We start from the raw sequence: 56,012 nt of genomic DNA on the forward strand, positions 1-56,012 counted from the left end.
CATGCGGCGGCCTATGTTATGATGGCCCTGCGGGTGGCCTACTTCAAGGTGCATCATCCGGTTTATTACTACTGTGCTTATTTCTCCATCCGGGCTAAAGCATTTGATATCAAGACCATGAGTGGCGGACTTGATGCCGTCAAGCGCCGGATGAACGAAATCGCTGAAAAGCGCAAGAACAACGAAGCCTCCAATGTAGAAATTGACCTTTATACGACTCTGGAAATCGTCAATGAAATGCTGGAGCGGGGCTTCAAATTCGGAAAGCTGGATCTCTACAAGAGCCATGCGACCGAGTTTCTCATCGAAGAGGATACCCTTATCCCACCATTCTCTGCCATGGACGGTCTGGGTGACAATGTTGCCCGCCAAGTGGTCAGAGCTCGGGAAGAAGGCGAATTCCTCTCTAAGACAGAGCTCCGCAAGCGCGGCGGTCTCTCTAACACCCTAGTCGAAAAAATGGACGACATGGGCATTCTGGGCAATATGCCTGAAGATAACCAGTTGAGTTTGTTTGATGAGTTTTTCTAAAATAATTCAAAATAGTTAAAAGATGGACAAAATTTGTCCATCTTTTTTGCTATCTTTATTTTAGTGAATGGTAGATGGGGGAAGAGATGTTTTTTTATCAAATAGAATTTAGCAAAATGAATAAAAATATTAAAGAAGCAGATGAGGATTTTATCAAGGAGAATCAATGGTTTTATTATTTCAAAAACCAAACATGTCTTTACGTTGTTGGAGTAACAGAACATACCAAAGAGGATTTGTTTGATAAGCTAAAAAATTTGGGGTTTAATGATGAAGAACGCACTGATTTTAAAGTTAAATCTATCAGTAAAAGAGAATATTTAAAGGAGGTGGGGAACAAGTATTCAGTTCAAATAGGTCAGCTTTTTCTTCATTCAGATGAAAGAGAGTTTTCAAATTCTGATGGCTTTGCTATTACTGATTTAGAACGCAGAGACTTAAATANTATAGGTTTAAATGAATTTCAAGAGTATGTTTTAAAATTAAAAATGTTTTTAAATAATCAAAAGGAAAGAAGGCGGAAGAAAGAAAAGGTCCTTGTTGAAAATCAGTTTTTAATTTTCAAAGGTTCTTTAGGAACTGGTAAAAAATTTGCTATCAAATATTTGATGAGGTTGTTAAATGTCAAGTGTAAGACTATTTTGAAAGATGGGTTTTCAGTTAATTTTGAGTCAGAACAGCGTTTAGTGATAATAAAGGACTATTTAACTATGCATCCTAGAAAAAAAGAGGAATTAAAAAATAATATTGTAGAAGCAACGGAAGGAAGAATATATATTTTTTTGGCGGAGTCAGATAGTATAGCTTATGAAATATCTAGAGAATTTCTTCCACTATTTCATGTCGTTTATGAATTAAATTTTCCTCCCTACTCATATAACGAACTTGTTAATATTATAAAATTTCGCTTAGGGGATTATGGTTTTCATTTAGAAGAGGATTTAATAAAGCTGCTTTCAAATCACAATTGTCTTACAAATAGTTACGATAGTTGTTATTTTGCTCAAAAGATTATTGAATATAATTTAATAGAAAGTAATTTGAGTAATGGAAAACAAACTTTTTCCTTGCCGTCGGAGCTGTTTTGTATGAAAGGTTGCAACAATCCATTAGCTACAAATTCTGATACTTTGAAGGAGCTAGACCGTTTGGTTGGTTTATCTACTGTTAAAAGTCTGATTCATAGAATTCTAGATTACTTCTCTATATCGCAAAGAAGATTTGAAATAAATTCTTCGCCTGTTCGGCCTTCTATGCACTTTATGTTTTCTGGAGCATCTGGTACTGGAAAAACAATCGTTGCTAGATTGTTGGCAAAAATTTTTTATGAACATGGAATTATTAAATCAAACGTTTTGATTGAAGTAGGACGCTCAGATTTAATTGGTGAATATGTTGGCCAAACAGCTCCAAAGGTTAAAAGATTATTTGATAATGCAAAAGGCGGTATTTTGTTTATTGATGAGGCCTATAGTCTAATTCCACAAGGTGAGCGTGATTTTGCTAATGAAGCTATTCCTACAATTATTCAGGAAATGGAAAATAATAGAAATGATGTCATTGTGATTTTCGCCGGTTATACAGAAATGATGGAGGAATTTTTAAACACCAATCCAGGTTTAGCTTCTAGAATTAGTAGAAAAATTCATTTTGAAAATTATAACAAGTATGAACTGTATGACATACTGACTCTAATGGCTGATCAACAAGGTTATATAGTGGATAAGAAATGCAAAACTATCCTCCTGACTCATTTTGAAAAATGTCTTTGCTCAGAAAGTTTTGGTAATGCTCGTTATGTCAGAAAACTATTTGAGTTAGTTTTATATATTCAGGCGGAGCGACTGATGAAAGAAGAGATAGTATCAAATCTAACTGATGCAGAGTTGAGCTATTTGTCTTACATAGATTTTGAAAAAGCAATACACGATTTAGAGAAAAAAGAAAATAACTCAAAAATAATAGGGTTCAGGGCAGATATATAGAATGTTCATGTTATAATATAGGGAAAGGGGAGGTTTTATGAACGATCAAGAACGTATTTTATCCATTTTGTTACGTCTGCAAGCAGGAGCTCGTCTATCAAAAAATCAATTAAGTGATGAGTTTGAGGTTAGTGCAAAAACGATTCAGAGAGATTTCTCTTTATTAGGTGATTTTTTAATGACTCAGCCCGTGATAGCAGCTGAGTTGGCATATGATTCAAAACATCATACAAGATATTTAAAAGGAAAATCACTTTTTAATAAAAAAGATATTTTAATAATTTCTAAGATTTTATTAGAAAATAGAGCCTTAAATAAAGTAGAAAATGAGGACTTGTTAAAAAGTTTGTTGAGGCTTGTTTCAAAAGAGGAACAAAAAGAAATAGAAATGATTATCAACAGCGAAAGACTGAACTATGCCCCAATTACAGACGAGCAAAATCGTATTCAAAAGCTTTGGGAATGGTCAGAGATGATTCGCAAGGAGAAGGTGCTAGAAATTGTCTACAAGAGTCCCTATCAAGATAAAAAAGAACATTTAATTTTTCCAGCTTCGCTGTATTATGATATTCATTATTTCTACATTGTAGCTTACAATCTTAAGAATGAGCATTACATGACCTTGCGTTTGGACAGAATCCTGACTTGGAAGTCCACAAAGGAATCTAAACCTCCTATTTCCTATGGGAGAAAATTTAGAGATGGAGATATTCGCAATCAGCGAGTAGACGCTTTTTTAGGAATAAAGATTACAGTTGAATTGGGATTCCGTTATGATCCGACCATCGTTTTAGACCAATTTCCTAATGCACAGCTCTTATCAGCTGACGAAGAATGGACGAGGTTTAAGTTTGAGAGTCAATATACACCTGGTCTTAAACGTTGGCTGCTCAGTCAAGGAGAAGCAGTTAGAATTTTGTCGCCACAGTCTTTGGTTGATGATATTCAGAAAACGATGAAAGAAATTTTAAGTTACTATCAATAAATATTTTCGATACTTGAACTTGAGTGGACATAAAATGTCCACCGAAAGGTGTAGAATTTATATATTAAGAAATAAAGGAAACAAAAATGATTGAATGGATTGTATTTGATAGGTTTGGCAATCAAATCGCAGGACCATTTTTTGATAAAATAGCAGCAGAAAACGTTGCAAAAGCAATTCCTAATGCTACTATTATTCCAAAGCATTAATGGACCCAAGATTCTATGCTGATAAGATTTTTAGGAGATAATGATGAATACCAATGAAAAAGAAATAGGGTTTGAAAGTAAAAAAGTATCAGAAATATTGAAATGGGATAGGCTAACAATACCAAGTTATCAAAGACCTTATAAATGGAATAGAAAGCATATTCGTAATCTTTTTTATGATTTACGAGATGCTATGGAGAAAAAGGAATATCAGATTGGTTCCGTTATCTTACATGAAAATGATGGATACTTAGATATTGTAGACTTAGATATTGTAGATGGCCAGCAACGATTGGTTTCCATTTCGCTATTTCTTTATGCTTTAGGTAGAGATAAAGAATTTAAAGGAGCAAAAAATTTACTTGAAGCTGACTTTGGAGAACTGTCTTGCTATAATGCTTACGAAAATTTTAATGAATGGAAGAATTTAATCCAACTTGTAGGCGTGAAAGAAGCTGAACAGGTGTGTGGTTTTCTACTTGAAAATTGTTCTGTCTCGGTGATTACTATGCCACAGGAACGATTATCAGAGGCCTTTCAGCTGTTTGATTCTCAAAATAATCGTGGGAAATCGCTAGAACCTCACGATTTACTCAAAGCTTATCATCTTCGTAAGCAAGATTCAGAAGATGAAAAGATTGTTGAAAAGTGGGAACAGTTTGTGGAGGATAAAGATTTAAGCCTCAAAGAGTTGTTTGATAAACATCTTTTTCGTATGAGACGCTGGTCTCGGGGAGAGACAGGACTCACAAACAAGCGTTATGGTTCTTATCTGCGTTTTACAGAGGATTTCATCGATGATTTTAAAGGTGTTGATTTAAATCAGAACTTTCCATACCTAGAATTGTATCGTCATGTTGAAAAGTTCCCTATGTCAATTACCATGCCTATCATTGATGGAAGTGAATTTTTTGAGTATATTGAATCTGCCCATAAAACGATTAAAACTCATAAAAAGTTTTTAAATGAAAAGTTAGGATTTTCTGATGAAGCTGAAAGGGAAGAAAAAAATTTAACTTACCCAGAAGGTATGTTGAAAATTTACAATAGCTCAAAGGGACGCTATCTCAAGTGCCACAATATGTTCCTAAATATTTGTTCGTTTTTCGCAGAAAGATTTGGAGAAGANGAGCTATCAAAGGAAATAGTAGAGACTTTGTTTATTTGGGCTTACTACCCCCGTGTTAAATCTCGAGCGATATATGATGCAACGGTAGGAAAATATGCTGCTGGAGGAAGTTTCAGACAAAAAGAGGTTCAAAAACTATTCCAACTTTTAGCCCATGCTGTAACTCCAAATGATTTCATGGTCAAGATAGATAGAGAATTATTTGAAAATTATACAGTGGAGCAGATTATAGAGGAGGAAAAAGAGAAATGGTAGAAACACATATAAGCTTATCAGTTAGTCGTTTGTTAAATGAAGATAGCTATGCTATTCCTCTTTACCAGAGAAATTTTGCTTGGACTTATGATGAAATTGAGCAATTATTGAACGATGTAGCAGATGCTTTTCAAGAACAAAGAGAAAATTACTATATTGGAACATTAGTCGTTAATGAAGAGAATGGTCTTTTCAAAATCATAGATGGGCAACAGCGGACAACAGCCCTTAATTTGATTGCCTTGGCTTTGAAACATGAGTTTGGTTTTGATAGATTGAAAGCTGTCAATCTTACTTTCCCAGCTAGGAAGAAGTCAAATGAGAACATTCAAAAGCTATTTACCAAGCAAAAAATTTCTGAAGACGATGAAAATGAACTCACTAGAGGTTACCGACATGCTCATGACGCATTGAAAAAAGTGCTAGAGGAGCGCCAATTTGAATCTAAATCTTTCTTTAATTATCTTTTTGATAAAGTCATTATTTTTCGTAGTATTCTTCCTAATGATTTAGATTTGAATCTCTATTTCGAACGATTTAACTCTCGAGGAGAACAACTAGAGGCCCATGAAATTCTTAAGGCGCAAATGATGGCTAAGTTTGGTGAAGATCAAGAAATGGCGCAAAAATTCGCAAGAATCTGGGATGCCTGCGCAGAGTTTGATAAGCCAGTATTAAAAGCTTTTCAAATTCGAAGTAGACCAAATAATCCTGATGAAGAGGGGGAGAAAATTTTTGGGAGAGAATATGCTAATTTCAAATTGCAAGAAGTATTTGATAAGATAGGAGTTGATAAGTTAGAGACAAAAAGTTTACTAGAGGCTATTTCTGGGGACAAATCTGAGAGGGGGAGAGCAGTAAGTAAAGAGTCAGATATTTCAAACTATACAACTGTAATTGATTTTCCAACGTTTTTGCTTCAAGTGTTTTTCATCATGGAAGGAAGTAATGAAACTACATTTGATGATAAAAAATTATTGAAAATTTTTGAAATTGAACGACGAGATAGAGAATGGGTCCAACAATTTGGGCAACTACTTCTGACTATGAAGCATGTATTTGATACGCTTATCGTAAAAAATGTTCAATTAGAAAATGAAACCGATTGGCAAATCAAACGAGGTCAGTATGAGACATATCAACGAAATGAAAATGGAGGATGGAAATATGTTCGAATTAATTTTCAAAAAAATACTTTTGACAATTTAAACAAAAACATTATCCTCCTCCAATCCATGTTTGCAGTCACCTTCACTGCCAATCGAGATAGTCGTTGGTTATATGAGATCTTACAATTTCTCTACAAACATATTGAAGAGCTAAATGATCAAGAATTTGGTGCTCGGTTTAAGGAGTTTCTTGAAGGTATGGCAGGGAGATATGCTGAAGAAAGATTGTTTGCTGAGGATGGAAGTATAAAGAAATACGGGGATATTCCTGTTTATGCATTTAACTTTGTGGATTATGTTTTATGGAAAAATCGTGCCGAATTAGAGAAAGAGTATAAGGATATTAAATTTGATAATTTCAAATTTGCATATCGTCGTTCCATAGAGCATTGGTTCCCTCAGAATCCAAATGGGCATGATGGAGAAAGCCAATTACCTGCTGAATTTTTACATTCCTTTGGCAATCTTTGTATCATTACAGATAGTCAGAATTCTAAGTTTGGTAATTCCTATCCGGAAGCTAAATTAAAACAATGGGAAAAAGAAGGTATATTCTATCGTCAGAGTTTAAAATTACAGATGATGGCAGAAATAACAAAACAAAAGGATTATGGCTGGGAAGCGGATCAGATAAAAGGACTGGAAAAAGAGATTTTACCTATGGTTAACGAATTTATAGGAAGTAAAAAGTAAGTTATCAGATTTAGCGTAAATAGAGAATTTAAGAAGCCTTTGTATATCTAATAGATTTACAATGGCTTTCTTTTTTGTTAAAATAGTCTATAGAAAGAAGGTGAGAGTATGTCAAAGACTAGTATGAGCATCCGCTTGGACAGTGAGGTCAAGGAGCAGGCTCAGCAGGTCTTCAACAGCTTGGGAATGGATATGACAACGGCTATCAATATTTTTCTTCGTCAGGCTATTCAATACCGAGGGCTGCCCTTTGATGTTAGACTGGATGAGAGTCGGAAGCTAGTGGAAGTATTGGCGGATTTAGATCAAAATCGCAATATGAGTCAGTCTTTTGGGAGTGTTTCAGACTTGATGGAGGATTTGCGTGCTTAAGATTCGTTATCATAAACAGTTTAAAAAAGATTTTAAGTTGGCTATGAAGCGTGGACTTAAGGCAAACTTGTTAGAAGAAGTATTGGAGTTTTTGATTCAGGAAAAGGAACTTCCTGCCAAGTATCGAGATCATCAATTGACAGCATCCAAGCACTTTAAAGGAGTGCGTGAATGCCATATCCAGCCGGATTGGCTCCTGGTCTATAAAGTAGACAAGGAAGAATTGATTTTAAACTTGCTTAGGACAGGCAGTCATAGTGATTTGTTTTAATCTATTAATTGAGGATTCTGAAGACGCCAGCACGATTAGAAATTTATACCTTAGAATTATGTTTTAGAAAGGACTCTCTCATGAAACTTACCATTTCCGCTCAGGATAAGCCAGCGCAAAAAGTGTTTGATTACCAGCTGGATCTTGATCCAGATACGATTTTGAAAATGACCGCTTTGATTTGCGGCACAGTAGCAGCGGTTTAGCCTGCTGTCCTTATTTAAAGAGAAATAACAAAAGAAAAGGAGAAGCAGAATGGTTCTGCCAAATTTTAAAGAAAACTTAGAAAAATACGCTAAACTATTGGTTGCCAATGGTATCAATGTGCAGCCGGGCCACACAGTGGCGCTCAATATTGATGTGGAGCAGCGTGAGCTGGCTCACTTGATTGTCAAGGAGGCCTATGCTCTGGGTGCGCACGAAGTCATCGTCCAGTGGGCGGATGATTTGAGTACGCGAGAGAAATTCCTCCATGCACCGATGGAGCGCTTGGACAATGTTCCAGAATACAGGATTGCTGAGATGAACTATCTCCTCGAAAAGAAAGCCAGTCGCTTGGGTGTTCGTTCATCTGACCCAGGAGCTTTAAATGGCGTGGATGCTGAGAAATTATCGGCTTCTGCTAAGGCTATGGGCATAGCCATGAAGCCAATGCGAATCGCAACCCAATCCAATAAAGTCAGCTGGACAGTCGCTGCAGCAGCTGGTACAGAGTGGGCTAAGAAGGTTTTTCCAAATGCAGCCAGCGATGAGGAAGCAGTAGACTTGCTTTGGGATCAGATTTTCAAAACCTGCCGTGTCTATGAAGATGATCCAGTAGCCGCTTGGCAGGCGCATGAAGAAAAACTCAGCTCAAAGGCTAAAGTTTTGAATGAAGAGCAATTTTCTGCTCTCCACTACACAGCTCCTGGAACAGACCTGACACTAGGTTTGCCTAAGAACCATCACTGGGAGTCAGCTGGCAGTCTCAATGCTCAGGGTGAATATTTTATTGCCAATATGCCGACAGAGGAGGTCTTTACAGCACCAGACTTCCGTCGGGCCGATGGTTATGTGACCAGCACTAAGCCCCTTAGCTACAATGGCAACATCATCGAAGGCATCAAGGTGACCTTCAAGGATGGCCAGATTGTGGACATTACTGCTGAAAAGGGAGACCAGGTTATGAAGGATCTTGTCTTTGAAAATGCTGGTGCGCGTGCTTTAGGTGAGTGTGCCTTGGTACCAGATCCAAGTCCGATTTCCCAATCAGGCATTACCTTCTTCAATACTCTCTTTGATGAAAATGCTTCTAACCACTTGGCTATCGGTGCAGCCTATGCGACCAGTGTGGTCGGCGGAGAGAATTTCTCCGAAGAAGAGCTGGAAGCAGCGGGTCTCAACAGATCGGATGTCCATGTGGACTTTATGATTGGCTCTAACCAGATGGATATTGACGGCATCCGAGAAGACGGCAGCCGTGTGCCAATCTTCCGCAATGGAGACTGGGCAATCTAAGATTTCGAGCTGCCCTAAATGGCGCATTCCATAATGACAGCTTCCACTTGCTTCTTGAGAAGCCTTGCTAGAAATATAGAAAGAAGGGGAATATATGATTGGTAGTATGTTTGTCGGTTTTATCATCGGTCTTATCGCCGGGGCTATTACCAGCCGTGGGGAGCGCATGGGCTGTATCGGAAAGATCCTCTTGGGCTGGTTTGGTTCCTTGATAGGTCAATTTCTCTTTGGCCATTGGGGACCAATGCTTGCTGATACAGCTGTTGTTCCATCAGTGCTAGGAGCAGTTATCCTCTTGGCTATTTTCTGGAGACGGGATAGTTAGAATAGAAAAAATACCTAGATAGTTTCTATCTAGGTATTTTTGATAATGATATGCAAGTTATTTACTCAATCACCAACATACCGTCTTTGACTGCAAATGGGTCTTTTTCATTGATGCGGTCGTAGAACATGATGCCGTTGATATGGTCGATTTCATGCTGAACAACAATGGCGTTATAGCCCTTGAGCTTGATACGATGCTTTTGACCGTCCTTGTCAAAGTAATCCACTGTCACTCGCGCATGACGAACCACGTAGCCCGGTACTTCTCGATCGACTGACAGGCAGCCTTCACCATCAGCCAAGGCGGCATCCTGAACGGAATGGGCCACAATCTTAGGATTGTACATCAAAGTTTGCAGGCTATAAGCTTCCTTAGGCGGATTGCCCTCTTCGTCCTCAGGGTTGGGAACTAAAACAGCGATGAGCCGTTTGGAAATATCCAGCTGGGGAGCAGCAAGGCCAACACCACCGCGCAAGCCCATTTTTTCTGCCATGACTGGATCCTGGGAATGCTTGAGAAATTGCATCATCTTCTCGCCCAGAATGATTTCCTGGTCTGATAGAGGGAAGCTGACTTCCTCAGCGGTAGCGCGCAGGGTCGGATTGCCCTCGCGGATAATGTCCTTCATATCAATTAAATGGGCTGGTTTGGTTAATCGTTCAATAACAGATGTTTTTTCACTCACAGACATGATTCTCTCCTTTTTCTATCCTTCATCATAACATAAAACCTGTAAGAAATAAAGGCGGGAGCGGTTTTGACTGGCTGGGGGTGTCTGCTTTTTGATGGAGCCACAGGGACCCATAATATTCCTGACAAAGAAATTGCTTCTTGACCCAAAAAACTGTATGATAGAGGTAGTGTGAATTTTAAAGGAAAATAGAATGAAAAAATTGATGGAAAAGGTGAGTATCCTCTCGCTTTCTTTGATTCTGACGACGGCTTTTTCGATTTCCAGTGCCCAGTCGGCCATGTTTGCTTTTTATAAAGGGATTCCAGAAAGTTGGGTAGAACTATTGGTTTCCTTGCCTTCGGCTGGGATTATGCTCATGTTGCTGTTTAATAGGGTCATTGAAAAATACCTGACAGAGCGTCAGATGATTGTGAGCGGACTTCTGATCTTTTCGCTCTGCGGGCTTCTTCCTCTTCTTAATCAGTCTTACTGGCTTATGTTTGCCTCTCGGCTTGTTTTTGGGATGGGAATCGGTCTGCTCAATGCCAAGGCTATCTCGATTGTTAGCGAGCGCTACAAGGGACAGGAACGCGTCCGGCTTTTAGGACTGAGGGGATCAGCAGAAGTAGTCGGGACAGCCCTCTTGACTTTTGGAGTCAGTCGGCTTCTTCCTCTCGGCTGGCAGGCTGCCTTTCTCGTCTATACCTTCGGACTAGTGGTTTTAGCGCTTTATCTGCTTTTTGTCCCTTATGACAAGGTCTCTGAAAAGCAGCAAGAACAGTCTGAATCGACTCCTAAGCTAAGCCGGCAGGATTGGCAGCTAAGTCTAGTTTTTGCCTTTGTGGCGGGGGTCATTGTGCTGACTTATATTGCCATCAATGTGCGCGTGCCGGGGATTGTAGAGAAGTCTGGTATGGGGACGGCCCAAACTGCAGGCGTGATTCTTTCCTTGATGCAGTTGATTGGGATTGCAGCGGGTATCAGCTTTGCTAGTTTGACCCGTCTTTTTAGAGATAAACTGCTGATGCTTTCTGGTCTGTTTTTTGGCTTGACTCAGATTATCATTGGCTTCTCACCTAATCTCTTGTCACTCAGTATGGCTACTATTAGTGCTGGCTTTGTCTATAGCGTCGGTCTGACGACCATTTTCTACACCCTGTCCGAGCGCATTTCTGCCCACCTGCTCAATCAAGCCACTTCTATCGTGATTTTAGGTTGCAGTATCGGAGCAACGGCCACTACATTTGTCCTCAGTTTCATCGGGAGATTCTCCAACGCCCCAGCCTTTATCTTCAGCGTTTTGGGGCTGGCTATGATTCTGACCTCGCTCTTTGTGCTAAGATTTAGCAAAGAAAAGAGCGGAATGGCTTCAGAAAGTTAGGAGGTTATACGATGCGTCTGGATAAATTTTTAGCAGAAAATGGTCTGGGCTCCCGCGCTCAGGTCAAGCAGCTCCTAAAGACAGGGCTGGTTTTGGTCAATGGCAGAGCAGAGAAATTACCTAAGACTCAGATTGATGAGACAGCAGATGAGATTATTGTTTCTGGCCAAAGGCTGACCTATGAGAAATTCGTCTACTATCTTCTCAACAAGCCGCAGGGAGTCATTTCGGCGACAGAAGATGGCCGTCATAAGACAGTTCTGGACTTGCTGGACGAGACTGCCCGTCAGAAGGAAGTCTTTCCTGTCGGCCGCTTGGATATTGATACCCACGGCCTGCTCCTTCTGACCAATAATGGCAAGCTGGCCCATGCCATGCTGTCACCCAAAAAGCACGTCGAAAAAATCTACCGAGCTCAAGTGGCGGGCCTGATGAACCAAACAGATGTAGAGCGCTTTGCTGCAGGAATAGAACTGAAAGACTTCACCTGTCAGCCAGCTCAGCTCAAGATTTTAGAGCTGGATGAAGCAAAAGAGACTTCTCTTGTAGAAATTACCTTAGCTGAGGGCAAGTTCCACCAAGTCAAGCGCATGGTTGCCGCTTGCGGAAAAGAAGTTACGGATCTTCAGCGCCTCACGATGGGCCCCCTACAGTTAGATCCCGCACTTGCACTTGGAGAATGGCGGAGGCTGACCGAGGCAGAAATACTTTCTTTAGAAATCTTTGGGGTTGAATTGTAAATGACGTAGTACTTCACAGTTAATTTTGTATATCTCATATAGTTGTAATCTGCCAAATGCTAGCCCAAGTCACAAATTTTTTCACTAGTAAATGTTTTTCTAGTTAATATATATGGTATAATAAATTTCAATATAGTAAACAGTTAGTTTACTAGCGATGAGAATTCATTGTTAGAATCATTATAAAGGAGGATTTTATGAATCAGAATGAGTGGGTTGCGCAGTTTGAAGCGACTTATCATCGAAAACCAACAGCTCAAGAGTTTCAAGCGGCAAAGACAAGTGGGAAGTTTGTAGCTCAAGAAATTCCTAAAGCAACAACGATGCTTCAAGCTAAGAACAAGCGCCAAAGGATTATTTTGGGAATTTTAGGACTAGCTACTTCAATTATAGGGATTACAGCAGTTATACTGTTTGGTATGCCACGAAAAGATGTGGTCCTTGATGGTGTATGGATTAATCCAGCTGACTCTATTTCTTTTGTTTATGAACTGAATGATAAGAAAAAGCTATTTAATGGTAAAAAAGATATTGAAAAATTAGCTGAAGGAGACAAAGCTAAGGCTGATTTTGAAAAATTTATTAAGGAAGAAAACGATCCAAAAATTAAGACCTTATCTGACTTTGATAAACATTTCAAACTCAATACTAAGGCTATCTTTTCTGCTTATATTGACGAAAACAAGATTTACCACCTTCTGCAAAATGATGGAAGTATGATTATTTATGATAGTCGTTCAGGTATCAATAGTTCAAATGACTCACAGTATATCAAGCGTCTTCAATTTTATAAAGTTCAGTATCCTAAGGTATTTATTGGTGAGTGGAAAATTCGTTACAAAAATAGTGAAGATTCAATGAACGTAAGTATCTCTGACGTTGGAATTGTAAATATAGAATCCGATCGTGATGAAGAATATAATTCTAGTGATTCGAGTAGATTGGGACTCTATCCCTTTATAGAATATACGAAATTGATTGCTGATAATCCTGAAGAGAAACTGAGTGAAAAAGAAGTTGGGGAAAAGATTGCCTTGATTAAAGAATCAGTCAGAGAAGAAGGTTATCAAGTCAAAAGTAATAAGGATATCTACATTGATATCAATTCTAACAATTATTTCGTAATAGTCCAAAATGGTAAGAAAATACTTATTCTTGATACTGGTGGTACAATCAGAGCAAGTTTAGAAAAGATAGATGAACTAAAGTTTTTTAACCAGTCCTAGGAGACTGGTTTTTTATGACTATCCTGAGTAGATTATCTCTTTATTTGCTTGCTAGGGGAGTAGCCACCTATGGTTGGCTATCAAGCAAAAATTACAATTTAGATGGGAAGAAGATGGAGTAGAATCATTTGACAAAGGTAGACCTTCTTGGTAGAATAAGTATGTCGTAAAGACAAATAACTTCTTCTTGGTTGCAGGCCATGCCAAACCTGCCACTCGGATGAAGCGTAAAGAAAAGGAGTATATCATGGCAATCTCAAAAGAGAAAAAAAATGAAATCATTGCACAATACGCACGTCACGAAGGTGACACTGGTTCAGTAGAGGTTCAAGTTGCTGTCCTTACTTGGGAAATCAACCACCTCAACGACCACATCAAACAACATAAAAAGGACCACGCTACTTACCGTGGTTTGATGAAGAAAATCGGTCGCCGTCGTAACCTTTTGGCTTACCTTCGTAAGAATGACGTTAACCGTTACCGTGAGTTGATCAACTCTCTTGGACTTCGTCGTTAATCTTGCGTCTAAAAGGTTCCTATGCTTCGTTGACTTTGCCTCGATGTACCATCAGTACAATCTTCGCCTCGTCGCCTAGTTTATAAACGTTTTATCCAGCAAGGATCATGATGCTAAGGGCGTCAAAAATCCGTATGAAATAGGGAAACGACACCGTGTTCAATGAACACAAGGAGTTTCATCTTTTTCACTAGGATTTTAGCCTGAGCTCAAATCGGCTCTCTAACTCCAGAGGGCTTTTTTGTTTTATTAACTCGCTTAGGCCATGTTCAATTGAATAGACAAGGTTGAAGCTGCTCTACAAAAGAGTAGCTTTTCTTTTTCACCAGGATTTTAGCCCGAGCTCAAATTGGCTCTCTGGTTTTAGAGACCTTTTTATTCATCATTCTTCTTAGTTCGTTTTGGCATATTCAAATATTGTTTCCTAGTCTAATTCTTCTAATTTTTCCAAATAAAAAGCCCTTCTATTATTTTAGAAGAACTTTTTCTATCAGCAAATTTACTCTTTCAAGAATTTTTGGATTGCAGGAGCGGCAGTGATAGCAAATCTTTCGTCAATGCGATGTTCCCCACCTTCTACAGTGACCAGCTTTGCATTTGGAATGGTCTGGCTCGCTTGAACAGCATACTGGTAGGGCACGACTGCATCATCAGTGCCGTGGATAATGAGGGTCGGAGCCGTGATGTTGGTCTGCTCTGCTTGGATGTCAATGTTTAAGGCATCGATCAGATAAATCTTGCCCAGAGTAGTATTGTGGTGTGTCAGGCTATCAGGAAGTTGGTCGAAATCAGGACTCCCTAGCTCACGATAGGTCTCTTTGGCATCGTCAAAAAGAACGAAAGCTGGAAAGATGAGCATGAGTTTGTGCACGCGGTCCGGATAAGCAGCAGCATAGAGACTGGCAACGACACCACCTTGGCTAGCACCGAATAAGCTCATTTTGCTCTTATCTACAAAGGCCTCAGAACGAAGCTTTTCCATGACTTGAGTCAAGTCTGTCAGTTCGGTCTTGACCGACATATTCAGCATATCCTGTCCACCACTTTTCGATTGGCGGCTGCCGCCGTAGAAATCAAAGCTGTAAACCAGATAACCTTGCTTTGCCAGCAGTTGGCTGTACATTTCATATTGTTCAAGGGTGTTATTCAATCCATGTGCGATAACAATAGTCGGCAATTTTTTACTCTTGTAGTCACGAGGTGCAGTAATCTTTCCGTAGAGCTGCTTGTCGTCGTATGAAACGCTGTATTCCTCGGACACGATGTCTTCTGTCGGAGTCGGTTGATTGTCGATTTTCTCGCTAGAAGCAGTCTGTGTGGTTTCTGGCTTAGGAGGGGTAGGATTCGGTTTGGTCTGGGAATGCCAGAAGAAAAGAACCAGTCCAGCCAAGCTCAAGGTTGCTAAGAAAGCCCATATATACTTCATAGTTCTCTCCTTTCAGTATTTGTAGTATTATAGCGGAAATGAATGTATTTTACAAGAAGAGAGCTTTCTTGTTTTTTGATTTTTCTGCCTTTCATACAAGAAAATCCAATTCACTTATCTAAGCGAGATTTCGATAATCTTGAATTTTTTAGAAAATCTTGCTAGACTGTAGCTACTAAGATAAAAACACAGTTCTGGTTGGTAGTCCAGACGCAAAAAACCATTTTTTGTCAGTAACCTTCCTCCTTGGTTGTCCATTCTTAGGGATTTTTTAAAGGAGGTGCTGTCATGGATAAGATTTCAATGACGCTGACAGTTTATTTTGAAGAGGGATTTTGGCACGGTCTTTTCGAGCAGGAACATGCTCAATCTTATAGAGTTTGCCGAGTCACCTTTGGTGCAGAGCCTAGCACGCAGGAATTGTTGGATTTTCTAAACCGTTATTATCATCGATTGCAGTTTAGTCCTAGCATCAGGGTGAGGGAGAAGACTAAGTCGGTCAGTCCTAAACGCATGCAGAGACAGGCTAAAAAAGAGCAGATGGCTTCACGTTCTTCAAAGTCTCAGGAAGCGCTGAAGCTGCAGTTTGAAGAGCAAAAGAAAATTGCTCGAGTCAAGCGCAAGCAGCAGAAAGAACTGGCTAAGCAAAGGAAATTTGAACTCAAACAGCAAAAACGGTTGAAAAAGCACAAGGGGCATTGAGCCTGGTTTTTCTTATTTATATGGGAAAGTCTTCCGATGGGAGGCTTTTTTGTTTATCAGGAAATCGGTGAGTGGCTTGAAAAACGAATTGATTTCTCCAAGTCGTTTTATTTGACAGATGTAACTAAAGATATTACAATATAATCATAAAATAAAAATTACAAGCGTAGTTTTAAAAAGGAGAGTTTATGATTGAAATTACATATTTGGATGCTGTCAAGCAGGAGCGGAAGATGACCTTTGAGTCTTATCAGGAGTTTGAGCAGTCCCAGCAAGCCTGCTTGATTGGAGTGGCGGATTATTACCCAGTTAAAAAGCTGACTTATAAAGGCCATGATTTGAACTACCAGGGTACTTACGGCGACGTCTTCTTTTTCCTGATGAAGCAGGATTTGACAAAGTTTGACTAAGAATAAAGGAGAAAAATAATGGTAAAAGCAATCACAGATGCAACATTTGAGCAAGAAACAAAAGATGGATTAGTGCTCATTGACTTTTGGGCCACTTGGTGCGGGCCATGTCGCATGCAGGGTCCAATCCTTGACAAGCTCTCAGAGGAACTTTCCGAAGATGAGCTCAAGATTGTCAAGATGGATGTCGATGAAAATCCAGCTACAGCACGCGCCTTTGGCATCATGTCTATCCCGACCTTGCTCTTTAAAAAAGACGGTCAGGTCGTTAAGCAGTTAGCGGGTGTCCATACAGCCCAGCAGATTAAAGCCATTGTGGCGGAGTTGGGATAAAGTAAAATTACGATTATATAGACCTGTTTTAAAATGAGACTGCTCTGTTTGGAGCAGTCTTTTTTATTTCGATTATAACAATAATGAGTCAATTTAAAATTTTTATTTGAAAATGCATATTTTAAGGTATAATAAGTAGAGGTAAATTTTTTTCAATGGGTTACGCTAGAGATCCGGGTTATTTAAAACATAATGGGAATGAGGTAATGATTATTATTGAGTTGCTAAAACATCTTTTATTTGTTTTTATGATTTTTACGCCATTTGTTGCTCCAGCGGTTTTGTGTTTTTTTGTAGGCTGGATGATTCCTAGAGAGCAGATCACGCAAAAAAGAATCATACTAGTATTAGCCTTGTTGATCCCTGTTTTGCTCTTAATTTCGTATTTTGCCCCTCAGATATTAGGCCTCGTGTTTTGGAGTTTGATCTGGTTTTTCATCGGGCTGTTGCGAATGAAGAATTATACTAAGTCACAGTACTGGACAAGATGGCTTATATTTATCGCTTGTTTTAGTGCCTACATTTTACTTTATTTCCACTTTTTTGGGCCTCTTTATTTTTATTAAACTATTTAAAAATCAGCTTGAAGCAAATCTTCAAGCTGATTTTGTTTATTCTTTATTCCCCCAACTCCTCGCTGTAAGCAATAATCTGATCAACTGTGTCTGACAAGAATTGGATAGTATCACGGAGTGGTTTGTCAGTTGAGATATCTGCTCCGATAATTATGGCTGACTCAAGCGGAGTCTTGCTGCCGCCAGATTTGAGCAGTTCAAGCCAGTCACGGGCACCATTTTCGTTATTTTTCAGGTGTAGATAACCGGCGGTAGAGATGACTAAGCCTGCTGAGTAAGTATAGCTGTAAAGCCCCATGTAGTAGTGGGCCTGACGCATCCAAGTCAGGGCAGCATCGTCGTCAATCTCAACGGCATCGCCCCAGAATTCTGTCAAAACTTCTTTCATGATAGCGTTGAGTTTGCTTGCGCCGAAGGTTCCGCCTTCTTCAATCAATGTATAGACCTTGCGTTGGAAGGCAGCTTCCAGCAAGTGAGTAATGAAGTTATGGAAGTAGGTATCCGTCAGACGGTGAGCCAGGGCAAAGCGTTTCTGGCGTGGGTTATCAAACTGGCGTTCCAGATAATCACTGAGCAGGAGTTCATTAAAGGTAGACGGTGCTTCCACGTAGTAGGTGGACATGTGGGCGTTGAAGTAGCTTTGGTGATTGTCAGAGAAGATAAACTGACCAGAATGGCCGATCTCGTGAATCAGAGTATAGACATCGCTCATGCGGCCAGTCCAGCTCATGAGGACATAAGGATGGACCCGATAAGGATCAGCAGCATAGCCTCCAGAGTCTTTCCCGGCATTGGCCGCAAAGTCGACCCAGCGTTCTTCCTTATAGCGGGCAACTTCTTGACAATACTCTTGTCCGAGTGGCTCGACTGACTTCATAACCAGGTCGTAGGCATCATCAATACTGACTTCGGGATTGAGCTCGCTGTCCAAGTCCAGCTTCCAGTCAGCAAAGGTCATTTTTTCAAGTCCGTTTACCTTAGCGACATGCTTGAGGTATTTCTGAGCTACTGGGGCAAATTCGCTCATAATCAAGTCAATCTGCCGATCAAACATAGAGCGATCAACTTCTTGCTCAGCTAGCAAGTAGTCAAAGACAGAGTCATAGCCCTTCATGTCAGCTAGTAATTTTTCAGACTTGACCTGAGCCAGATAGGCAGCAGCGGCAGTGTTTTGATGCTGACGAAGGCCTTCAGAGAAAGAACGGAAAGATTTTTCGCGGATTTCTGCATTTTCATGGTTTTGGTAGAAATTCTCATAGGTGACAAAGCTGTTTTTGTAAACTTTGCCGTCTACTTCAAAGTCAGCCATGGCAAAGTCGCCGGCCCGCATCTTAGTGTAAATATCCTGTGGACTGTAAAAGACTTCACCTAGATTGGTCAAGGCTTTTTCGACATCTGCTCCCAGATAGTGGGCTTTTTTGATTTTAGCCTGGCGAATGGCTGAGGTCAAATGGGGCTCTTGGCCTAGTCTCTCTAAGACAGACTCATCTGCACTGACCAGAGCGTCGTCAAAGAAGCTGAGTGCAACATTGGCCTCGGTCTCAAACTCCATGGCTGCTTGGGCAATCTGCGCAAAGCTCTCGTCGCCAAAGTCAGTGGTCTGTGGCATAAAGCCGTAGTTGCCGATGTGGCTGATTTGGATATAAATCTGCTCTAACTCAGCAAAAGCCCGCTCAAAATCTTCGAAAGTGCTAAGTTTGCCTTGGTAATCACGGACGAATTTCTGGATATCCTCTCTGGCCTTTTCGATGGCCCGCAGGAAGTCCTCTTGGTCTTGGTAAAGGGCCGTTAGGTCCCAGAGTTCATTTTCCGGAAATTCAGAACGATGTTTTTGTTCCATAGTTTACTCCTTTTGTCGTATATAGAAATAGTATAGCAAAAAATCCCCCAAAATGTCTTTGGGGGAGAAAGATAAGTCAGTAATTTTTAGCTGTTTATCAGATCGAGGATAAAAGTCAAAGTTTCTTTGTAGCAATTTTTTTAAAAAGCAGTAGATAAGATAAGAATACGAAAATAACCAAGCCCAATAAAAGGGTAAAGACGTTTTGAGTTCCTTTTGTCATATTGGGAGCTTGATTGGCGATGACAGCCGTTACTGCAGTACCTATAGCACCCGCAAAGGTCTGGGCTAGTTGAAACAGCGCAGTCGTATCTGCGGTTTTTTCTTTATCAACTTGAGTCGTCGCTAGGGCAAGTGTGTTATTGAAGGCCATGTTTCGTCCCAAGGTAAAGCAAATATAAATCGCAATAACAGCTGTTAAGGTGAGTTCTTTTGTGAAGATAAGGAGCAAGGATACAGCAAGGAAAAGAAGTGAATTTCCTGTAAATAGGGTTGGTTTCGGACCTTTTCTATCATAGAGTTTACCAAAGAGAGGAGATAGGAAGGCTCCAAGCATGGTTCCCGGAAGTAATGCAAAGCCTGCCTGAGCGGTTGAAATGTCTTTTTCTATGACCAGGAAGTTGGGAATCAGAAAATTAGCCGATAGGTTTATAAATTGAAAAATAAAGAAGGGTAAAATAGCCAATAAAACTGTTGGTTGCTTTAAAATCCGAATATCTAAGAATGGATGGTCAATCTTCAAGCTCCGATAGATGAAGCAAGCTAGTGGCAGTAGGCAGAGAACAAGATAGAGCCAATCGATATGTCCTTCTTCTAAGCTGGAGATGGCTACAATAGCAAAGACGAGTGAGCTTGCTAAGAGGAGAAATGAGAGAAGATCAAAGGCTCGTTTCCTAGACTTCTCTGAATTTCTTAAAAAGAAAAATCCAAGAATAAAGGAAATGATTGGGACAGGAAGAATAAAGGTATAAATCATATGCCAGTCAAAACGACTAATCATAAAACCACCGTAAGTCGGCCCAATTGCTGGTGCTAGGCTGACCACCATCCCAGACAAGCCCATGTAGGTTCCGATTTTTTGCTTAGGAACACGCTCAACAATCAAGTTAAAGAGCAAAGGAATGGCTAATCCAGTAGCTCCTCCTTGTAGGATTCTCCCTACCATCAAGATGGGAAAGCTTGGAGCCAACATGGCAATCAGTGTGCCCAAGCAAAAGTTGGCCAAAGCGGTAAAGAGGATGGTTCGCTCTTTCCAATTGTGAGCTAAGGTCGCTCCTAAAGTAATCGTGATGGCCACTGCTAGTAAATACCCTGTCGTAATCCATTGCAGCGTTCCCAATCCTAACCCAAAGACCTTACTTAGATGCGGGAAGGTTACATTCATACTGGTTTCAGATAAGATGCCTGCAAAGCTGACTAAGGCTGTCGCAAGGAGTGAGAAAAAATCTTTCTTTTCAACTGTTTGATGATCTGGCACGATTGTCTCCTTTACATGTTTGAAATGAGTCACTGTCTTTATTATAAAGCAAGAAATCCTCTTTGAAAAGTGAATAGTGGCTATACCGCCATCTTATTTGACGAATCGAAAGGTGAAAAACGAACTCTGACAGCCAACTATAATTAGCTATAGAAAAGAAAAATGGATTTTCAGTACTTTTATAGAAAAAAGCCATTTTCAGACTTTTTCTTTTGGCTGAAATTGTGGTAAAATAAGGTCTGTACGTGCTTGATACAAAGATGAGGATATAATAAGCTACTAAGGCCATGATATTAAAGCTAAAATTCTCAGAAGGTTAGTTGTCAGCTGTGATTATGCTATGAGCTTTTAACGGCTTAATATCTTGATCTTTGTAGCCAAGGCGTATGAAAAAATTTGAGCATATGCTCGGCAAGGAGTCTTTATGACAAAACAAGTTTTTAAAACCGTTTTTGCAGGTCGTGAGCTGGTGGTTGAAACAGGTCAGGTTGCAAAACAGGCAAATGGTAGCGCCGTTGTTCGATATGGAGAAAGTACCGTTTTAACTGCGGCAACTATGTCCAAAAAGATGGCTACTGGGGACTTTTTCCCATTGCAGGTCAACTATGAGGAAAAAATGTATGCAGCTGGGAAATATCCTGGTGGCTTTAACAAGCGCGAAGGCCGTCCATCAACAGATGCGACTTTGACTGCCCGCTTGATTGACCGTCCAATTCGTCCTATGTTTGCGGAAGGCTTCCGCAATGAAGTTCAGGTTATCAATACGGTTCTTTCTTATGACGAAGATGCTTCGCCTCAAATGGCTGCTATGTTCGGTAGCTCTCTGGCTCTTTCTATCTCAGATATTCCTTTTAACGGCCCTATCGCAGGAGTTCAAGTCGGCTATGTAGATGGTGAATTCATCATCAACCCTAGCAAGGAGCAAAAAGAAGTTTCACTTTTGGAACTGACAGTGGCTGGTACCAAAGAGGCTATCAACATGGTAGAGTCTGGAGCCAAGGAACTGTCTGAAGATATCATGCTGGAAGCTCTTCTCAAAGGGCATGAAGCAGTCAAGGAATTAATTGCCTTCCAAGAAGAAATTGTCACAGCAGTCGGCAAGGAAAAAGCAGAAGTAGAATTGCTGCATGTTGATGAAGAGCTGCAGGCAGAGATTGTTGCAGCCTACAACAGTGACTTGCAAAAGGCTGTTCAGGTAGAAGAAAAGCTAGCGCGTGAAGCCGCGACTCAGGCTGTTAAAGACCAAGTCACAGCAGTTTATGAAGAGAAATACGCGGACCATGAAGAATTCGACCGTATCATGCGCGATGTGGCTGAAATCTTGGAACAAATGGAGCACGCGGAAGTGCGCCGTTTGATTACTGAAGATAAGGTCCGTCCTGACGGCCGTAAGGTTGATGAAATCCGTCCGCTGGATGCGGAAGTGGATTACCTGCCGCGCGTGCATGGTTCTGGTCTCTTTACTCGCGGGCAAACCCAGGCCTTGTCTGTCCTGACTCTGGCACCAATGGGCGAAACGCAAATCGTGGACGGCTTGGATCCAGAATACAAGAAACGCTTCATGCACCACTATAATTTCCCGCAATACTCTGTCGGTGAGACAGGTCGTTATGGGGCTCCTGGCCGTCGTGAAATCGGACACGGTGCTCTTGGGGAACGTGCCTTGGAGCAAGTCTTGCCTAGCTTGGAAGAGTTTCCTTACGCTATCCGCTTGGTGGCAGAAGTCTTGGAGTCAAACGGTTCTTCCTCACAGGCCTCTATCTGTGCGGGGACTTTGGCTCTGATGGCAGGTGGTGTGCCGATTAAGGCGCCGGTTGCCGGAATTGCCATGGGCTTGATTTCAGATGGCAGCAACTACACGGTTCTGACGGACATTCAAGGTTTGGAAGACCATTTTGGTGATATGGACTTTAAGGTAGCTGGTACTCGCGAAGGGATTACCGCCCTGCAGATGGATATCAAGATTGAAGGAATTACAGCGGAGATCCTGACAGAAGCTCTGGCTCAGGCTAAGAAAGCCCGCTTTGAAATCCTGGACTTGATTGAAGCGACGATTCCGGCTCCACGTCCTGAGTTGGCTCCAACTGCTCCGAAAATCGACACCATCAAGATTGATGTAGATAAGATTAAGATTGTCATCGGTAAAGGTGGAGAAACCATCGACAAGATTATCGCTGAAACCGGTGTCAAGATTGATATTGATGAAGAGGGTAATGTATCCATCTACTCAAGCGACCAAGATGCGATTAATCGTGCCAAGGAAATCATTGCTGGCTTGGTCCGCGAAGCAAAAGTGGATGAAGTCTACCATGCCAAGGTTGTTCGGATTGAGAAATTCGGAGCCTTTGTTAATCTCTTTGACAAGACGGATGCACTGGTTCATATTTCAGAGCTGGCTTGGACTCGGACTAACAATGTTGAGGATGTTGTACAAATCGGTGATGAAGTGGATGTCAAGGTTATCAAGATTGATGCCAAAGGCCGAGTAGATGCTTCCATGAAAGTATTGCTGCCGCGTCCACCAAAGTCTGATAAGCCAAAACATCATCACGACAAGGGGCATCATCCGCGCAAGGAGCACAAAGGTCATAAGGACCATCAAGAAAGCCCTAAAACAGAAGAATAAGAGGTCGCTTATCCCTGTAGACCTCATCAAAAATCGGCAGAGGCGAGCCTAGTTCTCGTCTCTCCTTGTTTAGAGAAGGAAGGAGGCCAGCATGGGTTGGTGGAAGGAATCCATTGATATTGTAAAAGAAAATGACCCGGCGGCACGAACGTCGCTGGAAGTCTTGCTAACCTATCCAGGTATCAAAGCTTTGGCGGCCCACCGCCTCTCGCATTTTTTGTGGCGGCACGGCTTCAAGCTGTTAGCGCGCATGCACAGTCAATTCTGGCGTTTCTGGACTCAGATTGAGATTCATCCTGGCGCTCAGATTGAGTCAGGTGTCTTCATCGACCATGGCAGTGGCCTGGTGATTGGAGAAACGGCCATTGTGGAGAAGGGGGCCATGCTTTACCACGGCGTGACTCTAGGCGGGACGGGAAAGGATACAGGCAAACGCCATCCGACCGTCCGTCGAGGTGCCTTGGTCTCTGCCCATGCTCAAGTCATTGGACCAATTGAGATTGGTGAAAAAGCCAAGGTCGGAGCCGGTGCAGTTGTAGTGGCTGATGTTCCAAGTGATGTGACAGTTGTTGGTGTACCGGCCAAGATTGTCCGTGTTCACGGTGAGAAAGACGAGCCAACCATTCACGAGGTAGAGGAGAAACGGGAATACTATCTAGACAAGCTAGAGCATGCCCGTGAAGCCAGCCACCATTCGTCAAGTCTGTAGAAAAGGTTGGCAAAGTTATCTAAGTAAAATATGACAGGAGGAACCGACATGTCAGATTTATCAGATGCTATTTTGAACCAGATAGTCCTTGAACTGAAAGAAGGGTTGGACGGTCTTGCCAAGGAGCGTTTTACAAAATTGCCGCCTAGCCACCAGCGTGAATGGGCTCGCTATATCAGTGAAGCCAAAAAAGATGAGACCAAGTTGCGTCGCATAGAAAAGATGAAGGTGGATTTGCTGAAGCCTTAAAGAAAGAGAACTTATGCTATTAGAGGAATTTGAAGATGTAGCTGGGGTTATTGAACCAACAGATAGACAGATTATTGACAAAGGTGAGGTATGCGAAACCATCATCCTGTCCTTTAATGGCGAAATTCTGAAACGTTTGATTGAGTCAGAAGAAGTCTATCCAGGAGGCTATTTGAAAAGCATAAACGGATAGCATCCATGGTATATTTATGACCAAGGAACTAGCAAGCTAGCAGTTATGTTGGCTCCAATTGGGGCTCCCATGATAGTCGGCCAGCTGGAGGAGTTGGTGACTAGAGGCTTCAAGAATTTCATCATTCTAGGTTCCTGTGGCGTTTTGGACCGCTCAATTGAGGCGGATAAAATCATCCTGCCTGCAGCCGCTTTGCGAGATGAAGGGACTAGCTATCACTATGCCCCACCGGGTGATGAAGTCGCCTATGACGAGTCTTTGTTGGTCGAGCTGGAAGCCATCTTTGATAAGCACGATATCGAGCATATCCGCGCTAAGTCTTGGACGACTGATGCCTTTTATCGGGAAACGCCTGATAAGGTCAAGCGGCGCTTAGCTGCGGGTGCCCAAGTGGTGGACATGGAAGCTTCAGCTATCATGGCTTGGAGTCAATTTCGCAAGAGTAAAGTCTATCAATTCTTCTACACAGCTGACTATGTGGATCATCATAAAAATGAGTGGGATGCAAGACACGAAGAAAGAAAAGCAGATGCTATGATTTTTTTCAATATTGCTTTGATGATAGCAAAGGAGATAAATAGGGGTATATGATTATAAACTATCTATATATGTGTCTGTTTGTTATATTGATTATGTTCCTTGTATATTTAAATCGGAAAGAAAAATTAGAGGAAAAGAAACAAGATGCTCAAACGGACTATAGTAAAATTTATTTACAGGAATATTCATTGAGAATGGATAATGGTGAAACTTGGCTGTTTTTTGAGTATAAATTGACTCAATTAAATAAACGAGATTATATATTAAGTCATTATAGACAAGGGGATATATGGACTAACGAACATGGATATTCCTATATGATATCGGAACTGCTAGATAGAGAATATTATGAAATAAAATATGATTCTAGTGGAAGAGTAAGCGAAAAAGAAGGACCCTATATTATATATAAATTAACATCAATTATTGATATGAGTCATAGAGATATAAACTACGGTCCTGTTCAAAATAATTATGCCGGGAATAATTATCAAGATAATAGATATAGTGTTTATTATAATGAGATTGTTTCAGTGCTAAATGCTTACAAAACAGAATTGATTCAACATGGTATTAAAGATAGCGAAATTAACAGTATCATTACTTCTCCGCAGGATAAACAAAAATTGGAATATTTTGTAGAGAAGTATGAGCCGATCTTAAGAAGTATTGAAGTTGCGAGTGCAGCTGCTACACTTTTTGATATATTGCTGAAATTACTATAGATAGTAGGATATAGGAGTAATTATGATTAAAATCTATGACACCATGTTGGCAGGAAGTCTTGTTTCTGTATTCAGTTTGTTTCGTGCAGGAAATCTGATTTTCGGTCTTCTGGTCCTGCTCCCTGCCTACCTTTACCATTTGAGCCGGAAGTAGACTGGAGAGGCGCTTGAATGTTTAAGAATGAACCGTTCTGCTGCAGGTTGGAATTGCTGTTGTCTGGCTTATTTTTCTTGTCCAGCAAGGATTTTGCTGAATACTTTGATTAGCTTAGGTCTAATCATCTGGGTCTATCCCGCTAAGTGAAGGCGAAGCAGAACTAGAAAGGTAACTATAAGAATGGCAGTATATTTTTACGGCTGTATCACCATGGATGGCTACTTGGCAGACAGCCAGCACAGGATAGACTGGCTGCATCAGCTTGGTTCTGTAGAGGATACAGGCTATGATGACTTTTACAGGCAAATGGATATCACCATCATGGGCAAGCGGACCTTTGAGGAAATCCAAGATTTGCAAGATGTAGAAAGTTTTTATCAAGCTACGGAAAACTATGTCTTTACGCATGATAGGCACCTGCCTGTCAGCAATTACCAGCCAGTAGCTGGGGATGTGGTGGACTTTGTTCACCAGATTGACAAAGGCAAAAATGTCTTTGTGATTGGTGGTAATTCCTTGGTAGGACCGCTCTTGGATGCGGATCTTTTTGACCACCTCATTATTCAGATAGCGCCCCTTATCCTAGGAAAGGGGGTTCCCCTCTTTACCCAAGAGGAAGGGCAGCGCTTTTACCAACTGGATAGCCTCAGACAATTTGGCCCTTTTGCAGAGCTGGTTTTCAGCCGAAAAAGTCAGAAATAGAGAAGGGAGTGGACCGCATGATTAAAATTTACGACACCATGTCTCGTGATTTGCGAGAATTTGTACCTATTGAGGACGGCAAGGTTAAGATGTATGTCTGTGGGCCAACTGTATACAACTATATCCATGTCGGCAATGCCCGCTCAACAGTAGCTTTTGACACTGTTCGCCGCTATTTTGAGTATCGGGGATTTGAGGTCAATTATATTTCCAACTTTACAGATGTGGATGATAAGATTATCCATCGGGCCAAGGAAGAAGGCATCACTCCCAAAGAAGTGGCTGACAAGTATATCGCAGCTTTTCGTGAGGATGTATCAGCTTTGGGTGTAAAACCTGCGACTCGTCATCCGCGGGTGGTGGAGTTTATGGCTGACATCATCCGTTTTGTGGAAGACTTGATTGAAAAAGGTTTTGCCTATGAGTCAGAGGGCGATGTCTATTTCCGTGTGGAAAAATCCCAAAACTATGCCAAATTAGCCAATAAAACCTTGGCAGACTTGGAGTTGGGTGCTTCTGGCCGGACAGATGAGGAGACTGCTCGTAAGGAAAATCCAGTAGACTTTGCTCTCTGGAAGGCAGCTAAGCCAGGTGAGATTTCCTGGGACAGCCCTTGGGGAGCAGGCCGTCCGGGCTGGCATATTGAGTGTTCGGTCATGTCAACGGAGATTTTGGGTGATACTATTGATATCCACGGTGGTGGGGCAGACCTAGAGTTTCCTCACCATACCAATGAAATCGCCCAGTCAGAGGCCAAGACTGGTCAGACTTTTGCCAACTACTGGATGCATAATGGCTTTGTCAACATTGACGATGTTAAGATGTCCAAGTCTCTAGGTAATTTTATAACCGTTCATGATGCCCTCAAGACCATTGATGGTCAGGTGCTGCGTTTCTTCTTTGCTACCCAGCATTATCGTAAGCCTATTAATTTCACGGAAAAAGCTGTTCATGATGCAGCGACCAATCTCAAATATTTGAAGAATACCTATGAGCAGCCTTTCACGGGTCAGGCAGACTCTGCTCAGATTCAGGCCTTTCTGGACAAGTTCACAGCTGCAATGGACGAAGATTTCAATGCGGCCAATGGTATCACGGTTGTCTTCGAGTTAGCCAAGTGGATTAACTCTGGCAATTACACCGCTGAAGTCAAGGCAGCCTTGGCCAAGCTCTTAGAAGTTTTTGGTATCGTCTTTGTAGAAGAAGTTTTGGATGCGGACATTGAGCGCTTGATTGAGGAACGCCAAGCAGCGCGGGCTAATCGGGACTTTGCGACTGCAGACCGTATTCGGGATGAATTGGCCGCTCAGGGCATCAAGCTCTTGGATACTAAGGACGGAGTGAGGTGGACACGTGACTGATGTCAACCTGATTAACGGTATTGCCCTCGCCTTTGAGGGAGATGCTGTCTACTCCATGTATATCCGGCGTCACCTGATTTTTCAAGGTCTGACCAAGCCCAATCAGCTGCATAGGGAAGCGACTAAGTATGTTTCTGCCAAGGCTCAGGCCAACCTCATTTCTCTCATGCTGGAAGAAGGGATTCTGACGGAGAAGGAAGAGGATATCTACAAGCGCGGCCGCAATGCCAACAGCCATACCAAGGCTAAGAATACGGACATCGTCACCTACCGTATGTCTACCGGCTTTGAGGCAGTCATGGGCTACTTGCATATGACCGAAGCCATTGAGCGACTGGAAGAGCTGATTGACTGGTGTATTCAACGGGTGGAGGAAAGCAAATAAAAAAAGATTTTCTAGCTCCGTTTACAAACTAGATAAATTGAAGATATCTAAAACAGAGTTGCTGCGGCAGCTCTTTTCTTTAGTGTCTGTATTTGCTATAATAATAGAAACTAGTTAAGGAGAATATCGTGAAAAAATATTTGGTTATATCGGTAATAGCCTTGGTTTTGCTTCTGCTATGGGCGTATAGCAACAGAAATAACAAACAAATCGAGACTTCTTCTGGAAAGACCAGTAGTGCTAATACAACTTCGTCTAAGGCGTCTAGCAGTAGCCAGGATTCAGAGCAAGCCAGCCTTCAGGAAACTTCTTCTAGCAGCATAGAGGTGCCCAGTTCAGAAGATACAAGTGAGCCAGCAGCAGAAAGTTCTGGATCTTCCATGAATGAAGAAGAGATAAAAAATGGAGACTACTCTAGTATTGCAGGTACTTGGAAAAGTGGTACTGGAAATACATTGGTGTTTGATGCCAATGGTTTGGTGAGTGAAACTCAGCATTTGAGCGAATATGGTGCCAAAGATATGTATGGTTTTGTTAGTATTGGAGTCCAGTGCCTAGGGCTAGTTTTCTTCTTTATAATTCTCGTAAAATTCCACCTTAATTCTAATAAAGTTTTCCAAGTCTCGCAGGAGCTGCAGGAGCATGGCGCGGGTTTCAAATTCTTGGCGGGTTTTAGGGAGCGGCCGCTCGCGAAATACGGTCAAATAGTTGTCAATCTCGTCCAAGAGGTCTCGGGCGGGATTTTCTTGGCTCAGCTGCTTAGCGGTCTGGGAGAAGAGACGGGCTAAAATCAAGCTTTCACTGGCTGCTAGATGGCAGTTATTAATATTGCTGGCCATGTCTTGCAGGATGCGGTTTTGGGCCTGTCGCATTTCAAAATAGTGAATATGGTAGTTGGTCTGGTGAAAGAGGTGGTTGGAGTGGTCCAGATAGACCAGCTGCAAGGCCTGCTGCAAAATCTTGTCCAGCTCCTTAATCAGAGCTGCATCATTTCGGCCGTCTCCAGCTTTTAAGAAATATTCAAAGCGTAGCAAAATCTTTTTCAGCTGTTCCTCCACTTGCTCATGGTAGCTGTCAATTTCTTGCTGGCGCGAGGGCATATAGAGATTGGCTAGCAGAGCAAAGCCAGTTCCAATAAGAAATAGAGCTAGCTCATTTCCAAGCAGTGACCAGGAGGTGGATTTTTCTAAGAGCAGATGGGTGACCAGGACGGTACTGGGGGTAATGCCGATTTCCCAGCCAAGCCGAAAGGCCAGAGGTACATAGATCGCGATATAGATGGCCAATGCTCCGAGATGAAAACCTAGAAAGTGAAAAGCCAGGCTTCCGATAGCCAGAGCCAGCAGGGTAGATAAAAAGCGATTGCCAGCTAGCTTTGCAGTACTGCGGCGGGTATCGGTCACGCTGAGGATGGCAATAATTCCAGCTGAAGTTGAGTAGGCCAGACCTAAAAAGTCAGCCAGCCAAGCAGCTAGACAGGTAGCTAGTACAAGCTTGATGGTACGTTGGAGGAGAGACATGAGTAGGAGTTTCCTTTTTTAGACTTCTTTCTATTATAGCACGACTGGTGGGGAATCTTGGGGACTGCTGATTGCTTTTTATCAGAGCAGAATTCTGTCTCGCCCGAGTAAATCCTGCCGCCATTCTTTCGCCTTTGTGTTATACTATTCCTATGGAAAAAAACGATATTGTCTACGGTGTGCATGCGGTGACAGAGGCTCTCGCGGCTAACACTGGAAATAAACTCTACATTCAAGACGACCTGCGTGGTAAAAAGGTCGACAAAATCAAAGATTTAGCAGCGGAAAAGAAGGTTTCTATCTCATGGACGCCTAAGAAAACCTTGCAGGAAATGACTGACGGAGCTGTTCATCAGGGCTTTGTTCTGCGGGTGGCTGAGTTCGCCTATACTGACTTCGAGGTGCTGTTGAAAAAAGCAGAGCAGGAAGACAATCCGCTCCTATTGATTTTGGACGGACTGACTGATCCGCACAATCTGGGCTCTATCTTGCGGACGGCTGATGCGACCAATGTGGCTGGAGTCATCATTCCCAAGCACAGGGCCGTCGGTGTGACACCAGTCGTAGCCAAGACCTCAACGGGCGCTATTGAGCATATTCCCATTGCCCGTGTGACCAATCTCAGCCAGACTCTGGACAAGCTCAAGGAAGCTAGTTTCTGGATTTTCGGGACGGATATGCAGGGGACGCCTTCTCATAAGTGGAATACAGCAGGCAAGCTGGCCCTCATCATCGGCAACGAAGGCAAGGGGATTTCAACCAATATCAAAAAGCAGGTGGACGAGATGATTTCCATTCCCATGAATGGGCATGTCCAGAGCCTCAATGCCAGTGTCGCAGCAGCTATTCTCATGTATGAAGTCTTTCGCAATCGCCTATGAAAAGAAAAATCTTACTGGTGGACGGCTACAATATGACGGCCTTTTGGCGGGAAACTCGTCCTTACTTTAACCGCGGAGAACTAGATGCCGCACGGACGATTCTGCTCCAGAAGCTCAGCAATTATGCCAGCTTTGAAGGACTGGAAGTTATCTGCGTCTTCGATGCCCAGTATATGCCGGGAGTTCGGCAGACCTACGAGGAGTTTAATGTGACGGTCGTTTTCACTGAAGAGGAGGAAACGGCAGATGACTATATTGAGCGCTTGGCAGCTGAGCTCAATACACCCAAAAATCAGGTGTCGGTTGCGACTAGCGATCTCAATGAGCAGTGGACTGTCTTCGCCCAAGGAGCTTTGAGAGTATCCGCTAGAGAGCTAGAGAAGCGAGTGGCTGTTACCAAATCAGACCTCAATAAGCTGAGCGGGAAAATCAATCTGCAAAGACCACCCTTGCGACCGATGGACAGCCAATCTTTGCGCGATTTACAAAAAATGATGGAGAAAAAAGATGACCTTTAAAATTTTAACCGATTCAACAGCAGACTTGCCAGAAAACTGGACCCAGGAAAATGACGTGCAGGTCCTAGGCCTGACCATTCAGCTAGATGGACAAACCTATGAGACAGTTGGTGCAGGCAAGCTGACCAGCCAAGAACTTCTGGACAAGATGGAGTCCGGAAGCAAGCCAACTACCAGCCAGATCAATGTCGGCCAGTTTGAAGATGTCTTTCGCAGCTATGCCAAGGAAGGGATACCAGTTCTCTATGTAGCCTTTGCTTCAGCCCTATCGGGTACTTATCAGAGCGCAGTCATGGCACGGGAGATAGTCTTGGAAGATTTTCCAGATGCACTGATTCGTATCATTGATACCAAGGCGGCTTCCATGGGGGAAGGACTTTTAGTCATGAAGGCAGCAGAAGCTAGAGCTGCAGGCCAGACCTTGGAGCAGACAGCGGACTTGATTGAGAGCTTGGTGCCTAAGGTCAAGACTTATTTTCTGGTTGATGACCTCAATCACCTCATGCGGGGCGGTCGGATTTCCAAAACTGCTGCGCTTATGGGGAGCTTGGTCAATATCAAGCCGATTATCGCTGTCAAGGGAGATGGAACTCTGGACTCGGTCGCTAAGGTTCGCGGTAAGAAGAAGGCGCAGGCCGAAGTAGTCCGCATGACTCTGGAAGGAGTTGCTGATCCGCGAGTGGTCATCGCCTATGCAGGTGCCGAAGAGATTGCTGAGAGTTTAAAAGCCCAGCTGCTGGAAAGCGACCAAGTAGAGGAAGTTCTCCTCATGCCTCTGGGACCTGTCATTTCTACCCATACTGGTCCTGGAACTTTGGGACTCTTTAGTATTGCCCAAGACATTCAAGATTAAGAAAACATGAAATCGCTATTTCATAAATAATTGCTTCAAATCTATTGCTTTTGCCTACTATTTTTGATATGATAGTAGGCGGTATTGTTTACCCCATTTGTAAGGCCCCGGAACCTTTCAAATAACTCGCGGACCGGAACATCCGCCCTGTAAACAAAAACGATATTTATATAGGAGAAATCATGAACAAAACAACATACATGGCTAAGCCAGGTGAAGTTGAACGCAAATGGTACGTAGTTGACGCTACTGATGTACCTCTTGGACGCCTTTCTGCTGTTGTAGCAAGCGTACTTCGTGGAAAAAACAAACCAACCTTCACACCACACACTGATACAGGTGACTTCGTAATCGTTATCAACGCTGAAAAAGTAAAATTGACTGGTAAAAAAGCGACTGATAAGATCTACTACACTCACTCAATGTACCCAGGTGGATTGAAACAAATCTCAGCAGGTGAGCTTCGCTCTAAGAACGCTGTTCGTTTGATCGAAAAATCAGTTAAAGGTATGCTTCCGCACAATACTCTTGGCCGCGCTCAAGGTATGAAGCTGAAAGTATTTGTAGGCGCTGAGCACACTCACGCTGCACAACAACCAGAAGTTCTTGATATTTCAGGACTTATCTAAGGAAAGGAACAAATAAGCTATGTCACAAGCACAATATGCAGGTACTGGACGTCGTAAAAACGCTGTTGCACGCGTTCGCCTTGTTCCAGGAACTGGTAAAATCACTGTAAACAAAAAAGATGTTGAAGAGTACATCCCACACGCTGACCTTCGCTTGGTTATCAACCAACCATTCGTAGTTACTTCAACTGTTGGTCAATACGACGTTTTCGTAAACGTTGATGGTGGTGGCTACGCTGGTCAATCAGGCGCTATCCGTCACGGTATCGCTCGTGCCCTTCTTCAAGTAGACCCTGACTTCCGCGATTCATTGAAACGCGCAGGCCTTCTTACTCGTGATGCCCGCATGGTAGAACGTAAGAAACCAGGTCTTAAGAAAGCTCGTAAAGCATCACAATTCTCAAAACGTTAATCAATACGATTATATCAACGTTTACAGACATTCAAGAATTATTTCTTGGATGTCTTTTTTGTTTCAAAAAATCAAAGTTCACCCCAAAATTCACCCCATATTCACCCCATCAATTTTTTAAACTACGAAAAGCAATATCACCTACAGTCTGATTGACTTTATCTTTGATATTAACGTAAGTTTTTGTAATCTCTTTATCACTATGAGTAAGAGCTTCTGAGAAGGCTTCAAGAGAAACACCTGCTTGTTTAGCAAGAGTAGCACCAGTATGTCTTAGTTTGTGTGGTGATGCTGGTGCTAATTCGGGATGTCTTCGTCTGACTGATTTCATCTTGATAAAACTTAAAATTTTTCTAATTATAACGAAGCATAGTCAAAAAGCTATGACCTCTATATTCACAAAAAAATCCAGACCAATACTAGTCCAGATTTCTTGTCTATTAAACATTCTTTTCAAAGAATGGAAGAACGGCTGTAACGGCTTTGTCAACGCAATTATTTAACTGTGAGAATCCGACGCACATAAATTTTAAATGGTGTCTCAGTCACATTTAAATTTATGAGACGCTTAGACGTTAGGCTTTCAATTTGTCAAATTTTGCTTTGACATTTGCCTTGAATTCTTCAAGTTTAGCCTTGCGTTCGGCTTTACGTTCAGCCTTCATTTGTGCACGTGCCTGGTTGTAGAGGTCTTCTTGGACTTGCAGAGCTGCTTCGATTTCGGCTACGACGGTTGCTACATCCCAACGCACGATTTGGGTGTCGTACTTGGTGAAGTAAGCATCGATGACTGCTTCGTTGTTTTCTTGCACCAAGGCGACAACGGCTGTTTCGCCGTCGATCAATTTTTGAGACACAACGTCAATCAAGCCAGCTTCTGCCGTATCAACGGTATCACCAGCAGCCAAACCATAGAGGCTGCCAATACCATAACCAAACAAGACGCCGATAGGACCACCCAAAAGCCCGATAACTGCACCGAGCAAGCCACCTTCTAGGGTTGCATCCGTCGTTGAATCTTCAAAGTCATAGCGTTCTTTTTCAACGATGTGACCGTTTTCATTTTTGACCAAGGCGATTTGAGCAACCTTGGTCGTCTGAGTTTGGCGGAAAGCCTTCAAATCCGCAAAGGACTGATAAGCTTCGCTTTCAGTGTTAAAGACTGAAACTACTAGGTTTTCCATAGTTAGTACCTCTTTTCTAAATATATACGTTCATTATAATACAGTTTCAATCACTTTTCAATCATTTTAGTGCGACATTTTAATTGATATGTCGCGTTTATCAGCGTCAAAGAACAGTTTCAGGCAGCGGTATATCTTTGCCATATCCCAGCCCAGACACTCTGGCGACTCTGAGTGATTATCAAGAAAGGCGTCCAGCAACATCTTAAAGCCTCCCGTGCAAAAAGTAAATAAATAGTGTTTTTCCTGTATGCCTGTCACACGGCTAAAAGACCGCTTGACCAAATCTTCCAGAAAATTATAGCAGATATTATGTACCAGCTCTGTGTAGCGAGTCTGATGAGCGTGCCGAATCACATCGACACTTTTATAGAATCTGCCAACTGTTTCCTTATGGTCGAATCCTTGAAAGAAGTCGCTTTATTCGTCGGTCAAGACAATTAATTTGGCTGGTGCAACTGATTCGCCAAGCTATGAACAAGCAATTATTACCTTTTGAAAGCAAAAATGGCAATTATGAAGGTGAAGCTACTCAGGTCTTAGTTCTTCTATCCAATTACTATGCAGACAAAAAACTATTTGATGAAAATACAGATGAATATGGAAATATCTTGATTTTAAAGGATTCATCCATCATTTCTAAATTATCGGCTATCCCAGATTTATTAAAAAGGGGATCTAGTAGGTAACAATAATATCGAATATATCAAAGTACGCAATATTAGGATTTCTTCAGAGGTTGAGTTAGAGTCAGATGTTGATGGGGATAAGTCGGATAATCTGCCAATAGATATAAAAATACTAGAAAACAGGCTTGAAAAAGGCTCGTAAAGCTAGCCAGTTCTCTAAACGTTAATTCGTTGCTGGACAGCAGAATACAAACGAAAACACTTTGCATCTTGCAAGGTGTTTTTTTCTATGAGAACTGGCGGTGCGCAATTAGGATAGCTCTAGCGACTTTAGTCGCATAGAGATATGCTATGCACAGTTGCCTCAAGAAAACAATGCTTCTTGGTCCACCCTGTTAGACAAGCTTCAAAACCAAGGAATCCAACAGATTTCTCTTGTAGTTACAGATGGCTTTAAGGGGCTTGAGCAGATTATCAGTCAGGCTCACCCATTAGCTAAACAACAATGTTGCTTAATTCATATTAGTCGAAATCTAGCTAGTAAAGTGAAACGAGCAGATAGAGCGGTTATTCTGGGGCAATTTATAATGATTTATCGTGCTGAAAATTTAGAAATGGCAGGACAAGCTTTAGAGGACTTTCTCGCCGAATGGAAACCAAAGTATAGGAAAGTCATGGAAAGTCTGGAGAAGACGGATAATCTTTTAACTTTTTATCAGTTTCCCTACCAGATTTGGCACAGCATGTATTCGACAAACCTCATTGAGTCTCTTAACAAAGAAATCAAACATCAAACGAAAAAGAAGGTTCTTTTTCCTAATGAGGAGGCTCTGGAACGTTACTTAGTTACGTTGTTTGAAGATTATAATTTCAAGCAAAGTCAACGAATCCATAAAGGGTTTGGTCAATGTTCTGATACACTTGAAAGCTTATTTAATTAACACTCCGTAACTCTACTTAAGTGTTTACACATAATTATTGACAGTATCAAAAAATAAAGTATATTGTTTTCATCATAATATAATTAAATATCAGTATAGAGAATTTTATCTATATATCAGATATCAGCAATTGCTTTTGCTGTCATTTTTCGCTACAATAGTTACAAGGAGGAAATAAACATGTTAAAAGAAGTATTAAACGTCGCAAAAGTTGCGAAAAAATCATCTCTCTTCTTAGGAGGGGTAGCATTTGGGACGCTTGGCTTGAAAGTCTTAGCAAGTAAAGAAGCTAAGAAAGGCTATTCTAAGGCCTTGGCTAAAGCTTACAAATTGAAAGATGGACTGGATGCATCTGTTTCTGTTGTAAAACAACACGGTGATGATGTTTTACAAGACGCTAAATATTTATACGAACAGGAAAAGAAAGAAGAACAATTAGATAGCCTGACAGGTGAATAATATGTCTTTTAAAGTGCTACACAGAGGATATCAACATATCCGATTATCGTCCTCGTTTTCACTGACCTTGGATATTCAAGATTATCTTCGTTCCTTGGCTAAAGATGAAAAAGGGATCGACTCTATTCAGTTTTATATGGATCAGCAGCACTTTACTCTACGTATGAAAGAAGGCTTCTCTGTATTAGAAAATGCAGAGGCCTTTTTAAAAAAAATTGACAAGGGGAAAGTTTCGGACTTGATGACTCTTCCCATTCGTAGAGAAGAGAGTGCTTATTCAATTGTATCGGGTGCAGCGATTAAGCGTTTGCTGTTTCGAAGTTTTGTACCCTACCCTATTCGTTATATTTGGACTTGTTATCAGGCTTTGGGTTATGTCAAAGAAGCCTATCAAACTTTAGCGCGCAAGGAACTAACCATGGAGGTCTTGGACTGTTCGGCCATTTTGTTGTCCTTGTTTATGAACCAATCCAAGACAGCTAGCAACATCATGTTTATGCTTGATTTGGGTAATCATCTGGATCAGTGGTCTTTAAAAAAAACAGCAACAGATTTGGAACAAAGCCTTCTTGCTAAAGAAAGTGATGTTTTCTTAGTGCGGGGAGACATGGTCATCAGCATCAAGAGTTCTGATGTTCAAGTAGGTGATGTATTAGTTGTCTCCCAAGGGAATGAAATCTTGTTTGACGGCCAAGTGGTTTCAGGATTAGGCATGGTCAATGAGAGTTCCTTGACTGGAGAGAGCTTCCCTGTTGAAAAGAAAGAGGGAGATTCTGTATGTGCGAATACTGTTTTGGAAACAGGAGAGTTAAGAATTCGTGTGACTGATAATCAGATAAACAGTCGTATTTTGCAACTCATCAATCTGATGAAAAAATCTGAAGAGAGTAAGAAGACAAAACAACGTCATTTTATTAGGATGGCAGACAAGGTTGTAAAATATAACTTCTTAGGTGCTGGTTTGACTTATCTGTTAACAGGTTCGTTTTCAAAAGCCATTTCCTTTTTATTGGTGGATTTTTCATGTGCTCTAAAAATATCCACACCTGTAGCCTACCTTACGGCCATAAAGGAAGGTCTAAATCGAGAAATGGTTATTAAAGATGGTGATGTATTAGAAAAATATCTGGAAGTGGATACTTTCTTGTTTGATAAAACGGGTACCATCACGACGAGTTATCCTTTGGTTGAAAAGGTTCTTCCTTTCGGAGATTATACTGAGAAAGATATTTTAAGAATAAGTGCATGTTTGGAGGAACATATCTATCATCCTATTGCCAATGCAATTGTTAAACAAGCTGAAATTGAAGGCATTGAACACGAAGAAATGCATGGCAAGCTTCAGTATGTTGCAAGCAAAGGGATTAAATCGCAAATTGATGGTCAATCGGTTGTCATTGGAAATTATGTACTAATGCAAGACGAACAGGTAAGAATTAGTTCTGAGCAGCTGGCCTTGATTGAGCAATATAAGACTCATTACAATTTATTGTTTTTGGCTTATAAGAAAGAATTAATTGGGATGTTTTGTATCCACACTCCCTTGAGAAGCGAGGCGAAAGTTGCATTGAAAAAGCTAAAGCGCCAAGGGAAAAAACTGATTCTGGCAACTGGTGATACGTTGGCTAGAACAGAAGAGTTGGTTAAAGATCTGCCATTTGACAACGTTTATACTGATTTAAAACCAGATGGTAAGTTTCAGTTGGTTCAGGAATTACAGAAAGCTGGCCGAACTATTTTGATGGTTGGAGACGGGTTAAACGACTCTGCTGCCTTGACGCTTGCAGATATTGGGGTTGTGATGAATGAAAGTGCTGATATTTCTAAGCAGATGAGTGATATTTTATTATTAGATAATCGTTTAGATTTCTTCGAGGAATTGAATTCTTTATCTGAATCGTTGCAGAAATTAATTCAAAGAAATATTCAAGAAACAGTTGTAATAAATGGAAGTTTAATTGGATTTGGGTTGTTAAATTGGTTAAGCCCATCTAATCTTTCGATATTGCACAATCTGACTACTTTAAGAATCGTCCTTCGTAGTCTTTCTATTAAAACTAGGTAAGAGACCGAGAAGCTGAGGTTATAAAAACTAAAAGGAGTTGTCTCATTTGAGAATAACGGCTCTTTGTCAACTGTAGTGGGTTGATGGAAAATTATACCCTGGAGAGGACCAAATTGGTTCTCTCCTTTTAAATATTGAAAAAACCATTGGCAGTGGACATACTTTAAGACTATATATTTCTGAAACTAGTTTCACAATACAAATATTGACATGCAATTATTAATTGGTGGATTTGAAGTTGACATCTACAAAGGTTAATGTTAGAATACATTCAAAAATATATTTGAATGAGGTGTTTTATGATTCAAAATATTGTTACTTCAATAATCCTGTATTCTGGGACAGCCGTAGACTTACTTATTATCCTAATGTTATTTTTTGCCAAAAGAAAAAGCAGAAAGGACATCATTAACATCTATTTAGGACAATTTCTAGGCTCTGTTAGTCTAATATTCCTAAGTTTGCTTTTTGCATTTGTCTTAAATTATATTCCTAGTAAAGAGATTTTAGGTTTACTCGGTTTGATTCCAATTTTCCTAGGCCTCAAAGTTTTGCTTTTAGGAGATTCTGATGGAGAAGCTATTGCAAAAGATGGTTTGCGAAAAGACAATAAAAACCTGATTTTTCTAGTCGCTATGATTACTTTTGCAAGTTGTGGCGCTGATAATATTGGTGTCTTTGTCCCATATTTTACCACCTTAAATTTAGCGAATTTGATAGTGACTTTACTTACTTTTCTAGTCATGATTTATCTCTTGGTTTTTTCTGCCCAAAAATTAGCACAAGTCCCTTCTGTTGGAGAAACTTTGGAAAAATATAGTAGATGGTTTATTGCCGTTGTCTATTTAGGATTGGGGATGTATATCCTGATTGAAAACAACAGCTTTGACATGCTATGGGCTGTGTTAGGCTAGGAGAAAAAATTATGAAAAAAGATAGTATCTGTCAAGTGGATGTTATAAATCAACAAAATGTTACAACCGCAACGAACTACCTTGAAAAGGAAAAAGTCCAAAAATCACTTCGCATTTTATCAAAATTTACCGATAATAAACAGATAAATATCATCTTTTATCTCCTTGCCGTCGAAGAACTCTGTGTCTGCGATATAGCCTGTTTATTAAATCTCAGTATGGCATCTGCCTCCCACCATCTTCGTAAACTAGCCAATCAAAACATCTTGGACACTAGAAGAGAGGGGAAAATTATATATTATTTTATAAAGGATGAGGAAATCAGAGATTTTTTTAATCAACTAGGATAACAACTATTTTTACTACTTTTCCATGATTATAGGGAGATTATAATCGTTGTTGTTTCAACGGTAGCAAACTGGTTTTTACATAAAGTAATTGATAAACCCAATATAGATCAGAAAGAATTACTTGAAGCTACCGCACAATATAGAAAGTTATTGATACCTGACCTAATAATTAAAGGAGTGGGATTGATTCTATCCTTAATTGTCTATCCTCCGATTATGATGTATAGTGTTTTAATTGCGGCATTTTATATCATAACTTTAAAAACACTATCTGAAAAAAGAGTGAATAACTAAAAAAATGGTGATCAAAGTTAGGTGTATTATTTTAATGCTTACAGACCTAAACTATTCCCCTATTTATAATCTATTGATTCATATTTTATGAAATTAATCAGTAGATATCGTTCTGAAAAGCCTTGATAATACGCTGTTTTTAGTCCAACTGAAACCCATACTTTCCAAACCAGGCTTGAAAAAAGCTCGTAAAGCATCACAATTTAGTAAACGTTAAAACTTATTTAAACTTATTGAAAGCATTTCGTATCAAAAATACGGGATGCTTTTTCTGTTCACCCCAAATTTTTGTAACTAGGTGATACTTGAAATTAATACAAATTTGGTTGTTTTTGATAAATCTAAGCAACACTACATGATGAAGTGAAAGGGGATGAATCTTTGATAGTATTCACTTATTGTGAAATATGATATATTTATTAATTAGATGGATGAATACTTCTAGAGTTAAATATAGTATAATAGGGACATACTTTTTGGTTTATTTTTGTTTGTAGTCGGATTATGAAAGAATATCCAATATTATGCGATAAGATAGAATGTTACAAAAAAGAAAGGGGATGCAATCCGATGAAGAAAGACAGATTAATTGTATTGACAGATGCTGTTCTAGCAATTATTATGACCATCTTGGTTTTAGAGTTAGAAAAACCAACAACACCAAGTCTTGAAGCTTTTTGGGATTTACGGCAAAATTTCTTTGCTTGTTTTCTTTCCTTTTTCTGGTTGGGATCGTTATGGATGGCACTAAACACATTATGGGAAAAGGTTGAGAAAATTTCCTCAGAAATTATTTGGTGGAATTTGTTTCTACTCTTGGAGCGGCAGGAGTTCTCTTTGGAGAATTTCATGCCATCCAAGATACCAGTCTGAATGATGTGGTGGACCGGATCTATATAAATGTCAAGGATTTACCGTTTCAGTCCTTGGGAGCTTTAGCTAATATCCTGTCTGATATTAAGAAGGGACTGATTCAAGACAGTCATATCTGGTCTTTCTTCCAGTCATTTTTCAAACAATATCAGTTGATAATCAGCTTAAATCAGATCTATCAGTTTGTCTATCTTTCTCTGATGGAGATCATGTCCTATCTTCACTTTGATTATTGGAAAAAAACGGCTCGGTCAGGAGCTAGTATGAATAAGGAGAACAAATGAAACGTTTAAAAATGTTATGGCATATTATGCAGGTTACGGGTTTTACTCGGTTTGCTCTGAGTTTTGTGACCTTTGTTTTTGGGTCAGGAGGCGTGCTTTTCCTAGTTGAACCTGCTATCACAAATTACGGAGACGGTCTTTGGTATGCTTTTGTGACTTCGACGACTGTCGGCTACGGGGATCTCCTAGCTGTGACCTTGATTGGAAGGATTACCAGTGTCTTCTTGACGATTTATGGGCTCATATTTTTTGGCTGTTTATCAGCTGTTATTTTTAATTATTATACCAATTTAAATAAGGAAAGAGGAGAGGACAAATGACTGCCAATTATTCAACACGGGAATACCGTGAGAAATTATACGATGACCTTCATGTTCGATTGAGAGATACAGCGATTTTGATGTGTGCAATTTTTATTGCCTCTATCGGACTAAATATGAATTCAACAGCTGTCATTATAGGAGCCATGTTGATTTCACCTCTCATGACACCGATTGTTGGACTGGGATTCGGTTTAGCTATTTTTGATACGCGTTTAATCAAGCAATCTCTAGAGGTTTTATTGACTCAAGTGTTGGTCAGTTTGCTTGTCTCGACTCTGTATTTCTGGATTTCTCCCTTGTCTTATGCAAGTAGCGAGTTGATTGCACGAACCTCTCCAACCATTTGGGATGTCCTCATTGCTATTGCTGGTGGGATTGCTGGTGTGATCGGTTCAAGGAAAAAAGAAGCAAACAATATCGTGCCAGGAGTAGCCATTGCTACAGCTCTGATGCCGCCTATCTGTACTGCTGGCTATGGTTTAGCTAATGGGAATGTACGATTTTTATTGGGGGCTCTCTATCTTTTCTTGATCAACTGTGTCTTTATCATGCTAGCCAACATTGTTGGAACAAGAATTTTGATGAGAAAATCTCCTTTAACTTCATTTAAAGAGCTGAGCATTAAAATGAGAATTGGCTTGATATCTTTGATTGTATTGTTGATTCTTCCAGCTAGCTATTCGGCAGTTACTCTGACAATAGAACAAGCGCGCAAAGAAGGGATCAAACAGTTTGTAGGAAAAGAGTTCGCCAATTATACGGTTATTAATCAAGTCTACAAGTCAAGTAACAATGAATTGGTCTTGACGGTTGTTGGAGATCCGATTTCAGAAGAAGAATTAGAAACACTCCACCAAAAACAAGCCTCTTACGGTATTCAATCTGTTCAATTGAAAGTGAATCAAGTTCAGAACTCGCCAACATTAGATAGTGAAGCGACCAAGGAATTTTATGAAAACATTGACAAGTATATTGATCAAAAACTCTCTGAAAAAGATTCACAAAACGATCTCGTAAAAGAAAATGAAGCAGACAAGGATTGAGGACAATGAACTGAATCGGTTTTTACGCCGTGTTTTTCTTGTATCTTCCTCTTTCTTACTTATAGCAGGTTGTTTTTGCTTGAATAAGAAATAAATTAGAAGTTCTATCATCTAAGAAAAATGATGAACAAAAAATCATTTAACTAATGGTGTGAACGTTTAGTGTTTATCAGCTCCATTCTCTGTAATTTTGGGGGTAAAATCCACACCATTCGGATAAAATTAGTTGAATTTGATTGGAAAAAAGCTTTTATAAAAGCGGAGAAAAGTCTTGATATTACGCTGTTTTTAGTCCAACTGAAATTCATACTTTCCAAACCAGGTCTTAAGAAAGCTCGTAAAGCGTCACAATTCTCAAAACGTTAATCAATACGATACTATCAACATTTACAGACATTCAAGAATTTCTCTTGGATGTCTTTTTTGATGTAAAAAACAATTTAACCTAAAAATACACCAAGATTCAAAATCTTGGTGTATTATCTTTTTTTAGATAATTGTTCTCTAAAAAGTTTTGTCATTTGTTTTTGTCCGGCAGGAGTACCTAGTGCTTCTTTGCTTATTTCTCCTTTAAATATTTGTTCCATTAAAAATAGGTAAGCCTCGCCTAAAGCAGTTGTAATTAATCCAGCAGTGGTTCCAGAAATCGTTCCGCCAACTGCTGTTCCTACTCCGGGAATAAATTTGAGTATATTAGAGACAATTGTTTTTCCGAGGAATGTTGCTCCCCCAGACCCTAAGGTTGAGGATACAAAGGCGGTTAGAAAAGTTTTATTTATATCAAGGCCAAATATTACAGTGATGCCAGTAATCATGCTTATCTGGGTTGGAACAAGCATGAATGCATCTGCGAATGGAACTGGAGCGAAACCTTCACCAAAACTTGCTGCTACTGCAGTCGCAATGACTGCCCTAGCATGTTTTTTTTTAGATTCCAGAGATACTTTTTGGATATTTTGGAGAGTATCTTGTAGTTCAGTTGGCAATACCTCAGACATTACATCAATCAAAGTATCTAATCCAAAAGCTTTAGCGACATATTCCTCATCAAAATCCATATCTTGAGCTAAAATTGGCACAACTTTACAAACATCTAAGTTTTCCTGCTCAACATGAGCTTTCATTTCTAGTGCTTTCTTCTTAGGTACAGATTGAGTAAGGACAACAATGATAGGTACCTTAGACGTTTTATTCTTCTCAGAAAACTCTCTAAGCCATTCCACTTCCGAACTATCGAAAGTACGGTTTGAACCGACATTAATACAATACCAAATGCAGTGGATCACCTCATTGATATCATTAGAAGAGTAACCGTTGTTAATTAGGTTAATCACTTCATCTTTGACACTCTCCTGTTGGGTATATGATAATTCAAAGCCGGGTGTATCATAGATAGCCAAAGGATATCCATTTTTTTCAATTTTGCGAATTTCCTGAGTTACTGGTCTACCCAATCCAGTATCGGCAAAATTACCTCTAAACAAACTGTTGATTAGTGTGCTTTTACCGACACCTGATTTCCCAATTACGATGATGTTTAATCTTTTTAAATTGTGAATTCTATCATTAATCGCATTGAGACATTGTTGCGCAATATTGTCAGTATTAATTTGCATGTTCTTCTACCTTTTTATATTCAGATTTTTTAACCAATTTGTCCTTGCAATCAAAAGTTACTTTTCGATGATTAGTTATTTTTACTTGCTTTTTATACAAATAATTTGTAGTTTTTTTCAAAACTTTAGGCAGAATCACTGTAGAAGCTAGAATTAAAACTCCACTTCCTAAGATATATTTTACTTTAGAAGAATTTCTTTTTTTGTTACCTTTTGTCTTTGACATAATATTTCTCACTAATATGATTTTTAAAATAATTATATCATATAAGAAATTAAAAGAGTCAATTTAATGATTTTGGTTATCTCTTTGTTTTAAAGATTTTAGAACAACTTCTCCGATAGAAATTGAAGTAATGTTAGCAGAGTTCTATTAGGTGTAATGAAGAGGATGTAAAGATCTTGAAGATAGAGAAGTAGTTATGTGGTTTTCAGCCTGTCTGGCTCTCCAAGGTACAAGAAAAATAAACCACCTGCCTTGCGTGTGTGGTCCCTAGATGGGTGGCTATGATTTGTAAAATAAGTCTAAGTAAATTGCTTGATAAGATTTAGTAATTTATAGATTTTAAAAAATTTATATAGTAAACTAGATGTGTAGCATTGGGTTTTGAGTGACTGAAAAATTAGTATGGATCGTACCAGTTGTTTTAGAGAATTAATGTGGTATCAAAAAAATTAAGGAGACGTTATGGAGAAACGAACGAAAATCATAATTGCAACAATTGCAACAATAGTTGCGCTCGTAAGTCTGGGAGGATGTGCCATGACTCAAAAAGAAAGTAATAAACAAGATAAGAAAATTACTTCTTCAAAAAAGGCTATCAAAGATGATAAAGAAGCTATCAAGCAAAAACAGCTCGCTTATCTCAAAGAACATGAGCAAGAAATTATAGATTTGGTAAAAGCTCAAAGTCCAAAAGTCGAATCAGTTCAGATTGATTGGGAAGAGACGCAATGGAGTGATGGTGGGCTTACAAATCCCGAGTATTATATTAATGTTTTTGGGCGAATCAATAATATTGAAGAATCGGGTTGGGGAGTGGATATACCGATTAATGATGATGAAAGTGTAAATCTTGAAGAAATGATTATAGGTAATTACATAAGTATCGGAGGTGAACCGATTGACTAATTAGAATTTGAAAAGTTTTAATAATATATGCTTCGTTAGAGGAATCATTCTATAGGCATAAAACTAATAGACATTCAAGAGCTATTTCTTGGATGTCTTTTTTCCATTATTCAACTTCCCATAAAATTCTTCTATTACTTTCATAGAAATTATATATTAGCCAGATAGGGGCAATCATAGTAAAATAGCTATCAAAATAGACTAAAGGAGTTTGGAATGAAGTTAGTTTCTTTATGGTCAAAGGTTTCTCTGGGCTTGCAACTCTTGATTGCTTTGATTTTGGGTGTTCTTGTTGCTCTTATCTGGCCGCAGTTTTCGGCTTTTTACCAATTTCTGGGTCAAGCTTTTATCAGTTTGATTAATATGGTGATTATTCCACTGGTCTTTCCAGTTGTGGTCGTAGCTGTGGCTGGTGTGATCGGCAAGAAATCTTTCGGGAAGCTTTTGTCAAAGAGTCTGCTCTATTTCTTTGGGGTCACGACGGCGATTACTTTTATTTTTGTCTTTGCATCTTATTATCTGGGCTTTGGTCAGGGAGTCAATATCGGTCAGGCGGGATCCAGCATTGACGGGATTGCCAAAAGTATTCAGTTGGATGAGTTTTTGCTTAGCTTCATTCCCTCTAATATCGTCAAGTCGCTTTCAGAAGGGGCTTTGCTTCCTATCATCGTCTTTGCGATATTTTTGGGTTATGGTCTTGGGAGTCTTAAGGAAGACAAGTCACAGAAGTTTATTGATTTATTACAAATTTGGATTGAGGCTATTTATAAAATTGTCGGTGTGATTGTGAAGCTGTCTCCGATTGGTATTTTTGGTTTTATTGCTAAGGATGTGGCTACGACAGGAGTTGACAAGTTGGCCGGTTTGGGGCAATTTGTAGCAGGGACTTATCTGGCTTATGGGGTTCTAGCTTTAGTGATTTTTCCTTTGATTGCTCTTACTTTCAGAATTCCTTATCTAACAAGCTTGCAACGGATTTGGAGTCTTTTGACTTTGGCTTTTGTCTCTGGCAGTTCCAGTGTTGTCCTGCCGCCGCTGTTGAAAGATTTAAAGAAGCAGGGCTATGATGAGCATGTCATAGATTTGGTTGTGCCTTTGGGTTACACTTTTAATCTTGAGGGGGCTGCTGTGTATTTCTCTGTAGCAACTATTTTTATTGCGCATGCTTATGGGATTGCTTTTTCTGTATCAGGGCTTTTCTTTACTGTTTTGCTTTTGACTTTGATTGGTAAAACAGCTGCAACGGTGCCTTCAGGAGCGATTGTTGTCTTGCTGGCAGCTGCGCCTCAGCTAGGCTTGCCGGTAGAAGGCGTTGCCCTGATTTTTGCGGTTGATTTCTTTGTCAATGCTGGTCGCACTGCCCTCAATGTTCTAGGTCAGGTCTTGGCCGTCAGTGTTATTGAAAAGACGGAAGGCAATGTAGTAGAAGAATCAAAAAGCAGCAAGCTGGCTGTTCGGTATTCCTAAAGGAGAGAAGACTTATGAGTCAAGCAAAAGTATACGTTATTCATGAAAATTTGGAGTGGACGCAGCACTTGGTCAAGTGGCTGGAGGAAAAAGATGTGCCTTATGAACTGTGGGATTTGTCAAGTGGGATTCTAGATTTGCAGAGTCCGCCCCCAACAGGAATTTTCTACAATCGGATGTCTGCTTCTTCTCATACGCGTGGACACCGCTATGCACCTGAATTTACAGAGCAAGTTCTAACTTGGCTGGAAGCTCACGGTCGTAAAGTCATCAACGGCAGCGGGGCTATTAATTTAGAAATAAGTAAGATTAAACAATATTTGAAGCTTTCTGAAGTTGGAATTGCTTATCCAGAGACAGTAGCCGTTTTGGGACAGGAGAATATTCTTGAGGCGGCTAGAAAGCTTAATATTTATCCCCTGATTACCAAGCATAATCGGGCTGGGAAAGGTTTGGGAGTACAGCTCTTCAATAGTGAGGAAGAGTTGGAAGCCTATGTAGACGGTCCTGCTTTTGAGCCTTCTGTGGATGGGATTACCCTGCTTCAGGCCTATATCAAGCCTGCGGATGGTCGGATTCGTCGTTCGGAGTTTATCAACCAGAAGTTTCTTTATACAGTGTCCATCGATTCATCAGAGGGCTTTCAGCTTTGCCCGGCAGATGGGTGTCAGATTGGACAAAGGCCTGCTCAGCTAGAGACCTCGGATAAGTTTCAAATCACGGAGCCGCTGCCTGCTAGTCAAAGGCAGGCTTACGAGACATTTCTAGCTCAGGCTGGTATTGATGTGGCGGCTATTGAGTGGGTAGAGTCGGAGGCAGGTCAGATCTATGTCTATGATGTGAACACCAATACCAACTATAATCCGACAGCAGAAGAAAAAGCAGGAATTTTTGCTCATCAGCATCTGGCAGAATATCTAAAGAACGAGCTGGCAGCATCCTATCCAGAACAAATTTAAAACAAACAAAAGCTTTCTGTTTAGGAGGCTTTTATTAAAGATTGATTTTTCTTTGTAAGGATAATAAATGTATCTATAGCTCACCTCGGGGATAGCGAGTGAATTGGCCTTTCCTACCTATTCACTTCATGCCTATTTGGAAAAATAGCAGTACTTATTACTGAAATCACACCTTGCATCAATTGGGAGGTGTGATTTTTAAGTGTTTGTCTTAAAACAAGAACCCTGTGCTATTTGCAATATCCGAACCTTCTGTCTTTATTTTCTGAAATAGTATACAAAATCCTCGAATTTATGCTACAATGAGACAAACTAAAAATGATTGGAGCCAAGCATGAAAGCAATTATTACCGTTGTCGGAAAAGATAAAACAGGGATTGTAGCCGGAGTTTCCACTAAGATAGCGGAGCTGGGGCTGAATATTGACGATATTTCCCAAACCGTTTTGGAGGAATATTTTACCATGATGGCCTTGGTGTCAAGCGATGAAAAGCAAGATTTTACGGCCCTTCGCAATGAGTTTGAAGCTTTCGGCCAAGAGCTCAACGTCAAAATCAACATTCAAAGCGCAGCCATTTTTGATGCCATGTACAATATCTAAGGAGTGAAGGATGGATATTAGACAAGTAACAGAGACCATTGCCATGATTGAGGAGCAGAATTTTGATATTCGGACCATCACCATGGGCATTTCACTCTTAGACTGTATCGACACTGATATTGATCGGGCAGCGGAGAAGGTTTACCAAAAAATCACGACCAAAGCGAAAGATCTGGTGGCAGTTGGGGATGAAATTGCAGCAGAGCTCGGGATTCCTCTCGTCAATAAGCGGGTCTCAGTGACTCCGATTTCTCTGATTGGGGCAGCGACAGACAGCAGAGATTATGTGCCTTTGGCCAAGGCTTTAGACAAGGCGGCCAAGGAAATCGGCGTTGACTTTATCGGCGGCTTCTCGGCCTTGGTTCAAAAGGGCTATCAAAAAGGCGATGAAATTCTTATTAATTCTATTCCACGTGCTTTGGCTGAGACGGACAAGGTCTGTTCCTCTGTCAATATCGGCTCAACCAAGACCGGCATCAATATGACTGCAGTTGCGGATATGGGGCGGATTATTAAGGAAACAGCCCAGCTTTCTGACATGGGGGCGGCCAAGCTAGTCGTCTTTGCCAATGCGGTAGAGGACAATCCTTTCATGGCGGGGGCCTTTCATGGTGTTGGTGAGGCCGATGTGGTCATCAATGTCGGGGTTTCTGGTCCAGGTGTTGTCAAGCGAGCTTTGGAAAAGGTCCGTGGTGAGAGCTTTGATGTGGTCGCGGAAACGGTCAAGAAAACGGCCTTCAAAATCACTCGTATCGGTCAGTTGGTCGGTCAGATGGCCAGCGAGCGTCTGGGTGTCAAGTTCGGGATTGTTGACTTGAGTCTGGCTCCAACACCGGCAGTCGGAGACTCAGTGGCTCGTGTCTTGGAAGAAATGGGCTTGGAAACAGTTGGCACTCATGGCACGACAGCAGCACTTGCCCTGCTCAATGACCAAGTCAAAAAAGGCGGTGTCATGGCCTGCAATCAGGTTGGCGGACTGTCTGGTGCTTTCATTCCTGTGTCAGAAGACGAGGGCATGATTGCGGCTGTGCAAAATGGCTCGCTCAATCTAGAAAAGTTAGAAGCTATGACAGCTATCTGCTCGGTAGGTTTGGATATGATTGCCATTCCAGAGGCGACACCGGCTGAAACCATCGCAGCCATGATTGCGGATGAGGCAGCGATTGGCGTTATCAATCAAAAGACGACAGCTGTGCGGATTATTCCAAAGGGCAAGGAAGGCGATATGATTGAATTTGGCGGGCTCTTGGGAACAGCTCCGGTCATGAAGGTCAATCAGGCTTCGTCAGCTGCCTTCATCGCGCGGGGTGGTCAGATTCCAGCGCCTATTCACAGCTTTAAAAATTAAACAGCTAGATTTGAAACAGCTTTTAAGAAAGCATTATAAAGGACAGCTATTCAGTTTCCGAGTAGGAGTTTGCGGGATTGCATATAGCTGGATGCTTGAAATGTAGGGGATTATAAGGAGATTGTTTAGGTTATGAATAAAAGAGAGCTAGCTGAGCTGGCCCTTGATTTAGGTTTGGATTTTGATAAAGAGAGCGGCATTATATATGGCCGTAGAAGGGATTATGCTTTTTATCTAGAGACCATAACAGATGGCGATGAATTTGCGATTTTTTTCTCGGTCAGATGTGAGCAGGGCTATATCGGTCGAGATACCTTGGAAGCTCTGATCAACGATTCCGAGGTTTTGATTGATTTTGAAAGAGCTGGCTATAACTTGGCCTGTCAGATTTTGGCTGATCAGGATCGGGATCTGCTGCCGGATATTTTGGAGGAGGCTATCGAGGACTGCACCCGCTACTTTGAGGAGCAAGGGCTGGTTAGCGCCTGTGAGAAAACTGGTGAAACCGGAGAGGTCGACCTGTATCAGTTCAAAGGAGATTGGCTCTTTCTCACGCCATCTAGCTATGAGCGAATGATTTCCATCTCACAGGATAAGGTGACAAAGCGCCCTCTTCCTCATCAAAGTCCGCAGAAAATACATTATTTTCTGGGTGTTCTCGGAGCATTCTCGACGAGCTTGCTTGGTGCATGTCTTGTCTTCTTCCTGACAGGTGCATCCTTGGCCATGGGCTTCATATCAGGTTTTACACTGCTATTTAGCATTGCTTGTTATGAAAAGTTTGTCAAAGGTATTTCTGTTTTAGGAATTGTGGCAAGTTTCTTTTTTACTTTAGCGATGAGCTTTGTAGCTGTTCAAATCGGTTATGCCAATTCTTTTTACCAAGGGGAAGGCAATATTTTGCAAGCCATTATCGCTATTAATAAAGCCGCTTTATCCGGACAGTTTGGTCTTAATTATTGGCTCCATTATCTGTACATTATTCTTGGGTGTGTCAGTGCCGGCAAAGTTCATGTTAAGTCTCTATAGTTGATTAGATGCTGACTTCACAGTGAGAAGCTGTCTATCATAGTGGGAAACCGAGTTCTCCCTCTTCTTTATCCTAAAGAAGCCAAAGGCCTTTTTCAAAATTTACTATAACAAACAAAAATAAAAGAGGTAAACTATGTCAAAAACAAGACTCTATGTTATCCGTCATGGCAAGACCATGTTCAATACTATTGGCCGGGCTCAGGGCTGGTCTGATACCCCGCTGACTGCCGAAGGCGAGCGAGGTATTCGTGAGCTGGGCATCGGATTGCGAGAGTCGGGTTTGCCTTTTGTCAAGGCTTTTTCCAGTGATAGCGGCCGGACCATTCAGACCATGGGGATTATCCTAGAGGAGCTGGGCTTGACTGGCCAGATTCCCTATCGCTATGACAAGCGCATCCGGGAGTGGTGCTTCGGCAGTTTTGATGGTGCTTATGGTGGTGAGCTCTTTCATGGCGTTATCCCACGAGTTCTTAAGACGGATAATTACAAGGAACTCAGTTGGCCGGATTTGGCGAATGGTCTGGTAGAAGTGGATTCGGCTGGCTGGGCTGAACCTTGGGACAAGCTTAGCGGTCGAATTTTAGAAGGATTTGAAGCCATTGCTAGGGAGGTTGAGTCCTCAGGCGGTGGCAATGCTCTGGTCGTCAGCCACAGCATGACCATTGGTACCCTGGCTTATCTGGTTGATGAGAAGATCACGAAAAATCCTAATGTCGATAATGGCAGTGTCACAGTGCTGGAGTATGAAAATGGTCGCTTCAGCATTCAAGCCTTGGGAGATGTGTCTTACCGTCAGATTGGCGCAGCTATATTAGACCGAGAAAATCAAGAATGAGTAGGAGTTTTGAGACTCCTGCTTTTTGCTTTGAAAGCCAGATGGCGCCAATTTCTTCATAAAATGGTATAATATGAAAAGAATAACGGAGGAAATGAAATGGCAAAAACAAGATTATACTTGGTTCGTCATGGCAAAACCATGTTTAATACTATCGGCCGGGCTCAAGGCTGGTCTGATACCCCTTTGACTGAAGTCGGGGAACGTGGTATTCATGAGTTGGGCATTGGCTTGAGAGAAGCTGGGCTTGATTTCAAATTGGCTCGTTCCAGCGACAGCGGCCGGACTATTCAGACCATGAGCATTATTCTAGAGGAACTGGGCCTGACAGATCAGATTCCTTATACCTTTGACAAACGGATTCGCGAATGGTGCTTTGGCAGTTTTGATGGTGGTTATGATGGAGAGCTCTTTATGGGTGTGATGCCCCGGGTTTTCAATATTGAGCACGTTCATCAGCTCAGCTATGCTGAGTTGGCAGAAGGTCTTGTAGAAGTCGATACAGCAGGCTGGGCAGAAAATTGGGAAAAACTCAGCGGCCGAATCTGGGAAGGTTTTTCAGCCGTAGCTGAGGAGCTGGAAGCTGCTGGCGGCGGCAATGCTCTTGTAGTCAGCCACGGCATGACCATCGGAACCTTTGTCTATCTAATCAATCGAACTCGGCCTCATGGTTTGGACAATGGCAGTGTGACGGTTATAGACTATGAAGACGGTAAATTCACAGTAGCTTGCATCGGAGACATGTCTTATCGAGAGGTCGGTGCCAAAGTAATGGAGGAAGAAGTTGAAGCGCGCTAAACATCGCAAAGAAAAGAGAAAATCGAAGTCTAAGAAGATTGGGTTAACGTTTTTGTTGTTAATCGTCTTGTGTCTAGCAACTGGAGGAACGGCGATTTATTTCCGTCCGTCCTTATTACAAGATTTGCTTGCAAAGATACAGTTTTCGGGTTCGTCTAGCAGTTCGGCTAAGAAGGATTCTTCTAGCTCAGAGAGTTCGCAGTCTGATTTGCCCAAGGTGTCTTCTACTGACTGGAATTTGATTTTGGTCAATCGAGACAACCAGCAAGAAGAAAAAACACCTGATCTGACTCAGATCGGAGAGGTCCAGGTCGATAGCCGCATTGCTGAAAATACTCGGCAATTCCTAACTGCAGCCCAGGCGATAGCTCCTGAAGAAACTCTAATCTCTGGCTATCGCAGCCGAGCTGAGCAGGAGGAACTCTATAACGAAAAAGTTGCTGGGGAAGTTGCCAAAGGCTTGTCAAATGAAGAAGCAGTCAGCATCGTGCTGAAGCAGGTGCAGCTTCCAGGAGCCAGCGAGCATCAAACGGGCTTGGCTATTGATATGAGCGCTCCAGAAGGCCAGGAGGATGAATTGGCAGCCAAAATTGCCCAACTAGCTCCGCAGTATGGCTTTGTCCTTCGCTATCCAGATGGCAAGAGTGACATTACTGGAGTTGATTTTGAGAACTGGCATTACCGTTATGTCGGTGTGGAGAATGCCCAGTATATGCAGAAGCATAATCTGGTTCTGGAAGAATATATCGCCCTGCTTAAGGCAGCGGGAAAATAAACAAGTAAGTCAGGTGTTCCTGGCTTTTTTTATGCTGATTTAGATTTCTAATCCTTTTAGCTTCTGATTAAAGCAGCTTTAGCAACAAACATAGAGATACAAAAACGAACCACTTTCTGTAAAAAATATTTATAAATCCTTGACAACTATATCGGACTGCGATATAATATTTATATCAAGGTTCGATATATCGAGGTGAAAGTGAGATGAAAAGATGAGTGGATTGACAGAAAAGCTTAGGAGAGTCTATGTGCCAATGACAGAGACAGGTTTTTATATCCTCTTCTGTCTTCAGAAAGAGAGGCATGGTTACAGTATTACTCAAAAAGTTAAGGAGCTGACAGAAGGACAACTATCTATCAGCCCGGGAACCATGTACGGAACCTTGGCAAAGATGGAAAAAGATGGTCTGATTGCCTTTGTTCGTGAGGAAGAAAAGAGAAAGCTCTATTCTATCACGGAGCTTGGGAAGCAGATTTTAGAGTTGGAAATACAACGGATTGAGCGCCTTTACCGCAATAGTAAGGAGGAAGTTTGATGGAAAAGAGAATTGTCTATAAAATCTTTACCATTGCAGACTATGACAGAGAAGCAGCTTATTTTAAACAAATGCATAGCCAAGGCTGGAAATTGAAAAAAGTAAGTTATTCTCCCTTTCTTGTTGCGGTTCGTTATACTTTTGAAGCATGTCCGCCTCAGGAAGCGGCCTATCAATTAGATTTTCGCCCTATAAAAAAGGCGGAGCGAGAATCCTATTATCAACTGTTTGAGGATTGTGGCTGGGAGCATATTACAAACTTTAATCAGTTCTCTTATTTCCGCAAACCGGTTTCTCAGATTGATGCAGACAGCGATCTTGAAATCTATAATGACGCATGGTCTAGGCTAGAAATGGTCAAGCGTTTACTTGTATGGCGGTTTTTACCAGCCATCATGGTTTTGTGTGTCACTACCTATCTCATTCTAGATATTTCCCAGAAAAGTTTGAAAGCAAGTCTATTATTCAAATCAATCTTAGCAATAGATTGTGTCATATTGCTCATTCTGTTCTGCCAACTGGTCCATATTGCCTTGCGTTTTTGGAAAATGAGGCTGGAACTGAAAGATTGATTGCGGTTTTGTTAAATACTGTTATGAAAGCGAGGAAAACAATGAAAAAGACGATTATTGAAGTGCAAGGCTTGAAAAAGAAATTCAAGGAACAAGAAGCCTTGGCAGGAATCGATTTTTCCATCCAAGAGGGAGAAATTTTTGGCTTCCTAGGACCGTCTGGATCTGGTAAAACGACGACTATCAATATCTTGACTGGACAGTTGTCTGCGGATGCTGGAACAGCTCATGTGTTGTCTGCTCCGGTTGAGGATTTAAAGGTAGAAGTCCTGGAGCAGATTGGTATTGTCAGCGATGGCAGTGGTTTTTATGAAAAGATGTCACTTTACAAGAATCTCAAAGCCTATGCCATGCTCTTTGGGGTTAAGATGACAGAAGTCGATGAACTTCTCCGAAAAGTGGGGCTTTATGATAGCCGCAACAAGGTGGCTGAAAAATTATCTACTGGTATGAAGCAGCGGATGTTACTGGTGCGTGCCTTGATTAACCGACCTAAACTGCTCTTTTTGGATGAGCCAACCAGTGGTTTGGATCCGTCAACCTCTCGCACCATTCATGAACTACTGCTAGAACTAAAAGCTCAGGGGACAACTATTTTTCTGACGACTCATGATATGCAGGAAGCTACCCTCTTGTGTGATCGCTTGGCCTTGCTAAGTAAAGGAAAACTAGTCGAAGTAGGCAGTCCACATGAGATAATCCAAAAGTATAATACAGATAAGAAGGTTCGTTTAGAATATGAAGATTTGACGACTAAGACGGTGGCTTTTGAAGAACTGCATGGAGGCATGGATTTGGCCAATGTTATCAGTATTCATTCCTGCGAACCAACTTTGGAAGATGTTTTCATCACGTTGACAGGAGGTACCTTAAATGTCTAATAAATTAAAAGGTATGATTTGGCTAAGAGGTCAAGTGACGCTAGCTAATAAAAGTATTCTGTTGCAAGTTTTCATGCCGATTTTCCTTATTTTTCTCTATAAATTTATTTTTTCTCTGAATGGAGCAGGTAAGGAAATTGGAGCGGATAAACTAGCTACTATGTTGCTTACTATCTCTCTGCCCTTTTCTCTAGCCATGTCAGTTGGAACCCCCATTATCATCATCCTAGCTGAGGAGAGGGAAAAACATAATTTGCAAAGTTTGCGCTTGGCTGGTGTGACAGCTGGTCAATACATTCTCTCCGCTTTAATCTGGCCGGCGATTATTGGGATTTTTTACATCGTCATTACCCCAATTTTGGTGGGAGCCAAGCTCTCTCATCATCTGTTCAGCTATAGTTTAGTTCTCTTATTGACCATGCTGGTCTTAATTTTCTTCTTTTTAATGGTTGGCTTGTTTTGTAAAAATCAGGTCATGGTACAATCCCTTAGTGTTCCAGCCATGCTCTTGGCGGCATTTATTCCTATGTTTTCAAATATGAGCGAGGATTTATTTAAGGTGCTGCGTTATAGTTTTATGGGTCTCTTTACTAGCTACATGAGAGATTGGTCTCATTTCCATTTATGGAGCGGAGAATTCTTGGCTCTTGTAGTTTGGTTGCTTCTTTTTGCAGGAATTTCTTTCTATTTGATGCGCCGTTTGCAAATTTTGGACGACTAATCTAGGTCGCCAGACCGATTTTTAGCACTCTTGTAAAAAGAGTGCTAATTTTTTGAGTTTTTGTCTTGACTTTGGAGTAGAAGAGTGTATAATAGAATCATGAGTTAGCACTCGAGATGGTTGAGTGCTAATCAACAGCAGAATCTTGATTGGAGGTGATGCCGTGGTCACGGAGCGTCAAAATGAGATTTTGA

General features: G+C 41.0%; 64 protein-coding genes and 5 pseudogenes (2 of these 69 cut by a window edge). 59 read left to right on the forward strand and 10 right to left on the reverse strand.

All coding sequences use genetic code 11. The annotated features are described in order from the left end of the window. From D8877_RS03890 to D8877_RS03930, 11 genes are all read left to right on the forward strand, one after another. Window positions 1-531, forward strand: partial view of a PolC-type DNA polymerase III gene (locus D8877_RS03890; protein WP_125352488.1) — the final stretch only. 3,858 nt of this gene lie to the left of the window's left edge; the window shows 531 of its 4,389 coding nt (coding positions 3,859-4,389); its start codon lies off the left edge, out of view; its stop codon occupies window positions 529-531. A 1,262-nt stretch (window positions 532-1,793) separates the two neighbouring features. Further along, window positions 1,794-2,516 (forward strand): AAA family ATPase, encoded by a 723-nt coding sequence (locus D8877_RS12565; RefSeq protein ID WP_446677722.1) that lies wholly within the window; start codon window positions 1,794-1,796, stop codon window positions 2,514-2,516. A gap of 37 nt (window positions 2,517-2,553) precedes the next feature. Continuing rightward, entirely contained in the window at window positions 2,554-3,501 is a 948-nt protein-coding gene (locus D8877_RS03900; protein WP_125340334.1) for a helix-turn-helix transcriptional regulator, read from the forward strand. An 86-nt stretch (window positions 3,502-3,587) separates the two neighbouring features. Beyond that, window positions 3,588-3,710, forward strand: a complete 123-nt coding sequence (locus tag D8877_RS12395) for a hypothetical protein (RefSeq protein WP_260468650.1) — start codon at window positions 3,588-3,590, stop codon at window positions 3,708-3,710. Window positions 3,711-3,750: 40 nt separating this feature from the next. Next, a complete protein-coding gene (locus D8877_RS03905; RefSeq protein ID WP_125352492.1) occupies window positions 3,751-5,094 on the forward strand; it encodes a DUF262 domain-containing protein in 1,344 nt (447 codons plus the stop codon). Continuing rightward, window positions 5,088-6,956, forward strand: coding sequence for a DUF262 domain-containing protein (locus tag D8877_RS03910; RefSeq protein ID WP_125340336.1), 1,869 nt, complete (start codon window positions 5,088-5,090; stop codon window positions 6,954-6,956). Before D8877_RS03905 ends, D8877_RS03910 begins: the two co-directional genes overlap by 7 nt. Window positions 6,957-7,064: 108 nt before the next feature. Then, window positions 7,065-7,328 carry a type II toxin-antitoxin system RelB/DinJ family antitoxin gene (locus D8877_RS03915; protein WP_125342167.1) on the forward strand — a complete coding sequence of 88 codons (264 nt, stop codon included), beginning with the start codon at window positions 7,065-7,067 and terminating at the stop codon, window positions 7,326-7,328. Continuing rightward, window positions 7,321-7,599, forward strand: coding sequence for a type II toxin-antitoxin system YafQ family toxin (locus tag D8877_RS03920; RefSeq protein ID WP_002902247.1), 279 nt, complete (start codon window positions 7,321-7,323; stop codon window positions 7,597-7,599). Before D8877_RS03915 ends, D8877_RS03920 begins: the two co-directional genes overlap by 8 nt. Window positions 7,600-7,679: 80 nt before the next feature. After that, a complete protein-coding gene (locus tag D8877_RS12400; protein WP_260468651.1) occupies window positions 7,680-7,805 on the forward strand; it encodes a hypothetical protein in 126 nt (41 codons plus the stop codon). Between the two features lie 49 nt (window positions 7,806-7,854). Beyond that, window positions 7,855-9,096: an aminopeptidase gene (locus D8877_RS03925; protein ID WP_125352494.1), complete on the forward strand. Its 1,242-nt coding sequence runs from the start codon at window positions 7,855-7,857 to the stop codon at window positions 9,094-9,096. A 94-nt stretch (window positions 9,097-9,190) separates the two neighbouring features. Beyond that, window positions 9,191-9,421: a GlsB/YeaQ/YmgE family stress response membrane protein gene (locus D8877_RS03930; RefSeq protein ID WP_002908679.1), complete on the forward strand. Its 231-nt coding sequence runs from the start codon at window positions 9,191-9,193 to the stop codon at window positions 9,419-9,421. A gap of 61 nt (window positions 9,422-9,482) precedes the next feature. Here the strand turns inward: D8877_RS03930 and def are convergent, their stop codons facing one another. Beyond that, window positions 9,483-10,115 carry a peptide deformylase gene (gene def, locus D8877_RS03935; RefSeq protein ID WP_125352496.1) on the reverse strand — a complete coding sequence of 211 codons (633 nt, stop codon included), beginning with the start codon at window positions 10,113-10,115 and terminating at the stop codon, window positions 9,483-9,485. 193 nt (window positions 10,116-10,308) lie between these two features. On the opposite strand from def, the gene D8877_RS03940 reads away from it, so the two are divergent. The 4 genes from D8877_RS03940 to rpsO all read left to right on the forward strand — a co-directional run bounded on the left by D8877_RS03940 (window position 10,309) and on the right by rpsO (window position 13,961). Then, the gene (locus tag D8877_RS03940; protein ID WP_125352498.1) at window positions 10,309-11,478 is read left to right on the forward strand and encodes an MFS transporter; all 1,170 of its coding nucleotides are present in this window, start codon (window positions 10,309-10,311) and stop codon (window positions 11,476-11,478) included. A gap of 11 nt (window positions 11,479-11,489) precedes the next feature. Next, window positions 11,490-12,218, forward strand: a complete 729-nt coding sequence (locus D8877_RS03945) for a pseudouridine synthase (protein ID WP_125340339.1) — start codon at window positions 11,490-11,492, stop codon at window positions 12,216-12,218. A gap of 197 nt (window positions 12,219-12,415) precedes the next feature. Then, window positions 12,416-13,444 (forward strand): hypothetical protein, encoded by a 1,029-nt coding sequence (locus D8877_RS03950; RefSeq protein WP_002907980.1) that lies wholly within the window; start codon window positions 12,416-12,418, stop codon window positions 13,442-13,444. A gap of 247 nt (window positions 13,445-13,691) precedes the next feature. Further along, entirely contained in the window at window positions 13,692-13,961 is a 270-nt protein-coding gene (rpsO, locus tag D8877_RS03960; RefSeq protein WP_004193424.1) for a 30S ribosomal protein S15, read from the forward strand. Window positions 13,962-14,460: 499 nt separating this feature from the next. Here the strand turns inward: rpsO and D8877_RS03965 are convergent, their stop codons facing one another. Continuing rightward, window positions 14,461-15,387 carry an alpha/beta hydrolase family protein gene (locus tag D8877_RS03965; RefSeq protein ID WP_125340341.1) on the reverse strand — a complete coding sequence of 309 codons (927 nt, stop codon included), beginning with the start codon at window positions 15,385-15,387 and terminating at the stop codon, window positions 14,461-14,463. A 288-nt stretch (window positions 15,388-15,675) separates the two neighbouring features. Here D8877_RS03965 and D8877_RS03970 point away from each other — a divergent pair, with 288 nt between their 5' ends. From D8877_RS03970 to D8877_RS03990, 4 genes are all read left to right on the forward strand, one after another. Beyond that, on the forward strand, window positions 15,676-16,089 hold the full coding sequence (locus D8877_RS03970) for a YjdF family protein (protein ID WP_125340342.1): 414 nt from the start codon (window positions 15,676-15,678) through the stop codon (window positions 16,087-16,089). Between the two features lie 188 nt (window positions 16,090-16,277). Next, window positions 16,278-16,499, forward strand: coding sequence for a DUF4649 family protein (locus D8877_RS03980; RefSeq protein ID WP_002899027.1), 222 nt, complete (start codon window positions 16,278-16,280; stop codon window positions 16,497-16,499). Window positions 16,500-16,517: 18 nt separating this feature from the next. Then, on the forward strand, window positions 16,518-16,832 hold the full coding sequence (gene trxA / locus D8877_RS03985; protein ID WP_125337654.1) for a thioredoxin: 315 nt from the start codon (window positions 16,518-16,520) through the stop codon (window positions 16,830-16,832). A 155-nt stretch (window positions 16,833-16,987) separates the two neighbouring features. Continuing rightward, window positions 16,988-17,398: a hypothetical protein gene (locus tag D8877_RS03990; RefSeq protein ID WP_125352500.1), complete on the forward strand. Its 411-nt coding sequence runs from the start codon at window positions 16,988-16,990 to the stop codon at window positions 17,396-17,398. A gap of 52 nt (window positions 17,399-17,450) precedes the next feature. Here the strand turns inward: D8877_RS03990 and pepF are convergent, their stop codons facing one another. Together pepF and D8877_RS04000 are read right to left on the reverse strand one after the other, a co-directional pair. Then, a complete protein-coding gene (gene pepF / locus D8877_RS03995; RefSeq protein WP_125352502.1) occupies window positions 17,451-19,247 on the reverse strand; it encodes an oligoendopeptidase F in 1,797 nt (598 codons plus the stop codon). A 115-nt stretch (window positions 19,248-19,362) separates the two neighbouring features. Further along, complete coding sequence (locus D8877_RS04000) at window positions 19,363-20,724, reverse strand: MFS transporter (RefSeq protein WP_125352504.1); 1,362 nt, start codon at window positions 20,722-20,724, stop codon at window positions 19,363-19,365. 424 nt (window positions 20,725-21,148) lie between these two features. Here D8877_RS04000 and pnp point away from each other — a divergent pair, with 424 nt between their 5' ends. The 10 genes and pseudogenes from pnp to D8877_RS12575 all read left to right on the forward strand — a co-directional run. Beyond that, window positions 21,149-23,350, forward strand: a complete 2,202-nt coding sequence (gene pnp, locus D8877_RS04005; protein ID WP_125340347.1) for a polyribonucleotide nucleotidyltransferase — start codon at window positions 21,149-21,151, stop codon at window positions 23,348-23,350. 91 nt (window positions 23,351-23,441) lie between these two features. Next, window positions 23,442-24,059 (forward strand): serine O-acetyltransferase, encoded by a 618-nt coding sequence (gene cysE / locus D8877_RS04010; RefSeq protein ID WP_002899011.1) that lies wholly within the window; start codon window positions 23,442-23,444, stop codon window positions 24,057-24,059. Between the two features lie 30 nt (window positions 24,060-24,089). After that, window positions 24,090-24,308, forward strand: coding sequence for a YdeI/OmpD-associated family protein (locus tag D8877_RS04015; protein ID WP_125340348.1), 219 nt, complete (start codon window positions 24,090-24,092; stop codon window positions 24,306-24,308). A gap of 13 nt (window positions 24,309-24,321) precedes the next feature. Next, window positions 24,322-25,092 (forward strand): annotated as a pseudogene (locus tag D8877_RS04020) (nucleoside phosphorylase). Continuing rightward, the gene (locus D8877_RS04025) at window positions 25,089-25,766 is read left to right on the forward strand and encodes a hypothetical protein (RefSeq protein WP_260468652.1); all 678 of its coding nucleotides are present in this window, start codon (window positions 25,089-25,091) and stop codon (window positions 25,764-25,766) included. Before D8877_RS04020 ends, D8877_RS04025 begins: the two are co-directional and overlap by 4 nt. Window positions 25,767-25,788: 22 nt before the next feature. After that, window positions 25,789-25,920, forward strand: a complete 132-nt coding sequence (locus D8877_RS12405; protein WP_260468653.1) for a hypothetical protein — start codon at window positions 25,789-25,791, stop codon at window positions 25,918-25,920. Window positions 25,921-26,103: 183 nt separating this feature from the next. Continuing rightward, window positions 26,104-26,625 (forward strand): dihydrofolate reductase family protein, encoded by a 522-nt coding sequence (locus tag D8877_RS04030; protein WP_000301974.1) that lies wholly within the window; start codon window positions 26,104-26,106, stop codon window positions 26,623-26,625. Window positions 26,626-26,642: 17 nt separating this feature from the next. Next, window positions 26,643-27,986: a cysteine--tRNA ligase gene (gene cysS, locus D8877_RS04035; protein ID WP_125340349.1), complete on the forward strand. Its 1,344-nt coding sequence runs from the start codon at window positions 26,643-26,645 to the stop codon at window positions 27,984-27,986. Beyond that, window positions 27,979-28,371 (forward strand): Mini-ribonuclease 3, encoded by a 393-nt coding sequence (locus tag D8877_RS04040; RefSeq protein WP_004185361.1) that lies wholly within the window; start codon window positions 27,979-27,981, stop codon window positions 28,369-28,371. The genes cysS and D8877_RS04040 overlap by 8 nt, the downstream gene beginning before the upstream one ends. Window positions 28,372-28,499: 128 nt before the next feature. Next, window positions 28,500-28,874 (forward strand): annotated as a pseudogene (locus tag D8877_RS12575) (DUF6287 domain-containing protein); the annotation flags it as partial. A gap of 57 nt (window positions 28,875-28,931) precedes the next feature. Here the strand turns inward: D8877_RS12575 and D8877_RS04050 are convergent. Further along, window positions 28,932-29,891 (reverse strand): aromatic acid exporter family protein, encoded by a 960-nt coding sequence (locus tag D8877_RS04050; protein WP_125340350.1) that lies wholly within the window; start codon window positions 29,889-29,891, stop codon window positions 28,932-28,934. A 152-nt stretch (window positions 29,892-30,043) separates the two neighbouring features. Between D8877_RS04050 and rlmB the strand changes: the two genes are divergently transcribed. From rlmB to rpsI, 5 genes are all read left to right on the forward strand, one after another. Then, on the forward strand, window positions 30,044-30,772 hold the full coding sequence (gene rlmB / locus D8877_RS04055) for a 23S rRNA (guanosine(2251)-2'-O)-methyltransferase RlmB (protein ID WP_002934494.1): 729 nt from the start codon (window positions 30,044-30,046) through the stop codon (window positions 30,770-30,772). Further along, window positions 30,769-31,290, forward strand: a complete 522-nt coding sequence (locus D8877_RS04060; RefSeq protein ID WP_002926025.1) for an NYN domain-containing protein — start codon at window positions 30,769-30,771, stop codon at window positions 31,288-31,290. The genes rlmB and D8877_RS04060 overlap by 4 nt, the downstream gene beginning before the upstream one ends. Beyond that, entirely contained in the window at window positions 31,280-32,143 is an 864-nt protein-coding gene (locus D8877_RS04065; protein ID WP_002926023.1) for a DegV family protein, read from the forward strand. Before D8877_RS04060 ends, D8877_RS04065 begins: the two co-directional genes overlap by 11 nt. Window positions 32,144-32,325: 182 nt before the next feature. Further along, window positions 32,326-32,772 (forward strand): 50S ribosomal protein L13, encoded by a 447-nt coding sequence (gene rplM, locus D8877_RS04070; protein ID WP_002893769.1) that lies wholly within the window; start codon window positions 32,326-32,328, stop codon window positions 32,770-32,772. A 19-nt stretch (window positions 32,773-32,791) separates the two neighbouring features. Beyond that, complete coding sequence (gene rpsI, locus D8877_RS04075; RefSeq protein ID WP_002911681.1) at window positions 32,792-33,184, forward strand: 30S ribosomal protein S9; 393 nt, start codon at window positions 32,792-32,794, stop codon at window positions 33,182-33,184. A 109-nt stretch (window positions 33,185-33,293) separates the two neighbouring features. Here rpsI and D8877_RS04080 read toward each other — a convergent pair whose 3' ends face one another. The 3 genes from D8877_RS04080 to D8877_RS04090 form a co-directional block, all read right to left on the reverse strand. Next, complete coding sequence (locus tag D8877_RS04080; protein WP_002893762.1) at window positions 33,294-33,515, reverse strand: tyrosine-type recombinase/integrase; 222 nt, start codon at window positions 33,513-33,515, stop codon at window positions 33,294-33,296. Between the two features lie 244 nt (window positions 33,516-33,759). Further along, window positions 33,760-34,368: a DUF1269 domain-containing protein gene (locus tag D8877_RS04085; protein WP_002893760.1), complete on the reverse strand. Its 609-nt coding sequence runs from the start codon at window positions 34,366-34,368 to the stop codon at window positions 33,760-33,762. Between the two features lie 66 nt (window positions 34,369-34,434). Continuing rightward, window positions 34,435-34,725, reverse strand: a complete 291-nt coding sequence (locus D8877_RS04090; protein WP_037614148.1) for a hypothetical protein — start codon at window positions 34,723-34,725, stop codon at window positions 34,435-34,437. Between D8877_RS04090 and D8877_RS12265 the strand changes: the two are divergent. The 11 genes and pseudogenes from D8877_RS12265 to D8877_RS04150 form a co-directional block, all read left to right on the forward strand. Continuing rightward, a pseudogene (locus D8877_RS12265) lies at window positions 34,719-34,862 on the forward strand (IS982 family transposase); the annotation flags it as partial. The gene D8877_RS04090 and the pseudogene D8877_RS12265 overlap by 7 nt on opposite strands. Window positions 34,863-34,865: 3 nt before the next feature. Next, window positions 34,866-35,199: pseudogene (locus D8877_RS12415) on the forward strand (diacylglycerol/lipid kinase family protein); the annotation flags it as partial. Between the two features lie 148 nt (window positions 35,200-35,347). After that, window positions 35,348-35,938: pseudogene (locus D8877_RS04100) on the forward strand (IS256 family transposase); the annotation flags it as partial. A 180-nt stretch (window positions 35,939-36,118) separates the two neighbouring features. After that, window positions 36,119-36,397: a DUF6110 family protein gene (locus tag D8877_RS04105; protein WP_002893755.1), complete on the forward strand. Its 279-nt coding sequence runs from the start codon at window positions 36,119-36,121 to the stop codon at window positions 36,395-36,397. Window position 36,398: 1 nt separating this feature from the next. Next, the gene (locus tag D8877_RS04110) at window positions 36,399-38,462 is read left to right on the forward strand and encodes a heavy metal translocating P-type ATPase (protein ID WP_009660066.1); all 2,064 of its coding nucleotides are present in this window, start codon (window positions 36,399-36,401) and stop codon (window positions 38,460-38,462) included. 299 nt (window positions 38,463-38,761) lie between these two features. After that, on the forward strand, window positions 38,762-39,376 hold the full coding sequence (locus D8877_RS04115; RefSeq protein WP_002911684.1) for a CadD family cadmium resistance transporter: 615 nt from the start codon (window positions 38,762-38,764) through the stop codon (window positions 39,374-39,376). An 11-nt stretch (window positions 39,377-39,387) separates the two neighbouring features. After that, entirely contained in the window at window positions 39,388-39,726 is a 339-nt protein-coding gene (gene cadX / locus D8877_RS04120) for a Cd(II)/Zn(II)-sensing metalloregulatory transcriptional regulator CadX (RefSeq protein ID WP_000711078.1), read from the forward strand. A gap of 864 nt (window positions 39,727-40,590) precedes the next feature. Then, entirely contained in the window at window positions 40,591-40,893 is a 303-nt protein-coding gene (locus D8877_RS04135) for a TMEM175 family protein (RefSeq protein WP_006151097.1), read from the forward strand. Next, window positions 40,818-41,177, forward strand: a complete 360-nt coding sequence (locus D8877_RS04140) for a hypothetical protein (RefSeq protein WP_000397555.1) — start codon at window positions 40,818-40,820, stop codon at window positions 41,175-41,177. Before D8877_RS04135 ends, D8877_RS04140 begins: the two co-directional genes overlap by 76 nt. Next, window positions 41,174-41,497 (forward strand): potassium channel family protein, encoded by a 324-nt coding sequence (locus D8877_RS04145; RefSeq protein WP_000825751.1) that lies wholly within the window; start codon window positions 41,174-41,176, stop codon window positions 41,495-41,497. Before D8877_RS04140 ends, D8877_RS04145 begins: the two co-directional genes overlap by 4 nt. Continuing rightward, on the forward strand, window positions 41,494-42,543 hold the full coding sequence (locus tag D8877_RS04150; RefSeq protein WP_000126416.1) for a DUF389 domain-containing protein: 1,050 nt from the start codon (window positions 41,494-41,496) through the stop codon (window positions 42,541-42,543). The genes D8877_RS04145 and D8877_RS04150 overlap by 4 nt, the downstream gene beginning before the upstream one ends. A 479-nt stretch (window positions 42,544-43,022) precedes the next feature. On the opposite strand, the gene D8877_RS04160 is transcribed toward D8877_RS04150, so the two are convergent. Beyond that, window positions 43,023-44,159 carry a YcjF family protein gene (locus D8877_RS04160; protein WP_002911688.1) on the reverse strand — a complete coding sequence of 379 codons (1,137 nt, stop codon included), beginning with the start codon at window positions 44,157-44,159 and terminating at the stop codon, window positions 43,023-43,025. After that, on the reverse strand, window positions 44,149-44,385 hold the full coding sequence (locus tag D8877_RS04165; RefSeq protein ID WP_002911689.1) for a hypothetical protein: 237 nt from the start codon (window positions 44,383-44,385) through the stop codon (window positions 44,149-44,151). The genes D8877_RS04160 and D8877_RS04165 overlap by 11 nt, the downstream gene beginning before the upstream one ends. Before the next feature lie 462 nt (window positions 44,386-44,847). Between D8877_RS04165 and D8877_RS04170 the strand changes: the two genes are divergently transcribed. The 14 genes from D8877_RS04170 to hrcA all read left to right on the forward strand — a co-directional run. Continuing rightward, entirely contained in the window at window positions 44,848-45,291 is a 444-nt protein-coding gene (locus tag D8877_RS04170) for a hypothetical protein (RefSeq protein ID WP_002911690.1), read from the forward strand. 216 nt (window positions 45,292-45,507) lie between these two features. After that, on the forward strand, window positions 45,508-46,758 hold the full coding sequence (locus tag D8877_RS04175; RefSeq protein WP_002911691.1) for a dicarboxylate/amino acid:cation symporter: 1,251 nt from the start codon (window positions 45,508-45,510) through the stop codon (window positions 46,756-46,758). Between the two features lie 14 nt (window positions 46,759-46,772). Continuing rightward, window positions 46,773-47,717: an ATP-grasp domain-containing protein gene (locus D8877_RS12270; protein ID WP_185760156.1), complete on the forward strand. Its 945-nt coding sequence runs from the start codon at window positions 46,773-46,775 to the stop codon at window positions 47,715-47,717. 334 nt (window positions 47,718-48,051) lie between these two features. Next, window positions 48,052-48,318, forward strand: a complete 267-nt coding sequence (locus D8877_RS04185) for an ACT domain-containing protein (RefSeq protein WP_002893729.1) — start codon at window positions 48,052-48,054, stop codon at window positions 48,316-48,318. Between the two features lie 10 nt (window positions 48,319-48,328). Continuing rightward, window positions 48,329-49,666, forward strand: coding sequence for a PFL family protein (locus D8877_RS04190; RefSeq protein ID WP_125352506.1), 1,338 nt, complete (start codon window positions 48,329-48,331; stop codon window positions 49,664-49,666). Between the two features lie 132 nt (window positions 49,667-49,798). Next, complete coding sequence (locus tag D8877_RS04195) at window positions 49,799-50,695, forward strand: hypothetical protein (RefSeq protein ID WP_002908732.1); 897 nt, start codon at window positions 49,799-49,801, stop codon at window positions 50,693-50,695. 136 nt (window positions 50,696-50,831) lie between these two features. Beyond that, window positions 50,832-51,533 carry a histidine phosphatase family protein gene (locus tag D8877_RS04200; RefSeq protein WP_002908733.1) on the forward strand — a complete coding sequence of 234 codons (702 nt, stop codon included), beginning with the start codon at window positions 50,832-50,834 and terminating at the stop codon, window positions 51,531-51,533. Window positions 51,534-51,632: 99 nt separating this feature from the next. Next, window positions 51,633-52,331: a histidine phosphatase family protein gene (locus D8877_RS04205; protein ID WP_125352508.1), complete on the forward strand. Its 699-nt coding sequence runs from the start codon at window positions 51,633-51,635 to the stop codon at window positions 52,329-52,331. Next, window positions 52,318-53,106, forward strand: a complete 789-nt coding sequence (locus D8877_RS04210; protein WP_125352510.1) for a M15 family metallopeptidase — start codon at window positions 52,318-52,320, stop codon at window positions 53,104-53,106. The genes D8877_RS04205 and D8877_RS04210 overlap by 14 nt, the downstream gene beginning before the upstream one ends. Window positions 53,107-53,320: 214 nt before the next feature. Further along, on the forward strand, window positions 53,321-53,644 hold the full coding sequence (locus tag D8877_RS04215; protein WP_002911709.1) for a PadR family transcriptional regulator: 324 nt from the start codon (window positions 53,321-53,323) through the stop codon (window positions 53,642-53,644). Next, complete coding sequence (locus tag D8877_RS04220) at window positions 53,644-54,216, forward strand: DUF2812 domain-containing protein (RefSeq protein WP_125352512.1); 573 nt, start codon at window positions 53,644-53,646, stop codon at window positions 54,214-54,216. The genes D8877_RS04215 and D8877_RS04220 overlap by 1 nt, the downstream gene beginning before the upstream one ends. 23 nt (window positions 54,217-54,239) lie before the next feature. Beyond that, entirely contained in the window at window positions 54,240-55,097 is an 858-nt protein-coding gene (locus D8877_RS04225; protein ID WP_032912567.1) for an ABC transporter ATP-binding protein, read from the forward strand. After that, window positions 55,090-55,818, forward strand: coding sequence for an ABC transporter permease (locus tag D8877_RS04230; protein ID WP_125352514.1), 729 nt, complete (start codon window positions 55,090-55,092; stop codon window positions 55,816-55,818). The genes D8877_RS04225 and D8877_RS04230 overlap by 8 nt, the downstream gene beginning before the upstream one ends. 163 nt (window positions 55,819-55,981) lie before the next feature. After that, window positions 55,982-56,012, forward strand: partial view of a heat-inducible transcriptional repressor HrcA gene (hrcA, locus tag D8877_RS04235; RefSeq protein ID WP_032907828.1) — the beginning only. The gene runs 1,004 nt beyond the window's last position; 31 of the gene's 1,035 nt are visible here — the first part of the coding sequence; its start codon is at window positions 55,982-55,984; the stop codon falls past the right edge of the window.

The organism is Streptococcus sanguinis (assembly GCF_003943735.1).
In the GTDB taxonomy this organism is placed as follows: domain Bacteria; phylum Bacillota; class Bacilli; order Lactobacillales; family Streptococcaceae; genus Streptococcus; species Streptococcus sanguinis_E.

Coding starts and splice junctions, on each gene's coding strand:
- D8877_RS04050 (WP_125340350.1), bottom strand. CDS start 29,891: ATGTCTCTCCTCCAACGTACCATCAAGCTTGTACTAGCTACCTGTCTA.
- D8877_RS03910 (WP_125340336.1), top strand. CDS start 5,088: ATGGTAGAAACACATATAAGCTTATCAGTTAGTCGTTTGTTAAATGAA.
- def (WP_125352496.1), bottom strand. CDS start 10,115: ATGTCTGTGAGTGAAAAAACATCTGTTATTGAACGATTAACCAAACCA.
- D8877_RS04215 (WP_002911709.1), top strand. CDS start 53,321: ATGAGTGGATTGACAGAAAAGCTTAGGAGAGTCTATGTGCCAATGACA.
- D8877_RS04220 (WP_125352512.1), top strand. CDS start 53,644: ATGGAAAAGAGAATTGTCTATAAAATCTTTACCATTGCAGACTATGAC.
- D8877_RS03990 (WP_125352500.1), top strand. CDS start 16,988: ATGGGTTACGCTAGAGATCCGGGTTATTTAAAACATAATGGGAATGAG.
- D8877_RS04030 (WP_000301974.1), top strand. CDS start 26,104: ATGGCAGTATATTTTTACGGCTGTATCACCATGGATGGCTACTTGGCA.
- D8877_RS04135 (WP_006151097.1), top strand. CDS start 40,591: ATGAAGAAAGACAGATTAATTGTATTGACAGATGCTGTTCTAGCAATT.
- D8877_RS04175 (WP_002911691.1), top strand. CDS start 45,508: ATGAAGTTAGTTTCTTTATGGTCAAAGGTTTCTCTGGGCTTGCAACTC.
- cysS (WP_125340349.1), top strand. CDS start 26,643: ATGATTAAAATTTACGACACCATGTCTCGTGATTTGCGAGAATTTGTA.
- D8877_RS04145 (WP_000825751.1), top strand. CDS start 41,174: ATGAAACGTTTAAAAATGTTATGGCATATTATGCAGGTTACGGGTTTT.
- D8877_RS04205 (WP_125352508.1), top strand. CDS start 51,633: ATGGCAAAAACAAGATTATACTTGGTTCGTCATGGCAAAACCATGTTT.
- D8877_RS12395 (WP_260468650.1), top strand. CDS start 3,588: ATGATTGAATGGATTGTATTTGATAGGTTTGGCAATCAAATCGCAGGA.
- D8877_RS04200 (WP_002908733.1), top strand. CDS start 50,832: ATGTCAAAAACAAGACTCTATGTTATCCGTCATGGCAAGACCATGTTC.
- cadX (WP_000711078.1), top strand. CDS start 39,388: ATGAAAAAAGATAGTATCTGTCAAGTGGATGTTATAAATCAACAAAAT.
- D8877_RS04110 (WP_009660066.1), top strand. CDS start 36,399: ATGTCTTTTAAAGTGCTACACAGAGGATATCAACATATCCGATTATCG.
- rpsI (WP_002911681.1), top strand. CDS start 32,792: ATGTCACAAGCACAATATGCAGGTACTGGACGTCGTAAAAACGCTGTT.
- D8877_RS04190 (WP_125352506.1), top strand. CDS start 48,329: ATGGATATTAGACAAGTAACAGAGACCATTGCCATGATTGAGGAGCAG.
- D8877_RS12270 (WP_185760156.1), top strand. CDS start 46,773: ATGAGTCAAGCAAAAGTATACGTTATTCATGAAAATTTGGAGTGGACG.
- D8877_RS03915 (WP_125342167.1), top strand. CDS start 7,065: ATGTCAAAGACTAGTATGAGCATCCGCTTGGACAGTGAGGTCAAGGAG.
- D8877_RS03925 (WP_125352494.1), top strand. CDS start 7,855: ATGGTTCTGCCAAATTTTAAAGAAAACTTAGAAAAATACGCTAAACTA.
- D8877_RS04160 (WP_002911688.1), bottom strand. CDS start 44,159: ATGCAAATTAATACTGACAATATTGCGCAACAATGTCTCAATGCGATT.
- D8877_RS04105 (WP_002893755.1), top strand. CDS start 36,119: ATGTTAAAAGAAGTATTAAACGTCGCAAAAGTTGCGAAAAAATCATCT.
- D8877_RS04115 (WP_002911684.1), top strand. CDS start 38,762: ATGATTCAAAATATTGTTACTTCAATAATCCTGTATTCTGGGACAGCC.
- trxA (WP_125337654.1), top strand. CDS start 16,518: ATGGTAAAAGCAATCACAGATGCAACATTTGAGCAAGAAACAAAAGAT.
- D8877_RS03970 (WP_125340342.1), top strand. CDS start 15,676: ATGGATAAGATTTCAATGACGCTGACAGTTTATTTTGAAGAGGGATTT.
- D8877_RS04150 (WP_000126416.1), top strand. CDS start 41,494: ATGACTGCCAATTATTCAACACGGGAATACCGTGAGAAATTATACGAT.
- D8877_RS03900 (WP_125340334.1), top strand. CDS start 2,554: ATGAACGATCAAGAACGTATTTTATCCATTTTGTTACGTCTGCAAGCA.
- D8877_RS12400 (WP_260468651.1), top strand. CDS start 7,680: ATGAAACTTACCATTTCCGCTCAGGATAAGCCAGCGCAAAAAGTGTTT.
- D8877_RS04230 (WP_125352514.1), top strand. CDS start 55,090: ATGTCTAATAAATTAAAAGGTATGATTTGGCTAAGAGGTCAAGTGACG.
- D8877_RS04165 (WP_002911689.1), bottom strand. CDS start 44,385: ATGTCAAAGACAAAAGGTAACAAAAAAAGAAATTCTTCTAAAGTAAAA.
- D8877_RS03980 (WP_002899027.1), top strand. CDS start 16,278: ATGATTGAAATTACATATTTGGATGCTGTCAAGCAGGAGCGGAAGATG.
- D8877_RS04015 (WP_125340348.1), top strand. CDS start 24,090: ATGACAGGAGGAACCGACATGTCAGATTTATCAGATGCTATTTTGAAC.
- rpsO (WP_004193424.1), top strand. CDS start 13,692: ATGGCAATCTCAAAAGAGAAAAAAAATGAAATCATTGCACAATACGCA.
- D8877_RS03950 (WP_002907980.1), top strand. CDS start 12,416: ATGAATCAGAATGAGTGGGTTGCGCAGTTTGAAGCGACTTATCATCGA.
- D8877_RS04185 (WP_002893729.1), top strand. CDS start 48,052: ATGAAAGCAATTATTACCGTTGTCGGAAAAGATAAAACAGGGATTGTA.
- D8877_RS04025 (WP_260468652.1), top strand. CDS start 25,089: ATGATTATAAACTATCTATATATGTGTCTGTTTGTTATATTGATTATG.
- D8877_RS12405 (WP_260468653.1), top strand. CDS start 25,789: ATGATTAAAATCTATGACACCATGTTGGCAGGAAGTCTTGTTTCTGTA.
- D8877_RS04225 (WP_032912567.1), top strand. CDS start 54,240: ATGAAAGCGAGGAAAACAATGAAAAAGACGATTATTGAAGTGCAAGGC.
- D8877_RS04080 (WP_002893762.1), bottom strand. CDS start 33,515: ATGAAATCAGTCAGACGAAGACATCCCGAATTAGCACCAGCATCACCA.
- D8877_RS04060 (WP_002926025.1), top strand. CDS start 30,769: ATGAAAAGAAAAATCTTACTGGTGGACGGCTACAATATGACGGCCTTT.
- rlmB (WP_002934494.1), top strand. CDS start 30,044: ATGGAAAAAAACGATATTGTCTACGGTGTGCATGCGGTGACAGAGGCT.
- D8877_RS04085 (WP_002893760.1), bottom strand. CDS start 34,368: ATGGAAAACCTAGTAGTTTCAGTCTTTAACACTGAAAGCGAAGCTTAT.
- D8877_RS03930 (WP_002908679.1), top strand. CDS start 9,191: ATGATTGGTAGTATGTTTGTCGGTTTTATCATCGGTCTTATCGCCGGG.
- pnp (WP_125340347.1), top strand. CDS start 21,149: ATGACAAAACAAGTTTTTAAAACCGTTTTTGCAGGTCGTGAGCTGGTG.
- cysE (WP_002899011.1), top strand. CDS start 23,442: ATGGGTTGGTGGAAGGAATCCATTGATATTGTAAAAGAAAATGACCCG.
- D8877_RS03945 (WP_125340339.1), top strand. CDS start 11,490: ATGCGTCTGGATAAATTTTTAGCAGAAAATGGTCTGGGCTCCCGCGCT.
- D8877_RS04065 (WP_002926023.1), top strand. CDS start 31,280: ATGACCTTTAAAATTTTAACCGATTCAACAGCAGACTTGCCAGAAAAC.
- D8877_RS04195 (WP_002908732.1), top strand. CDS start 49,799: ATGAATAAAAGAGAGCTAGCTGAGCTGGCCCTTGATTTAGGTTTGGAT.
- D8877_RS12565 (WP_446677722.1), top strand. CDS start 1,794: ATGTTTTCTGGAGCATCTGGTACTGGAAAAACAATCGTTGCTAGATTG.
- D8877_RS04170 (WP_002911690.1), top strand. CDS start 44,848: ATGGAGAAACGAACGAAAATCATAATTGCAACAATTGCAACAATAGTT.
- D8877_RS03965 (WP_125340341.1), bottom strand. CDS start 15,387: ATGAAGTATATATGGGCTTTCTTAGCAACCTTGAGCTTGGCTGGACTG.
- D8877_RS03940 (WP_125352498.1), top strand. CDS start 10,309: ATGAAAAAATTGATGGAAAAGGTGAGTATCCTCTCGCTTTCTTTGATT.
- pepF (WP_125352502.1), bottom strand. CDS start 19,247: ATGGAACAAAAACATCGTTCTGAATTTCCGGAAAATGAACTCTGGGAC.
- rplM (WP_002893769.1), top strand. CDS start 32,326: ATGAACAAAACAACATACATGGCTAAGCCAGGTGAAGTTGAACGCAAA.